Origin of the sequence: Natronococcus sp. CG52 (genome assembly GCF_023913515.1) — an archaeon.
GTDB lineage: Archaea > Halobacteriota > Halobacteria > Halobacteriales > Natrialbaceae > Natronococcus > Natronococcus zhouii.
Genome location: NZ_CP099391.1, coordinates 832998 through 888800 on the forward strand (window position 1 = coordinate 832998; position 55803 = coordinate 888800).

Here is a 55803-nt window from a genome sequence, read left to right on the forward strand (position 1 = left end):
CACCTTACCGATTTTATTCAGAAACGGGTCGACTCGATGGGCGCCGACGGCGCCGAAATCGCGCTCTCCGGTGGGATCGACAGTACGGCAACCGCTCACCTCGCAGTCGAGGCGCTCGGCGCCGACAACGTCCACGGCGTCCTCCTCCCCAAGGAGGTAAACGAGGAGGAGAACATGAGCGACGCGGAACGCGTCGCGGAGGACCTCGGGATCGATTACGACGTGATCGGCATCGATTCGATCATGGAGGAGGTCCTGGAGCAGGGCGACGCCGAGACCGACAACCCCTCGGAGGATCACTGGGAGGGTCGGTACGTCGGCAACACCAGCGCCCGCGTGCGGATGACGCTAATCTACCTCATCGCCAACCGCGAGAATCGACTCGTGCTCGGCACCGGGAACCGCGCGGAGCTCGCGACGGGCTACGTCACCAAGTACGGCGACGGCGGCGTCGACTGTAACCCGCTGGGTAACCTGTACAAACAGCAGGTCCGACAGGTCGCCGCTCACTTCGGCGTTCCCGAGTCGATCGTCCGGAAGACGCCGACCGGCGGCATGGTCGACTACGAGACCGACGAGGAGGAACTCGGTCTCGGCTACGACACGCTCGACGCCGTACTCGCCTTCTACATCGACGGCAACCTTCCGGCGTCGGTCGTCTCGCGGCTGACCGAAACGCCCGTCGACGGCGTCAAGCACGTCGAACAGCTCCACGAGGAGAGCGCTCACAAACGGACACCGCCGGCGGTTCCGGAACCGCTGTTCTGATCGACACGTAATCGATCCGGACCGGATATTCGGCATTCGAGCGCGAGTTCGACAGTGATGAGAGATGGACGACGGGGCCCGATAAGACCAACACGAGTGCGAACGCCACAGCTTCAAGTGCGTCTGTCGGTACTATCGGGGTACTATCGAGCCGCAGATCCGTTTGCTCGAGGCGTACGGCGTATCAGCAGTCTCGGTCGCCACGTCCGCGATCGGGCGGCGACGGGGAGGGTGTCCTCCTCGAGTACCACCGTGAAAAACGAGCTATTCGACGGTATCACGCAACTGGGAACCACGACGCGAACCGGCACGGACGTCGATGAACAGCGAGCAAGACGCCGCAGGAACGGAGATTCGCGCCGTACGATGAGATCGCGATCACGACTGGACTCGCGTATACCGTTCCACCGGTCACCGAAGCGAGACGAACCCCTACACACATGATCCACGATTCGTGGCGTTCAGCGGTGATGTACGAATGAGCGGTATCCGAAACGCCTGGCAGCGGTTTACCGACGAACTCGATTACACCGTCTTCGGCGCCGGTTTCGCCGTGACGCTGCTCGCGGTACTCGCGTTCGCGTTCAGAGACGAGGCCGCTGCCAGCCAGATGGAGAGAGCGAACGAATTCCTCCAGGCGAGTTTCGGCTGGGCGTACCTGCTGGTCATGTTCGTCCTGGTCGTCTTCGTCGGCTTCCTGATATTCAGCCCGTGGGGCAACATCACGCTCGGGAAGGACGGCGAGGAGCCGGCGTTCAGCTTTCCCGCGTACTTCGCGATGCTGTACTCGGCGGGAATCGCGGCGGGAGTCGTCTTCTGGGGCCCCGCCGAGGCGATCTTCCACTACGACGCCGTCTCGCCGTTCGTCGGCGCCGAGTCGCACACCCCCGAGGCTGCCGTCGGCGCCATCCAGTATACGTTCTTTCACTGGGGAATCTCCGCGTGGACCGCCTACGTCGTACTCGGAATTCCGATCGCGTACTACGGCTACCGGTACGACGCGCCGATGCGTATCTCGACGATCCTCGTTCCCTGGCTCGGACAGGACAACCTCGACAGGCCGATCGCAAAGGCCGTCGACATTCTCGCGGTGTTCGCGACGATCGGCGGCGTCGCGGCCACCCTCGGCTTCGTCGGCGACCAGTTTCTCACGGGCATCGAGTGGACGACCGGCACCGCGGTCGGAGATGCTGGGACCGTACTCGTCATCACCGGGCTGACGGTCGCGTTCACCGTCTCGGTGGCCCTCGGCGTTCGGAAGGGGATCCGGCGGATCGCTTACTTCAACCTCGCACTGTTCGGCCTGTTGCTGATCCTGACCTTCCTGCTCGGGCCGACGCGGTACATCATGGCGCTGGGAACGGAGGCGCTCGGCGGCTACATCGACGACTTCATCACGATGAGCTTCTACACCGGCGCGGACGCTAGCGAGAGCTCGAGCGTCGCCGGCTGGGTCGGCGGCTGGACGATCTTTTACTGGGCGTGGTGGTTCTCGTGGGCCCCCTTCGTCGGGCTGTTCATCGCGCGAATCTCGCGGGGCCGGACCGTTCGACAGGTCGCCGTCACCGGCGTCCTCGCCTCGACCAGCATCACGATCCCGTGGTTCGCGACGATGGGCGGCTCGGCGATCTTCTTCCAGCAGACCGGCCAGGCCGACATCCTCGGCGCGATCGCCGTCCACGACGAGGCCGGCGCGGGCTACCCCTTATTCGAGGCGCTCCCGCTCGGCGGCGTGCTGACCGTACTGTTCCTCCTGCTGGTGACGACGTTTTTCATCACCTCGGCGGACTCCTCGACGCTCGCGCTCGGCATGCTGACCGCGGGCGGCGAGGAGGAACCCTCGACGATCAACCGAATAATCTGGGGCTTTCTGATCGGAGCGCTCGCGTCGCTGCTGATGGTCGTCGGCGGCGTCGACGCGCTGCAGGCGGCCGCGATCATCACCGGCGGACCGTTCGCGATCATCACGCTGGTCGCCGCCGCGTCGATGGTGCTCGCGTTCGGAAACCGGGAGTCGATCTTCCTCCGCGAGGAGGACGACGTCTCCGTTCCCGGCTCCGAGAACGTCATCGATCAGGATCCGGCGGACGACTGATCGGTCCCGGGTCTCGCCGTCTCAGTTTGAGCCGACGACCGAGATCGGAAGGAGGTGAACTGCGAGCGGACGATCCTACGCGTTGCCGTCGGAGCCGGTATCGACGTCGATGTCGGCGCCGAGGTCGGTATCGAACAGCTCCACCAGCAGGTACTCGACGAACTTCTCCGGGTGCTCGGCGTGGGGAAGCTGGGTGGCGTAGTCGATGACGACCAGATCGAGGTCGGCGGCGTCGGCCAGATCCCGGCCCTCGCTGAGCGGGACGAGTTCGGCGTCTCGGCCCCAGACGAGCGTGGTCGGCGTCTCGAGGGCCGCCAATTCGGTCTGGAGGTCGAAGTCGGGGTCGAGGGTGCCCGACGCGAACGAGGCGGGTGCGTACCGCGCGCCGGGCTGGTGGGCGCTCTTCCAGGCGTACTCGACCTCGTCCTCGTCGATCCGGTCCGAATCGTAGTAGCCGTCGCGGTCGTAGAAGTACCGCAGCGAGGGTTTGCTCGCGAGGGCGTTAAACAGCGTCGTGCCGACGATCGGCGATCGAATGAGCGTCCGCAGCCGCGGTCGGCTCTCGCCCGTATCCGCGGTCGGACAGATCAGGACGAGCTGGTCGAACTCGGTGTCGCCGGCCGCGTCGACCGCGAAGGCGCCGGTCAGCGAGGAGGCGATGACGATCGGCTCGTCGGTGATCTCCTCGGCGAAGTCGCGGATGAACTCGGCGTAGAGGGTCGCGGAGTAGACCAGCGGCGGCCGCTCCGACCGGCCGAATCCGGGGAGGTCGACGGCGACGACGTGGTAGTCCTCGGCCAACCGCTCGACGATCGGCTCGAACTCGTAGTTGCTCGCGCCGGCGTGAACGCCGTGGAGGAGGAGGACGTCCTCGTCGTTCGGGTCGCCGGCGACGGTGTACGACGTCTCGACCCCGCGCCAGCGGTACGTCCGCTCGAGGCCCGGAAGCTGGTGCTCGAACTCTCGAGCGCGGGCGCTGAGCAGCCGGTTGCCGAGGACGGCCGCGCCGACGGTTCCGACGATGCCACCGAGGGCAGTTCGGGCTCGCATACGGAACGATACCCCGGCGAGTGCCTTAGACCTGCGGTTGGCATTCGGCGGCCGGGAGCAGACCGCGCCGTTCTCGCGGGCGGTCGCGGTCGAGAACCGGCCGCGCCGATCCCGCAGCTACCGTCTCCGCCGAGTCACTCGTCGCGGTCGGTCTCGAGTTCGCCGAGACACGAGCGGACCGGCTCGAGGACGTCGCCGGCGATCGTGTAGGGGTCCGTCTCGCCGCGATGGACGGCGTCGGCGAGGTCGTCGATACCGCCGGCGCGCTCGAGTTCCGACTCGAGCATGGCGTGAACGTCCTCGCGGAGCAACGTCCGGATCTCCTCGGCGTAGCGCTGGCGGGCCTTCTCGGCGTGAGTACCGGAGTCGACGAGGTGGCTCTGGTGGGCGGCGAGTTCGTCGATGAACGTCTCGACGCCGGTTCCGTCGGTGGCGACGGTCTCGACGATGGGCGTCGTCCAGCGGTCGGACGGCTCGTCTTCGGTGGCTTCCCGGGTCGATACGGCGGTGCCGCTCTGATCGCTCGTCGCGTCGGCACCGTGGTGTCCGCCCCCGCCGAAGCCGCCGCCGGAGTCGAGTTCGATCATCTCTCGCAGCTCTTGCACCGTTCGATCGGCTCCCGGACGGTCCGCCTTGTTGACGACGAAGACGTCTGCGATCTCGAGGATACCGGCCTTCAGCGTCTGGACGTCGTCGCCCGATCCCGGCGGGACGAGCACCGCGACCGTGTCCGCGGTGCGAACGATGTCGATCTCGTTCTGGCCGGCGCCGACCGTCTCGATGATGATCCGGTCCTTCCCGAAGGCGTCCATCGCCTTGACGGCGTCCGCCGTCGCGGTCGAGAGTCCGCCGAGCGTCCCGCGCGCGCTCATCGAGCGAACGAAGACGTCCATGTCTCCCACCGTCGAGGCCATCCGAATGCGGTCGCCCAGCACCGCACCCCCCGTGAAGGGCGAGGAGGGATCGATCGCGATGATGCCGACCGTCTCGCCGCGGTCCCGGTACTCCTCCGCGAGTTTGTCGACGAGCGTCGACTTTCCCGCGCCGGGACTCCCCGTGATCCCGACGACGCTGGCGTCGCCCGTGTGAGCGTAGAGCGCGGACACCAGGTCCCGGTAGCCCGGCGCGCGGTTCTCGATCTTCGAGATGACCCGGGCCAGCGCGCGGTGCTCGCCGGCGAGCAGGTCCTCGAGCAGCGCTTCGTTGTCCGCGTTCATCGATCGGGCGCGTTCTCGCGGACGAACTCGATCGTCTCCTCGATCGACGTGCCGGGGCCGAAGATGGCCGAGACGCCCGCTTCCTCGAGTTCCGGACGGTCCTCGTCGGGGATGACGCCGCCGACGAGCACGAGCGTATCGTCCTTGGCGCCGTACTCCTCGAGGCCGTCCATGATCTTCGGGACGAGCGTGTCGTGAGCACCCGAGAGGATCGAGATTCCGAGCACGTCGACGTCCTCCTGGACCGCGGCCTGGACGATCTCCTCGGGCGCCTTGTGCAGACCGGAGTAGATGACCTCGAACCCGGCGTCACGGAACGCGCGGGCGATGACGTGCGCCCCGCGGTCGTGACCGTCGAGACCGACTTTGGCGACGAGACACCGAATCGACTCCTGTTCCTGTTCGCTGCTCATACTACCCCCTTCCCCAGCCGCCTGTTTGACTTTAACGGAAGTTCCGGCACGTTTTCATCGATGCCGTCCGCCGTACTGGACCGCGATCGATTTGCCAGTATCCGGAACGGTTTCGAACCGAATCGGTTCGTCACCCGGTCACCAACTGCTAACAAATCGCATTCCGAACCAAAGGCCTAAGAGCGAAACGACCTTACATTCGGCCAATGACTATCGTTCATCTATTGCGGAGGGATCTCTCATGGGCGTCGAAATAAAAGAAACCAGAGTAACTGACGCCGAGTTCGAAGAGATGAAGGAGTTCGTCTTCGAGTATCTCGCAGCAAGCGTCGAGAAAGAAGAGGAAGGGGGACGAATGCGCTGGTACCCCTGGCACTCCGCGGAGTACCGACACAATCACATTCTGAACGTCGTCTCGCTGGCCGAAGAGATCGCCCACGAGGAGGGAGCGGACGTCGACGTCACCCGCGTCGCCGCGCTCTTTCACGACGTCGCGAAACTCGAGACGGATCAGGAACTCCACGCCGAGGCCGGCGCTCGCGTCGCCCACGAGTACCTGGAATCGCGAGCGGGCTACCCGGAGTCGTTCATCAAGCAGGTGTGTCGAGCCATCGAACAGCACTCCTACCAGGGCGACCTGAACGACGTGGCGCTCGAGACCCAGTGTCTCATCGAGGCCGACCTGCTCGACAAGATCGGCGCCAACGGGACCGCCCTGATGCTGTTGCGGATGGGCTACGAGGCTCGGACCCACATGGAGACCGACGAGATGGTCGAGCGCGTTCTCGAGCGCGGCTACGACGCCGCCTCGCGGGTCCAGAGCGACACCGGCGAGGGAATCGCTCACCGGCGGCTCAAGCGGGTCAAGTGGTTCCGCGAGTGGCTCGAGGACGAGATCGCCGGTATGGGCGAGTAGACCCGTAACGCTGCCATCGCCACACTGTTCTGCTGGCGCCTCATCGCGACCGGCCATCGCTGAGTGGTTCGTGCGGGGATCACTGACGGGCGTTCAGAGTACTCGGAGCACGCCGACGGCGAGAAAGACGAGCCCGGAGCCGGCCAAGACGACGGCGCTGAGCGCGGCGACGGCGGGTGCGACGGCGTCGACGCGCCGACCGGCCGACACCAGCGCCGCGGGGTAGACGACGATCCAGACCGCGATTCCGCCGAAGAAGCCGGCGAGCAGTGCGAGTGAGCCTGTCTCCACGACCAGAAACCCCTCGAGCGCGGCACCCACGCCCGGAACGTGAGCGAAGATATCGAGCGTTCCCGACTGGATCAGGCCGACGCCGACGGTGAGCCAGAAGCCGATCTGGTAGGGGTTGGTCAGCGAGAGCGCGAAGGTCTTGCGAAAGCCCTTCGAGGACGCGTGGCTGCCGTCGGTAAAGGACGTCGCGGCTCGAGCCTCGCGGATCGCACCGACGGCGAAGTAACACATGAGCAGTCCGCCGGCGAGGTAGAGCACGGGCCGGACGACGGGGTAGCGATCGATCACCGCGACGACGCCGGCCAGCGCGAGGCCGAAGAAGAGCACGTCCGCCAGCATCGCGCCGAGACCGGCACGAAAGCCCGCGTTCCAGCCGCGGACGACGCTCTCTTCGGCGATGATGGCGTTCATCGGTCCCGGCGGTGCGGCGAGCGCGATGCCGAAGACGACGCCGGCCAGCGCGGTGACGAGGGGCACGGGATTCGCTCTCGAATCGGTCGGCGACGGTAAAAAGAATCGCGTCTTCGTTCGGCGCTATTCGAGCGACTCCGGGACGAACTGACAGCCGCAGGGCGAGGCGACGCCGTCCGTCGGGCCGGTCATCGTCACCATCGCGATCGGGGAACCGCAGGTCGGACAGTTGGGAAGCGACGTCGACTCGGAGTCCGATTCGACCACGTCGCGGCTCATCGCCACCCCTCGTCGCTGCGTACGGGTACTGGCGCTCGTGGGGATTGTTGTGAACGAGGCGTCGGGTGCGTGAGTGCGTCTGTTGATCGGTCTGCAATCATATCGTTGGAATCCGGTCGTCTCTGGGTAGTCGTCTGCGTGGCATCCGAACAGGCGGGGGCACTCGAGGCCGTTACCCGATCGGCTTTCGATCTAGTTGTTGACTTGTGGGAGCTTATATCTACTGGTGATAGTCGTGGTTCGCAGCGACCGCCTCGGCTGCGCGGAGCACCAGTCGGCCGGCAGCGTCGGCGACTACTGCTCGCAGAAGATCCGATCGTCGATTCTTTGCTGATGGATGTCGTAGGGGGAGTATGGACAGCAGTCAGGACAGCGTAGCGACGGTGACTCGGATCAGACCCGTCCTCGAGACGGTGACGGCCGCGGAAGACGCTGACTCGAGTGGACGATGAGGCGGCGCGCCGTTCTCTCCCTCGCGGGACTGGTGGCGATCGGCGGCTGTCTCGACGGCTCGAGCGACAGTGAGGACGACGACAGTGAGGCCGACGATACCGAAGCCGACGGAGACGAGAGCGAGGCGGCGTCTCCCCCGTTCGATGTCGCGACGGTCGACGCGCCGGGTAGCGAAGCCGGGTCGATGCCCGTTCCGCAGGAGGGGCAGGTCACGTTCGTCAACTTCACGCGACTGCTCTGTCCCACGAGCGAGGGGTTGATCGAGACCATCGGCGACGTCAGATCGGAACTCGAATCCCGATACGAGGTCGGCTCGGACGGCGACGTGCGGCTCGTCTCGGTTATCGATCCGCGGTCCGGACCGGATCCCTCGGACGACGAACTGGCCGAGTGGTGGGAGGAACACGACGGCCGGTGGCCGATCGGAGTCGACGAGGACGGCTCGCTCAACGATTACTACGACGTCGAGGGGTTTCCGACGGTGGTCGTCGTCGACGGTGACGGCGAGGTCCACTGGCGCGACACCGGCGGAACGTCGTCGCGTAACATGGTCTCCGGCGTCGAGCGCGCGCTGGAGGCCGAACCCGAGGTCGCGGATCCGGATTCCGACTCCGAGTAGGGACCGACGATTCCGGGAACTGACGAATACCTTCGGCCACCGTTCGTCCGCGTTCGCTCGCCGCCGGTCGCTCGCCGAATCGGTAGTCGAACCGGTGAACCCTTTTTCGTTCGGCGTGTACGGGAGAGTATGGAACAGCCGCCGGGACGCCGGCCGACCGGCCGCATCGAACGTCGTCCCCCGCGGACCGATCGCTCGCTCGAGCGTCGACGCGTCGCGCCCTTCGACGACGCCTCCTCGAGCGTTCGTCCGGAGGTGAGCGGACGGTGAGACGGCGCGAACTCGTGGCAGGCGTCGGGAGCGTGGGCGTTCTCGCCGGCGCCGGCGCGCTCCTGCGACACGGACCGCCGACGTTCGAGGACGACGAGGACGGCGAGTCGACGGCGGACGACGGCGACGACTCGGACGGCGGTCCGATCGAAGTCGAGACGATCGACGCCCGCGGCAGCGACGCCGGAACGCTGACCGTTCCGTCGGACGACGTTACGGTTCTCATGTTCTTCGTGAACGCCTGCGGGAACTGCCAGGCGCAGGTATCGCGTCTCACCGAGGCTCGAGCGCAACTGCAGGAGGACCATCCGGACGACGTGACGTTCCTGTCGGTCACCTACGACTCGCGAGAACAGATCCCTACCGACGACCTCCGCGACTGGTGGACGACACACGGCGGCGACGGCTTCGTCAGCTACGACGCCTCGGATCTCATGCAACGGTACAGCGCCGTCGGCTACCCCGTAACGATCGTCGTCGGCGCCGAGGGCGAGGCGCACTGGCGCGAAACTGGCACCACCGCCGCGAGTTCGCTCGTCAGCGCCGTCGAATCCGTTCTCGAGGCCGAGGCGGACGACGAGGGCGGGGACGATACGGATACCGAGGAAGTCGATGCGGATAGCGACGAGGGCGGGAGCGAAGGTGACGACCCGTCAGAAGACGGGGAGTCTACCGACGAGCAGGAGGCAGGGACCGGAAACGAGACCGACGCCGGAACCGGAACCGAACGCGAGAACGAGACGGACGCCGGAGACGGGAGCGACTAAGCGAGGAACCGAGGCCGCTCGGCGCGCTAGGCCTTCGCCTGCCAGTTTCGAACGCGGTCGGCGCTGATACCGTCCACGTCGTCGGCGACGGAATCGGGGTCCGCGTCGGTCAGGTCGTCGAGACTCTCGATACCCGCATCGGCGAGCTTTTCGACGGTCTTGGCGCCGACCCCCTCGAGCGTCTCGAGATCGGAACCGCTCTCGCTCTCTCGAGCCTGGAACTCCTGGTAGTTACAGATGGGACAGCCCAGCTCCCAGGGTTCGTCGCCGCTGTGGATGATGAGTTCGGGTAGTTCGTGCTCCTCGCAGTGCTCGTCGGTGACCTCGATCTCGCCGCGGCGCGGAAGCGGGAGCGAGTACTCGCAGTCGGGATAACGCGTACAGCCCACCAGCCGCGAACCGCTCTGGAGTGTCTTGATCGCGAGCTCTCCGTCGTGGTCTTCTCCGCACTCCGGACACGCACCCAGCACCGGTCCTTCGCCGGCGTCCTCGGACTTGCAGAGCGGACAGCCGTGGACGAACGTCTGCCGGCCGGCCAGCATCTTCACCTCGTTGAGCCCGTGGTCCTCGCACTCGCGTTCGAGGATCAGCGGCTTGCCCGTCGAGGGCAGCGGCAGCGTGTTCTCGCAGTCGGGGTAGCCGTCACAGCCGATGAAGTACGACCCGTGGCGGCTCTGGCGGACGAGGAGGTCCTCGCCGCACTCCGGGCAGGGGCCGAGGCGCTTGTCGTCCTTCAGCGACTTGCGCAGGTGGTCGCCGATCTCCTCGCGGGAGTCGGCGAGGTTCGCGAAGATCTCCTCGAGCATCTCCCTGGACTCGCCGGTGACGTCGTCGAGCGTCGCCTCGCCGTTCGCGATGGCGTCCATGTCCTCCTCGAGCTGGGCGGTCATCTCCTCGCTGACGACGCGATCGGCGTAGCTCTCGGCCGCGTCGACGACGGCCATGGCGAGTTTCGTCGGTCGCGGCGGATCGCTCTCGATGTAGCCGCGGTCGTACAGTTTCTCGAGGGTGTTGTGTCTGGTCGACTTTGTCCCGATCCCGAGGTCCTCCATGGTCTCGATGAGCCGCGACTGGCCGTACCGGCGGGGTGGCTGGGTCTCCTTCTCCTCGAGTTCCACGTCGCTGAGCGCGAGCGCCTCGCCCGTCTCGACGTCGGGAACGTAGTTCTCGCTCGTATTGAAGTACGGGTAGACGTCGTGGTAGCCGGCTTCGACGAGGCGCTTTCCGTTGGCCTTCAGCCGACAGTCCTCGACCTCGGCGACGACCTTGAGGTGTTCCCATATCGCGGCGTCGGCGACGGTCGCGTAGAATCGCCGGACGACGAGTTCGAAGATCTCCCACTCGTCGTCGCTCACGTCGCCGCGGTTCGGAATCTCACCCGTGGGATGGATCGGCGGGTGGTCGGTCGTCTCTTCGTCACCCTCCGTCGGTTCGATCTCGTCGGCCTCGAGCAGCGACTCGGCCGAGTCGCCGAACGTCGAGTGCCCGACGAACTCCTTCAGGAGTTCCTCCGGGTCCAGATCGTCGGGGTAGACGGTGTTGTCCGTCCGCGGGTACGTCATGTAGCCGGCGGTGTAGAGATCCTCCGCGATCGACATCGCTCGCTTCGCCGAGTAGCCGATCGCGCTCGCCGCGCGGATGAACTGCGTCGTGTTGAACGGCGTCGGCGGCGAGTCGGTCCTGGTCCGCCGGTTGACGTCGACGACGGTCGCCGTGTCGCGACTCGAGAGCGTCTCGTAGACCTCGTCGGCGACGGCCTCCTCCCAGACGCGCTCGGCCTCGTTGTCGTCCTCGTCGCGGTAGAAGTACTGGGCCTCGAAGGTCGTTTCCTCGGACGGTTCGGCGCCGTCCCCCTCGCTCTTCGTGAGGTCACCGAACAGTTCCCAGTAGGTCTCGGCGTCGAACGCCTCGATCTCGCGCTCGCGGTCGACGATCAGCTTCAGCGTCGGCGACTGGACCCGGCCGACGGAGATGAAATCGTTTCCGAGTTGGCCGGCGGAGAGCGACAGGAACCGAGTGAGCGCCGCCCCCCAGATGAGGTCGATGATCTGGCGCGCCTCGCCCGCGGCGGCGAGATCGAAGTCGAGGTCGTCGGGTTCGTCGAAGGCGCTCTGGACCTCGTTCTCGGTGATCGAGGAGAACCGCACCCGACGGATCGGGACGTCCTCGTCGACCTCGCGAACGATGTCGTACGCCTCCTTGCCGATGAGTTCCCCCTCGCGGTCGTAGTCGGTCGCGATCGCCACGCGCTCGGCCCGTCGAGAGAGAATCCGCAGCGTGGCGACGATGTTCTCCTTCGTCGCGGTCTTCTCGATGTCCGCGTCGATGAGTTCGACCGGTTCGACGTCTCGCCAGTCGGAGTACTCCGACGGGAAGTCGACGCCGACCACGTGTCCCGACAGTCCCACGCAGCGCTTTCCACCCCACTCGTAGACGTTCACGCCGTTCTCGCGGCTCGAGTCGTACGTGCCGCCGGAAAGAATGTCGGCGATCCGTCGCGCAGCGTTGTCCTTCTCCGTGATGATCAGTTCCACTGTCGATCACCTCCCGGTCTCGGCGTCAGCGGGCGAGTGTCGTCCATCGTCGCTCGTTACGACTGAGGATCTGATAACGCTTTCGACGAAACCGGCAGACAGCGCGGGTGTGCGTGCGTTCGCGGGCGATTGCGCTCGCGTGTGCGCGAGGACCTACGAGAGGGGGACCGGCGCTAGCGCTTGCGCAATCGCCAGCGATCGACGTACGGGCTCAGATCGTCACTGTCGCGCTCGAACCGGACCGGCTGGCGCTCACCTGCGGCCGTCAGCGTGTAGAACCCGCCTCGCGGTCGTCCGGTATCACCGGCGTCTACGTCCCGTCCTCGATCGGGCCGCCGACTCGCAGGCGGAGCGTTCCACCTCGATCTCCATCTCGACCCGCTTGATTCCGCGGTAGGTTTCGTACTCACCGGCCAGTTCCTCGAGCCGATCCTTCCGAGCGAAAAACGGGAGTTCGTCGGGATTCTCGCCGATCAGCGCGGCGAAGACGCCCTTTCCGGGTTCCGCGAGCCCGCATCCGGGCGAGGCGTTGGCCAGCGGCGCGATCCCGAGATCTTCCGCCGGCGAGAAGCCGACGCACGCGGTCGAGACGGCGATCGATCCGCCGTGGCCGAGCAGCTCCCGACCGCAGAGCTCCCGGTTCCGGACGGCGTGACTCCGAGAGGCGGCAACGGAGCACGGGAGCCGAGCGTTTTTCAGCCGTCCGGGCGAGGAACGGGACGAGAGCGCCGTGGCAGACACAGAGCGAAAGCGGGTCGACATGACGACGGGGGCGATCCCCACGAAACTGCTCCACCTGGCCTGGCCACTCGTCCTCGGGAACCTGCTCCAGACGTTTTACAACCTCGCGGACATGTTCTGGGTCGGTCGCGTGAGCAGCGAGGCCGTCGCCGCCGTCTCGCTGATGTTTCCCCTCTCGTGGATGTTTGTCTCGACCGCGATGGGAATCACCGCGGCGACCATCGCGCTGGTCTCCCAGTACGTCGGCGCCGACGACGACCGGATGGCCGATCGGGTCGTCGCCCAGACGGTCCTGCTCACGCTCACCGTCTCGAGCGTGCTCGCTGCGGTCGGCCTCTACTTCCGGCGGCCGCTCCTGTGGCTGATCGGCGCCCGCGATGCGGTGTTCGTCGAGGCGCTCGCCTACATCGAAGTGATCTTCCTCGCCCTGCCGCTGACGTTCCTCTTCTTCGCGTTTCGGTCGTCGCTGCAGGGCGCCGGCGACACGAAGACGGCGATGTGGCTCGTGTTCGTCTCGGCGGGACTCAACGTCGTCCTCGATCCGTTCTTCATCCTCGGCTGGGGGCCGTTCCCCGAGATGGGGACTCGCGGCGCGGCGGTCGCGACGTTCATCGCCCGCGCGTTCGCGACGGTCGCCGGCATCTACATCCTGCTCGACGGCCGGTTCGGCGTTCGGCTCCGGCTCGAGGACCTGACACCCGACCTCTCGATCCAGAAACGGCTGGTCGACATCGGCTACCCGGCGACGATCGACGGCTGGGCGCGCAGCTTCGCGGCGGTCGCGATGGCCGGCTTCGTCGCCCGGTTCGGCGCCGCACCGACCGCAGCCTACGGGATCGGCGTCCGACTGATGTCGGTGACGTGGGCGGTTTCGGGTGCCGTCGGCAACGCGACGGCGACCGGCGTCGGCCAGAACCTCGGCGCGAAGACGCCCGGCAGGGCCGCGGCGGTCGCGCGAACGGCAACTGCGGGGACGATGCTCCTCATCTTCGCAATCGCCGCGGTCCTCGTGGCGTTTCCCGCGCAGGCCGTGCGGATCTTCGTCGCCGATCCCGCGGTGATCGCCGAGGGGGTCGTCTTCCTGCGGATCATGGCACCGTTCTGGGCGCTGTTCGCCGGCGTGATGGTCATCCAGGGAGCGTTCCGCGGCGCCGGCAACACGAAGGAGGCGATGGTTCTCTCTTTTCTCTCGCGGTGGATCTTCCGCGTCCCCGTCGCGCTGGTGCTCGCGTTCTCCTGGACCCTGACGCTGCCGGGCGGGCTGACGGTCGCCGCCCTGGGCTGGGGCGTCGAGGGAATCTGGTGGGCGTTCGCCATCGGGATGGTCGCCTCCTTCGTCATCGCCGTGGGCTGGTTCCGACTCGGCACGTGGCGGACGGGCGTGATCGACGAGTCGGACGACGACGGTCCTCGAGACGGTGCGGCGGATGTCAGCGACGCGGCGACTGGTGAGGGGAGCGACACCGATCCCGTCGACGACTGATCGCGACGGTCACTGGCCGGAGCCACCGATCGGCAGCCACTTCCGCAGGGTCGGGCTGAACTCGCCGGCCATCCGGGCGTCGTCGTCGGTGAAGGCGTCGCTCGCGATCAGCGACCCGAGGTAGGTCGTCACGACGACGATCGGAAGCGCGGCGACGATCAGCGGGTCGGAGTCGAGGAAGTAGACGACCGGTGCGCCGGCGATGATCGCCGGAACGCCGGCGACGACGACCTTGGCGAAGTCCCTGGTAAAGGGGTGGATGCCGTCGAGGTAGTAGACTTCGACGAGCGTCAGACCGCCGACGAGAAAGAGGGCCGTCGCCGAACCGATCGCGGCGCCCTCGATTCCGACGATCGGCACGAGCGCCGCCGAGATGAAGAAGTTCGCTCCGAAGAGGACCAGCGTGTTGGCGAAGACAATCCGGGAATAGCCCATCCCCTGGAGCAGGGAGCCGTCGGGGCCGCCGAAGGTGACGTTGAACAGAAACGCGCCGCAGAGGAGGACGACGACGAGGTTCGCCTCGGCGTACTGGGGCGTGTACAGCACGGCGAGGTACGAACTCGCGCCCAGCGAGAGCGTGATCGCGATCGGCATGGTGAGTCCGGCGATCCAGCGTGCGGCGAGGCGAAACCGCTGTTCGACCAGGTCGATGTCGTCGCGGCTTTCGGCGATCAGCGGCTTGAACACCGGCGACAGCGAGTTGAACATGATCATCAGCCCGGAGCCGAGCATGTAGCCGACGCGGTAGATCCCCACGTCGTCGGACGAGAGGAAGAATCCGAGCACGAAGTAGTCGACGTGACCCATGAGCACGAAGACGACGCTCGTCATCGCCAGCGGAACCGAGTACTTCACGATCGGCCACGGGGCGACGAGTTCGAGTTCCGCCGTCAGGAGGTCCCACGCCTTGTAGGTGAAGACGGCCACCCCGACCGTGATCGCGACGAACAGCCCGACGACGTAGCCGGCGACGAGTCCGAGCAGCCCCCAGCCGGCGAGCAGGAGCGCCGCGGTGATCGAGAACCGGACGACCGGGCGCACGAGGTCGCGCATGACGACCCGGTACTGGAGCTTCTTGATGCTGTAGTAGGAGGTGAGCAGGACGTTGTAGATCGCCAGCATCGGAATCGTAATCGAAAGCAGGAGCAGACCGACCCGCATCGCGGGCTCCTGGAAGACGTCGGCGATGTACGCGGCGCTGAGTGCGAGTCCGAGCGCAACCAGCGACGACGTCACGAGGACGGTCGCGGTCACCTGGACGATCACGCCCTTCGCCTTCCCGCGTTCGTCCTCGTCTAAGTACTGGGGGACGAAGTAGTCGATCGCCATCGGCAGGCCGAGGCTCGCGAACACCTGCGTGAAGAGGATCACCGACGTCGACAGCACCCACAGCCCGTAGACCGACGGGGCGACGAACCGCGTCATCAACATGACGATGGCGAAGCCGAACACGCCGTTGACGACGTTCCCGACGAACGTGATACTCCCCTGCTTGGCGAGCGTGGTGACACCTTCGTCGTGGTCGGTCATGGCAGCGTGGGTGCGATCGTGTTCGGTCGGCAGTTGCCTTCTCGCAAGCGAGCGGTGTGCATCTGTCGGTTCGGATCTACCCGGGAGGTCTCAGAGATCAGAGACCGGTCGCCGGCTCGAGTTCGTAGCTCTCGACCTCGGCCGCCCGTTCACCGAAGTGCGGGAACTCGACGTCGAACGGCCACTCCTCCCCGGAACTGACGTCCTCCTCGACGTTCTCGATGACGCTCTCGAGTTCCTCGCCCTCCTCGTCGAAGAAGGTCGCGCGGATCTCGATGTAGGAGAGGGTCCGATTGCCCGCGTTTCTGACGACGCCCCAGACGTAGACGCGTTCGTCCTCGGTTCCCGGATCGTCGCGCACGAGGTCGTCCCAGACGATCTCGACGTCGGCGGGCTCGGTGATCTCCTCGCTGTTGTCCGTAAAGTACTCGAGACAGCCGGAGATCGGCAGCAGGGCGGTGACTGCCAAAAATGCGCGACGGTGCATCTGTCCCGCTATTTGCGGGGGTGAGCCTTGAGCGTTCGGGAACGACCGCTGGCGGTTCGACATCGATCCGTCGAAAACGGTGTCACTCCGGTCGCTCATCACGACACACTTTTCACTACCGACTGTTACCACCTAGTTGTATGAGCGAATTCGAACAGTTCAGCGACGTCGGTGAAGCGGACGTAACGCGTGCGATCGGACAGGAGTGGACCGAGGAGTTCATGGACTTCTCGGACTCGGACGTCATCATCGTCGGCGGCGGCCCCTCGGGACTGACGGCCGCGAAAGAGCTCTCCGAGCGCGGCGTGAAGACGATGGTCGTCGAGAAGAACAACTACCTCGGCGGCGGCTTCTGGCTCGGCGGCTTCCTGATGAACAAGGTCACCGTTCGAGACCCGGCCCAGAAGGTGCTCGACGAACTCGACGTCTCCTACAAGGAATCACAGGACAGCGAGGATCTGTACGTCGCCAACGGTCCCGAGGCCTGTTCCGGGCTGATCAAGGCCGCCTGCGACGCCGGCGCGAAGATGCAGAACATGACCGAGTTCACCGACATCGTCATCCGCGAAAACCATCGTGTCGGCGGCATCGTCATGAACTGGACGCCGGTCCACGCCCTGCCGCGCGAAATTACGTGTGTGGACCCGATCGCCGTCGAGGCCGACCTGGTCATCGACGCGACGGGCCACGACGCGATGGCGGTCAAGAAACTCGACGAGCGCGGCGTGCTCGACGCGCCGGGCATCGGCGACGCCGAGGCCAACGCGACGGGAATGGACCGGACCGGCGACGACAGCTACGGCGCTCCCGGCCACGACTCGCCCGGTCACGACTCGATGTGGGTCGGCAAGTCCGAGGACGCCGTCGTCGAACACACCGGCCTCGTCCACGAGGGCCTGATCGCCACCGGGATGGCGACCGCGACGACCTACGGCCTGCCGCGCATGGGTCCGACCTTCGGCGCCATGCTCGTCTCCGGCAAGCGCGCCGCCCAGGAAGCGCTCGACGAACTCGAGGTCGACGCCGACCCCGTCGAGCTGACCTCGCGGGCCGCGCCGGCCGACGACTAACCGCGAAATCCACACTATTTTCGCCGCCGACCGGGACGACTCGAGTATGAACCTCGTCGTTACCGGTGCGACCGGCGGGATCGGGAGCTGGATCGTCGATCACTTCGCGAACGATGGCCACGACGTCCTCGGCGTCGACCTCGAGCGCCCGCCCGGCGAGTGCGAGAACGCCACCTTTCTCGCGGCGGACCTCACCGATCAGGGGCGGGCCTGGGAGGTAATTCAGCGCGCCGGCCCCGACGCCGTCGTCCACTGCGCGGGGATTCCCGCGATGGGAATCCGCTCGGGCGGCGAGACGTTCGAGACGAACGCGCTGAGCACGTACCACGTCCTCGAGGCCGCCGGCCGAGCGGGAGCCGACGTCATCTGGACCTCGAGCGAGAGCACCTACGGGATGCCCTTCGCGGCGGAGCCGTTCCTTCCCGACTACCTGCCGATCGACGAGGCCCATCCGAAGCGGCCGGAGGATCCGTACGGGACCTCGAAGCTCGTCGGCGAGGTGATCGCCGAGCGAACCGTCCGCGCGTTCGACGTCTCGGTGACGTCGATCCGTCCGTCCTGGGTGAGCTACCCCGGCAGTCAGCAGCTCGCTCGCGTCCGCGAGACGTTCGACCCCGAAACGGCGGAGCCGAGCGGGAACTTCTGGTCGTACGTCGACGTCAGGGACGTCGTCTCGCTCGTTGAGGCCGCGCTCGAGGCCGACACCGCGGGCCACGAGGCGTACCTCGCCGTCGCCGCGGAGAACTACCTCGGTCGACCCACGGCGGAGACGATCGAAGCGGTCTTCGGCGACCTGCCCGGGGACTGCGACCTCGAGGGCGAGGAGTCGGCGTTTTCGACCGCGAAGGCTCGCGAGGAACTGGGCTGGGAGCCCGCCCACTCCTGGCGAGAGGCGGAGGACGAAGCTATCGCGGGGCCGGCGTTTCTGGACGACTGAGTGTGACGGCGTTTCGTCCGCGGGCGAACTCGAGACCGGCTACCGCGGGCTGAACCGACCGGTTCGACGGTCGTCGTCGCCGTCACCGGATCCGTCGGTATCGCCCCCCGTAGGCTCCGATCCGAGTTCGTCCGATTCGTCGTCGTAAACGTCGACGTGGTGGACCGCACTGGGCGAGAGGAGCCGGTTCCCCTCGAGTTCGAGCCACCCGTTCGCGTGAACGACGACCGGCCCCTCGTAGAGCGCGTCGTCCGCGTCGGCGTCGCCGTAGATGACGACGTCGTGGTACGCCTGCGTAAGGGGATTCACGTCGTCCGAGAGGATCGATTCGCTCGAGAACGGTGGCGGGAACATGTTTCCCGGAGAGGAGGATGTTCGAGTTCATAAATCGGTCGTCGCCCACCGGACCGTAACGAATTCACTCCGTGGTACGACTAGGTAGTACATGGTCGATCAGATTGCGCTCTATCGGGTACCGACGACGGTCGCTGACGCGGAGGAGGTCGCTAATTGGCACGAGGCGCGCGTCGACGCGGCGATCACAGTTCGCGACCGGTTTCTCGAGATGCACCGGTCCGACGAGCTCGCCGAACGGTTCGCCGAGGCGCGGGTTTCCTCGCCGTACGACCGCGACACCGGCAACACCATGCTGGGGACCATCCGGTACGAGGAACGCGCTCTCGAGAACCCCGAACGAGAGGGCGGAGTACTCTACGACGGCGGGCAGGTACAGCGGGCGCTTAACGGCGCGCTTCCGGCCGAGGAACGCGGACTCGAGACCCTCCACGTGGCGATGCTGGACCGGGCGATCGGCACCTGGGGCGAGCACGACGGCCGCTGGCACAAGCGAGTAAGCGTCCTCGGGCAGCCGGCGCTGCTCTCGGTGCCGGGGCTCTACGAGGCGCCCGCCAAACCCGAGGAGTACTACGAGGAGAAACAGCGCCACTCGCTGCTCTCGGGCGACGCGCCGCCGCGGGAGGTGCTCGAGAATCGCGTCGAGGGCGAGTTCCTCGTCGAGAACGACCCGCGGACGACCGACGCCCTGAAGGGGTACGTCCTGCAGGCGTACGACTTCCTCGAGACGGGCGAGAGCTTCTGCGATCGAGAGGGGTGTCGGCTCTTCAACGCTCACTACCACGAGGACCTGATCGCGGCACAGCTTCGCGAGCCGGAGTTCTGTGCCGAACACGCACGACGATACGTCAGGTCGTAATCTACTACTTCTCGGTCGCCTCGGGCAGCGTAAACGAGAACGTCGCCCCCTCGCCGGGCTCGGACTCGACCCGGATCTCGCCGTCGTGACGCTCGACGATCCGCTGGCAGAGTGCGAGGCCGATCCCCGTTCCGCTCCCCTCGTCCTGACCGTGGAGCCGCTGGAACACCTCGAAGACGCGCCCCTGATCGTCGGTGTCGATACCGATACCCTCGTCGCGGACCGACACCCGCCACCCCGAGCCGAGACGTTCGGTCTCGACGCGGATTCGAGGCGGCTCGTCGCCGCTGTACTCGATCGCGTTGTCGAGCAGGTTCTGGAACACCTGCCGCAACTGTTCGGCGTCGCCCTCGACGTGCGGAAGCGGGTCGGTCGCGATCTCGGCGTCGCTTTCGTCGATTCGAAGCTGCAGGTCCACGAGCACGTCGTCGAGCACGGCGTCCAGGTCCACGGTGTCGAACGGATCGCCCTGCGCTTCGACGCGGGAGTACTCGAGCAGGCCGTCGATCATCTCGCTCATCCGTTCGGCGCCGTCGACGGCGAACTCGATGAACTCCTCGCCGTCCTCGTCGAGGTCGTCGGCGTACCGGCGCTCGATCAACTGGAGGTAGCTCGAGACCATCCGGAGCGGCTCCTGGAGATCGTGAGAGGCGGCGTAGGCGAACTGCTCGAGGCGCTCGTTCGACTCCTTGAGCTTTCGCTGGTACTCCTTGCGCTCGGTGATGTCGGTGAGCGTCACGACGGCGCGGCTCACCTCACCGCGTGCGTCTCTGACCGGCATTCCGTGCTCCATGATGATCCGTCGCTCGTCGTCGAACGTGGTGATCTCGTACACGTTGGGGTCAGTGACCGCCTCGCCTCGAATCACCTGGGACATCGTCCACTCTTCGGGTTCGACCGGCTCGCCCGAGTCCGCCCACACCGCGGAATACTTTTCGTACTCCTCGACGGACTCCGCGTCGAAGACGTTCCCGCCCCAGATCTCCTTCGCGGTGTCGTTCGCCCTGCGCAGCGATCCGTCCGCGTTCGCGACGACGACGCCCACGGGCAGCACCTGAACCAGCGTCTCGAGTTGCTTCGTCTGCTTCTCCGCTTCGATCTCGGCTCGTTTGCGCTCCGTAATGTCGGTGAGTGCACCGGGGAACGTGTCGGGATTCCCGTCTTCGTCGCACTCGACGTGGCCGCGGGCGGCCACCCACTCGAGTTCGTCGTCGGCGTTCCAGACGCGATACTCGGACTCGTACTCGCCGCAGGTTTCGACGGCCTCCTCGATCCTCGCCTTCACGCGGTCCCGATCGACCGCGTGGATCGACGAGAGCAGCCGTTCGATCGGAACGCCCTCCCGTGCGTCCTCCGGATCGACACCGAAGGTCCGGGCGAAGGAGGCCCCGGTGACGAACCGGTCCTCGGGAATCTGCCACTCCCAGGTCCCGACCGCACCGGCCTCGGTTGCGGCCTCGAGCTGGGATTTGGCGTCGCGCAGGTACCGCTCGCGTTCCTTCTGCTCGGTGACGTCCTGGGCCATCGTCATCCCGGCGAACACGTCGCCGCGCTCGTCGGTGATCGGCAGCGCGTGGACGATCCACTCCGAGTCGGCGTATTCGAGTTCGACCGACTGTACCTCGCCGTTCAGTGCGGCCTCGAACGCGGGCTCGAGTGCCTCGGCGATCTCGTCCGGCCAGGCATCCTGTAGCTGATTCCCCTCGAGATCGTCCGGGTCGACCGGCAGTTCCTCGAACGCCTGGCCCGCTGCCAGCGTGTACTCGAGATCGTGATCGAACAGGGTGACGATCCCGTTCGGGAAGTGCTCGACGAGGGTGCGGTAGCGCTGCTCGGACTCCTCGAGCCTGCGCTGGGCCTCGACTCGCTCGGTGATGTCCTGGGACATGCCCATGGCGGCGAAGATATCGCCGCCGTCGTCGCGAACTGGGACGAAGTGGAACTGGTAGACCCTGTCGTCGATCGTGCGCTCGAACGTGGCGGTTTCGCCGTCGAGAGCGGCCTCGTAGTGCGGGGCGACGACGGCCTCGACCTCCGGCGGCAGCGCCTCGCGAAGAGGTTCACCCTCGAGATCAGCTCTCGTTACGTCCGCGTCTCCCTCCGGCGTGCCGCCGAAGGTGACGTAGCGGAGGTCCTCGTCGACGAGGGCGACGGCACCGTTGGGGAAGTACTCGACGAACGTCCGGTACCGACGTCGAGCCTTCTCGAGTTCTCGCTCGCGCTCCTTGCGCTCGGTGACGTCCCGGAAGTAGACGGAGAGACCGGTCTCGGAGGGGTAGGCGCGCACTTCGAACCAGCTGTCGAGCGGCTCCGGATAGTACTCCTCGAACGAGACGGTCTCCTGGTCCTCCATCGCGTGCTCGTAGGTCGGTTTAAACTCCCGATCGACCGCCTTCGAAAAGGCGTTCCAGACGTTCGTGCCGACCAGCTTTCGGTTCTCCGGGTTGATCAACTCGTGAGCGCGGTCGTTGAGGTAGACGAACTCCCAGTTCTCGTTGAGCGCGAAGAACGCGTCCGAGATGCGCCCGTGCACCGCCTCGAGTTCGTACCGCTCCCGTCGGTTTTCGATCGCCGTCGCGAGAACGTCGGCGACGCACCTGACGAAGTCGGCGTCCTGTTGTGTGAACTCGCGGTTCGTCGTCGTGTGCGCTCCCAGTACGCCCCACGCGTTATCGGACGGGCCGACGGCGGCGCTGATTCCGCTGTCGATATCGCGATCGGTGAGCGCCTCGAGCCCGGAAGACCGGCCCGCCGCTCGGAGTCCGCTGTCGACGATCGGATCGTCGGAGCACAGCGTCGCTCCGATCTGCGAGTCCGGATCGACCGGCACCGTCGCCGATCCGACGAGCCCGTCGCGCCATCCGACGCCGTATCTGAGGCGGAGGTCGTCGCCATCGAACTCGAGAAGCTCCGCGCGTTCGGTGTCGAGCGTCGCGGCGACGGCGGTCACGGCGTCGTGTAGCAACTGATCGAGATCGTCCGCCTCGAGTGCTTGCTGACTGAGTTCGGCGACGACTTCCTGCTGACGTACCCGTCGCTGGAGCGTCGCATCCGCGTCGGAAGTCGAATTCATTACGTTCAGTACTCACGGGCGGTCTGTAAGGGCTTCTATTTGTTTCTCGAGCTACGTCTTCGTTCGCCAATACGGATCACTGATTTCTAGACGGAGCCGGTCGACCAATCACAGAATCCCGCCGGAAACCGGTGTGTACTTCAACGAGACTCGGTTCGAGAAGAGATATGAGCGACGCATTCACCGTCGAGGTCCCCGTTCGCTATCGCGACCTCGATCCGATGGGACACGTTAACAACGGCGTTTACGCGAGCTACCTCGAGAGAGTCCGGATCGCCTACATCGAGTCCGTCCTCGAGAGCGGTGACGAGGAGTTCACGTCCGTCATCGCGAACCTCGAAATCACTTACCTGCAGTCGATCGAGTTCGGTGACGACCCGACCGTCTCGCTCACGGTCACCGAGCTCGGGAGGTCGAGTTGTACCACGGCTCACGAGTTCCGGGTCGACGGCGCGGTCGTCGCCACGGCGGAGACGACGATCGTCCACGTCGATCCCGAGAAGCAGGATCCGACGCCGATCCCGGAGCCGATTCGAGAGCGCATCCGCGAGTACGAGGGACTCGAAGCGTCGGCGTAGTCGCAGCTGACAGCGACCGCTTCTCCCTACGCGATCCGGCCACCCGTCAGTCTAACGACGCCGAAGACGTGCGTCTCGTCTGCGATCGCCGCCGACCGCTCTCGGAGGCGGGTGTGTGCGGTATCGATCTTCCGATCGAGCCGGAGATGCGGCTCGTCCGCGTACCGGAGTTTCGTCGTCGGCGGCGTCGAGAGGACGACGATCGCCCGGAAGACGGCGTTGACCGGCGGGGCGTACCACGCGTCGCTCCGGGCTGCGTTCGCGAGGACGACGTGACCGCCGGAGCCGACGAGGTCGCACCAGTCGTCGACCGCACCCGCGGGATCCTCGAGCATCCCGACGACGAACGTCGCGAGGATCGCGTCGACGTCTTCGTCGACGGGTGGCCGGGTCGCATCACCCCGCACGACGTGGACGTTGTCGTACTCGGCCGTTAGCTCGCGGGCGCGATCGAGCACCGGCCCGGTGAAATCGATCCCGACAACGGTCCCGTCGGGACCGACTCGCTCGCGGAGGAAGGGAAGATTCGCGCCCGTCCCACAGCCCATCTCGACGACGGTGTCGCCGCGCTCGAGTCGGCAGGCGGCGGCCGCCCGACGGCGAAGCGACGGGATGCCGGGCGTTCGGCGGGCGATCAGGTCGTAGAGGCGCGCCCAGCGGCCGTAGAACTCCTGGGCCGTTTCGTCGGTCATAGATACCACGTCTCAGAGTAGCGCTCGAATCGTATCCGCGACCGCCTCCGCGTCAGGTCCCAGCACGTAGATCAGAGGTTCGATCCCCACCCCGCCGGTCTGGTAGAGCACGGTCGCGTCGGGCTGTTCGTCGATCGCCGCGCCGACGCTCGAGGCGACGTCGTCGGACTCGTCGAACTCGGCCGTGACGTGTCCCTGCTCGGCCAGCTCCCCCAGCAGTTCGGGATCGTACCTGACGTTGATCGCCGCCGACGCGTCCGCGCCGTGACGGCGCGCCGAGAGCAACACCGTGGCGACGTGTTCGGAGACGCCGAACTCGGGGGTGCTCGGAACGGTCGTCTTCCCCTTGACGTCGAAGATCCGGCCGGGAACGCCGGCGACGTCGTCGACGTCCGCCGCGTCGGGCGTGCAGGCGACCAGGTTCGATCCGACCGCCGGAATCAGCGTGGCGAAGCCGCTCGCGTTCTCGAGCAGGCGAAGGCCGTGCCGGAGCGACGAGAGCACGCGCTCGCTGGTCCGGAGTTCGCCCTCCGGATCGTGGACGCGAAAGCTCGAGCCGTGGTCGGCGAGTTCCGGAACTGCTTCCTCGTGGAGCCGGGCGAGCAGGTCGCCGCCGGTCTCGAGCTCTCGGATCAACACTTCGATCTCGATCAGAGCTTGGACGGGCGTCATGTCGCCGCTCGCGAGGCCGTCGCCGAGTTCGTCGACGAGGGCGGTAACGCGCTCCTCCTCGGCGACGCGGTCGTTGATCGTCACGTCACCGTGGGCGTACTTCGAGACGGCGCTCTGACTGATTCCAAGCACCGTGGCAACTTCGCTCTGCGTGAGACCCCGTTCGCGGAGTTCGCCGGCGAGCAACGAACGGAGCGTCGGCAGGAACTCATCGACCACGATCTCTTCGACGAATTTCATCTCTCGAGTGGGGGTACGAACGCTGAGGGAATAACTTGTGGGTCCTGCGATGGCGCGCTCACCGCGGACCGGCGGCCGAATCGGTGCCCTCGGTTATCGCGCGGCCGAAACCGGATCGCGATCGATGAGCTCACCGAACGATCGTCACCGGAACGGGTGACCGTCGGGCGACGGTCTCGGCAATACTCCCGAGGAGGACCCGACTCACGCCGCTTCGGCCGTGGCTTCCGACCACGACGTGGTCGACCTCGTGTGTCTTCGCGTACTCGTTGATCGTTCGTGCGGGAGCTCCCATCTTCAGTTCCGTCAGGACGTCGCGTCCGTACTCGGCTGCCGTCTCTCGAGCGCTCTCGAGAAGCTCTCTCCCTCGCCTTCTGGACCACACGTCGATTTCGTCCGCGTAGATGTAGCCGTCCGTATTTCCGTACCAGTAGCTGGAGGGGTCGATCACGTGCAGAACGGTGACCTCCGCGTCCGGGAAGGACTCCAGTGCGTACTCGAGCGCACGATCCGACTGGGGGGAGTGGTCGAACGGGACGAGGACTCGCGAATTCATGCTATAAGTTAGCACTCGAGCGCACAAATCGGCGCCGGTTCGAAGGCACACGAATCGGCCGCGGTGACTGCCCTAGTGCGATGGTTAGGCGTACTCGGCTCGCAGGTTTCTCGAGCGCTCGGGCCGACGACACGACACACGATTTATACGCGTGTCGGCGAAAGGTACGCGAAACTGATGACCGATCGATTTATCGGACTCGTACTCGGCTCCGGCGTCGCGACGTTTCTCATCGTCGGCATCGCCGTCGCCGAACTCGCTCATTACGTGATCGGCGTCTCACTGCTCGTCGGTCTCCCCGTCGGTGCGCTGGCCGGAGCGATCGCAGTAGCCAGCGTCGCCACCGGGCTCTCCGAGGAGGCCCCGCCCCGTCACCGGCGTCTGACCGGCGGGTTCGCCGGCTTCAGCATCGGCTTCGCGATCGGCGCCGCCGTCACAACCGTGCTCCTGGAGTTCGATCTGAGTTCCGCGGTCGCGATGGGCGCGGCGGTCGGGTTGCTCTTCGGTATCTGGATCTCGAGTCGCGTGTAACGAGACGTTTCGGAACACGGCCCGTCTATCCCGTTCCGGCCGGTTCCGCTGTCAGTCCTCGCGCGAGAGCTGATCGCCGCCGAACTCGTCGTCGCTCTGGATCCGCGACGCCTGCGGGCCGTCCTGGTCCTGGTACTTCGAGCCGCGGTCGTTGCCGTAGGGGCGCTCGGCTTCGGTCTTGAGCTCCGTGAAGGTGAGCTGCGAGATGCGCATCCCGGGCGTCAGTGCGACGGGTGCCGACCCCAGGTTCGAGAGTTCGAGCGTGATCTGGCCGCGATAGCCCGGATCGCACAGGCCCGCCGTGGCGTGGACGACGACGGCGAGGCGGCCCAGCGAGGAGCGGCCCTCGACGTGGGCGATCAGGTCCGCGGGGATCTCGACGCGCTCGTAGGTCGTCCCGAGCACGAAATCGCCGGGATGGAGGATGAAGTCGTCTCCCTCCTCGACGATCGTTTCGCTGACGTACTCGTCGACCTCGTTCTCGGAGTTCGGGTGGATGCAAGGGATGTTCGTCCGCTGGAACTCGAGGAACTCACGTCCCAGTCGGAGATCGACGCTGGCTGGCTGGATCTGCAGTTCCGGATCGTCGAGCGGATCGACGACGAGGTCGCCGTCCTCGAGTCGCTCGAGGATGTCCGCGTCGGAGAGGATCATTACGCGGCCAGTTGCGTCGACCGTTCGTAAAAGTTCGTAAAACCGCTCGAACCGGATCACCGAGATTATAGACGCGCACCACGTCGGTGTCGCCATGAAACAGGCCATCGTCGCCCGCACCGACGTCGGCATGGGACAGGGAAAGCTCGCCGCACAGGTCGCACACGCCTCGCTGTCAGCGTACGAAAAGGCCGACAGTCAGTTACGGAGCCAGTGGAAGCAGGGTGGCCAGAAGAAGGTCGTGCTCAAGGGCGAGAGCGAACGCCAGCTCCACGAACTCTCGGCGATCGCCGACAGCGAGGGGATCCCGAACGCTGTGGTTCGCGACGCCGGCCACACCCAACTCGAGCCCGGTACCGTCACCGCGCTGGCAGTCGGGCCGGCCGCGGACGACCGCGTCGATCGGGTCACCGGCGATCTCTCGCTATTCTGACCGCCGAAATACCACTTCGTGACCCCTCGTGCTCCCGCTTTTCGTCACAAAAAAGTGGGACCGCCGCCTTCCTCGCCGGCTCACCAACGTCTTTTCCGCTGGAGCGCGTTCGCCACGGTATGACCGACGATCCGCACGCGAACCAGTCGATCGAACGCGCCGGAGCCGGCCTCGAGGACGCCTCCGCGGCGATGATTCTCGTCCACGGCCGCGGGGCGAGAGCGCGCGAAATGCTCGGACTCGCGAACGAGGTCGGACGCGAGGACGTCGCGTACGTCGCGCCCCAGGCCCAGCGCGGAACCTGGTACCCGAACTCGTTTCTGGCAGATCTCGAGGCGAACCAGCCCCATCTCGGGTCGGCGCTCTCGCTCGTCGGCGACGTCGTCGAGAGCGTCACGTCGGGAGACGGCGGAAGCGTGCCCCTCGAGCGGACGATTCTGCTCGGCTTCTCGCAGGGCGGCTGTCTCGCGACCGAGTACGCCGCCCGGAACGCCGACCGGTACGGCGGCGTCGTCGCGCTGAGCGGCGGCCTGATCGGTCCCGAGGGGACGCCCCGAGAGTACGACGGCTCGATGGAGGGCACCCCAGTGTTCGTCGGCTGCGGCGATCAGGACCAGCACATCCCGGTCGGTCGCGTCGAAGAAACCGCTCGCGTGTTCACGGATCTCGAGGCCGACGTGGAGAAGCGGATCTACGAGGGCGTCGGCCACACGGTACTCGAAGACGAACTCGAGTACGTGCGGGAACTGGTTGCGGACGTCGCGGAGTGACGCAGCGAACCCGTTCGGAAGTATTTCAGTGTCAGTACTTCTATCAATCACATCAGTGGCCCAAAATAATGGGGGGACGATTTGATTTCCAGCGAGTGAGTATCCGGAACCGGTAATGAACGCTCGATGTCCGGAATGCGACGATGGGTTCGGCGAACTACTCCAAAAGAACAGCGGCGACGGCGTCGTGACGGCGGATTTCGAGTGCGGTGATTGCGGACACGAGTGGTCGGCTCCGGTCTGACTGTTCGTCGTCCAGCTTCGGCCGGCGATCGATCCGAACGGAGGGTTCGGCGCCGAGAACGAACCGATTTACCGCCGGCGATCTAACGGTCGGCAACGAGCATGCGTCCAGCCCATCCAACGGAGCGGGCCGTCGGTATCGAACAGTACGTGAGCGACACCGACGGCGTCGGCGGTCGGTTGCGAGCGGAGGACGACCACTTTCGGGTGCGCGAACTCGAGCGTTTCGCGACGGAGCCCGTCGACGCGCCGACGGACGCCTATCCTCACCTCGTCTTCCGGGCGACTCTGCGCGGATGGGATACGAACGATTTCGCCTCCCGGCTGTCGGACGCGCTGGGCCTCTCGCGAGAGCGCGTCAACTGGGCCGGGACGAAGGATAAGTACGCCGTGACGACGCAGTTGTTCTCGGTCTACGGCGCGGATCCCGAGGACCTGCCCGACGTCGACGGTGCCGATCTCGAGGTCCTGGGTCGGGCCGGGCGCAACCTCGAGTTCGGCGATCTCGCGGGCAACGCGTTCGAACTCGCGGTCGGCGACGCCGAGCGGCCGGAGAACGCCGCGGCGATCACCGACGAACTCGCGCAGTTCGGCGGCCTCGAGCGGCGAGGCGACGCGAACGGCGACGAAGTGACGTCCGTCGGCGTTCCCAACTTCTTCGGCCAGCAGCGCTTCGGCAGCCGACGCCCGGTCACGCACAAGGTGGGCATCGAGATCGCTCGCGGCGACTGGGAGGGTGCGGTGATAGCCTACCTGGGGAATCCGACGGATGCGGAACCGGAGGGGACGCCGGCGGCCCGCGAGTTCGTCGAAGAGACCCGCGACTGGCAGGAGGCCCTCGAGCGGTTCCCGAACCGCCTGCGCTACGAGCGATCGATGTGTCACGCGCTGGCAGAGCGCGAGGGCGAACCCGGACCGGCGGACTTCCGCGCCGCGCTCGAGCGCGTCCCCTCGAATCTGCAGCGACTGTTCGTCCACGCCGCCCAGTCGTACGCGTTCAACCGGATGCTGAGCGAACGCCTCGAGCGCGGCCTGCCGTTCGACCGTCCGGTCGCCGGCGACGTCGTCTGCTTTTCGGATGCCGACGCTCCGGAGGGACTCGAGTTGCCCGATACGGATCGACTCCAGCGCGTCGACGAGCGCCGAGTCGACTCGGTGACGCGCCACTGCGAGCGCGGACGGGCGTTCGTGACCGCGCCGCTGGTCGGCACCGACACGGAACTGGCTGACGGCGAGCAGGGTAAGATCGAACGCGCCGTGCTCGAGGACCTCGATCTCGCGCCGACTGATTTCGACCTCCCCGGGGAGTTCCACTCGACTGGAACCCGGCGGGCGATTCTCGTTCGAACCGATCTGGAACTCGAGGACGAGCCGTTGACCCTGTCGTTCGCCCTGCCGAAGGGATCGTACGCGACGGTCGTGGCGCGGGAGTACCTCAAGGTCGATCCGGTGGATCTCGGCTAGTCCCGACGGTCGAGACTACGGGTTTCGAGCGGCACGCTCTCGGGCCGCCGATGCTGTCCGCGTAGAAGGCAGGATGCGTTGGCAGGGACGACCACTGTGTATGGCGCAGTTCTTAGTGCGGGTTGCGCCCTGCGCACTCCTCGCTAACGGTCGGACGAGAATACGTCTACTCCCAAACTGTGTTGGAGTCGACGAGCAGCGCTCCGGATCCGCTATCCGAACGGCGTCGACACTCGCGTGCAAACGTTCGGATGTGGCGGTTCGAGAACGTCGGAGTCAGAGGAATCGAAGACGACTCAGTCGAGCAGTGGTGTGTCAATAGGTTGCTCCCTCACCGACCTGCCTACCCCCTCTGATGTCCGACAGTTGCAAAGAATTATTCGCGCGATATAAGTGAATTGTTTTGTCGAGTAACCGAATCATTCAACACGGATAATCAGCGATTTCCGTAGCTTCGGCTCGTACACACTCGAGGCCGTCCGTCCGAGGTGTTCGCTGCTCCCGCACTGTTGGATCCGCCAGCCGCTGACAGCTTTTTCTCCGTTCGGGCACTTCACTCGAGTATGCGAAGCAAACGTCTGCAACGCGAGATCGACGATCTCGTCGAACGGGGCTGGAAGATCGAAGACGAGGGCCGAAATCGCGTCGTGATGATCGATCGGGAGTTCGGCTCGGTCGCCTCGCACATCCTCGTCGCGGTCCTGACGATCTGGTGGACGATGGGGATCGGAAACGTCCTCTGGGGGGCGTACAATTACGTTTCGAACTCGCGCCGACAGGTGCTCTGGGAGCGGACGACGGGCTGTCCGAACTGCGGGGCCGACGTCGCCGAGGACGCCGCGTACTGTCCGTCCTGTGGCGCCGACGTCGAAACCGAGATCGCCGACGAGACCGCGGTCGCCTGCCCGAACTGCGAGGCGGTCGTCTCGGCGGGCGCCCGGTACTGTCAGGCCTGCGGAACGAAACTCGCGGACGCGACGGGAACGTCGAGCTAGCCGCACCGGACGTGAACCCCCTCGGCTCGTTCCGCTTGTAGATCCGGCCGGTCGAAAAGCACGTCCGTTTTACACCCGTGTGCCGAATCGCTGACTATGGAGTGTCGCCACTGCGCCTCGCCGCTCGAGAAACCCGGCGACTTCTGTCTGGTCTGCCGGGAAGAAAACACGGAGGCGATCGTGTTAGCGGCGGGACGCGACCGGGCGACGATCACGATGCTCGCCGGCGACGACGTCGACGATCCGGTCATCGGCGAGACGACGATCACCACGACTCCCGAGGACGGCGAGAACGAGGTCGTGGAACTGCGGAACTTCGCGGGCCTGCTCGGCGACGAGATTCGCCGAAAGCGTCCGGAGGAGGTCTACGCCAGCGGCGAGCGGGCGGTGATTCGCGCGGTCAGATCCGACGTCCACTACCCCTTCTACCGCGTCGACGACGAGGATCCCGTCGAGACGGTGCTCGAGCGCCGGGGCAACCGCGCGCTCGAGGTGGTCGAGACCCCGCCGGCGGAGAAGATCGGCGGCAGCCACACGACGCTCATCGGCGGGCGAACCGGCATGCGAGCGATCCACACCGTCGCCGATCACCCCCACGTCAAGAAGGTCATTCCCGGGCCGATCGACGCGGGCGGAAAGGGATCCCAGTCCGGACTCCGCGCGAAGGTGACTCGAGCGGACGACGGCGGGAACGTTCGGATGCTCATCCGGGACGGCTCGAGCGTCCAGGAGAATCGGGTCGTCACCACGGCGCCGAACCGGGAGCTGGGCGAGCGCATTCGCGAGGATCTGAACGACGTGCTCTCCGAGTCGGAGTTCCAGTAGGCCGGAAATCGTTTCGCGGAACGGAAGGCGTCGGCGAATCCGAAACTCGCTCGGCTTCGTCGAGATCGAAAATTACGGCGACGACGACTCTTCTTGCGGCTCTTCGGGTGGATCTTCCGACGTGTCCTCCGGTTGTTCTTCCGGCGACTCCTCCGGTTGGCCCTCCGGAGGATCTTCCGGCGTATCCTCGGGAAATTCTTCCGGTGGATCTTCGTCAGAATCCTCCTCGGGTGGATCGGCTGGTGGTTCCTCACCCGGCTCTTCGGACGGCCCCTCTTCTGGAGGCTCTTCCGGCGGTTCGTCTTCGAGGGGCTCGTCGGCCGGTTCCTCCTCCGAACCGGGATCGAGTACCGCGACCTGGACCGACGCGTCGTCGTCCTCGCTGCGCACGGTCACGTCGAGTTCGCCGACGTCTCCGGACCGGGTCTGATACGCTAGCGTCACGGTTTCGCCGTCCCCGTCCGCGAGTTCGACCTGTTCTGCGTCGACGGCCTGGTTCGGACCGACGTCGAGTGTGATCTCCTGGGACGCCGCGGCGTCGCCGACGTTTTCAGCCTCGACCGTCACCTCGAGGGCGTCGCCAGCGGTGACGGGGTCGGTCGCCTCGAGGATATCGACCGAAAGTTCCGGTTCCGGGTCACGGTATTCGCCGGCGGAGTCCGTTTCGGCCCGGAGCGTGTCGTCGTAGAGATACCGCTCGAGGTCGACTACCCAGACGAGACGCTCGTCGTCGGTCTCGGGCGTCCACCCGACGGTGAACGAGTGGGTCCCGGGCTCGAGTGCAGGCGGTTCGTCCGCCGTCGTTCCCGCGACGAACTCGCCGCCCAGCATCTCGAGGGCGTTCGGATTCTCGTACTCGAACGTGACCTCAAAGTCGTCGCTGGTGGTATCTGTTACGTCTTCCAGGGTAATCGTCGGTCGGTCGGGGCGACGTTCGTCCACGCAGTCCTGTGGATTGCTTTCGCGGAGTTCGTCCGGTTCGTACAGGTTGACGATGACCGACCCGATGGTCGACCCGAACCCTTCGTCCGCCAGCTCGACGGCGACTTCGTCGTCGGTTCGATCGGCAATCCGGTTCTCCCCGCCGATCTCGAAGCGAACTGTCCCGGAAAACGGTGCGTCGATTCCGTCGCCGACCGTGAGCCCCGGGTGTGCGTTGCCGACGCCTGCCGAGTCGACGAAGAGCGTTTCGACGGAGATGCCGTCGCCCTCCTCGAACGCGCCGGCGACTGCAGCCCGCGTGCAGTCGGTGAAGTCGAACTCGAGTTCCTCGTCGGTAGTTCCGCGGACCAACACCGTTCGGTCGTCCCCGGCGACGGCGCTCTCGACCCGCACCGGAAACTCCTGGTCGTTCTCGACGAACGCCGTCTCGAAACTCATCTCGACGGTTTCGACCTCCCCGGGCTCGAGCCGTACTGAATCGGTATCTTCGACCGTCGGATCGTGACCGACGACGAACTCGAGGTCCTGCGTGACTGCGACCGCACCGGCGTTCTCGACTTCAGCCGTTGCCTCGAGGACCGCCCCTGCGGCGACGGGATCGTTCGTCTCGGTGATCGTCACGTTCACGTCCGCGCCGTCCGTTCCGATCACCTCGACGTCGCGGACGGCCGCGTCGTCGTCACCCCCGACGCGAACGGGGAACTCCTGGGTTCGCCGGACGACCGCCGTTTCGAACTCGAGACCGACAGTTTCGGCCTCGCCGCCGTCGACCGTCACCGACCGGGAATCGACGAGCTGAGGGTCGTGGCCGACGACGAGTTCGATCTCCTGCGTCGTCGCCGAATCCGCGTCGTTCTCGAGCTCCGCGGTCACCTCGAGGAGATCCCCCGTAGTGACCGGGTCGTTCGTCTCCAAAATCGTCACCAACAACGGCGGCCCGTCGACGTAGACGAAGACGGGAACTTCGTCCGCGTCGCCCTCGAGTTCGACCCGCGCCGGGAACTCCTGATCCGTCCCAACGAGCGCCGTCTCGTACCCCATCGTGACCGTCTCGGTTGCGGCCGGTTCGATCGAGACGACCGCCGTATCGACCACGTCCGGATCGTGACCGACGACGAGTTGCGCCTCGCGACGGAGTTCCGAGTCGCGGCCGTTCTCGAGTTCGGCGGTGACCTCGAGGAACTCGCCCGTCCGGACCGGCGCGTTGGTCTCGACGATCGTCACGTCCAGCGCGACGTCCTCAATTCCGATCACTTCGACCGTCCGTTCGTCGGCGCCGCCTTCGGTTTCGACTCGCGCGGGGAACGTCTGGGTTCGCCTGACGTCCGCGGTGGTGAACTCCAGTTCGACCATCTCGGTGTCGCCGCCGTCGACAGTTATCGACCGACTGTCGACCAGTTCCGGGTCGTGACCGACGATCAGGTCCACGTCCCCCGTTCGCTCGGAGTCGGTCGCGTTTTCGACCGTCGCGGTCACCTCGAGGACCTCGCCGGCGTCGACCGGATCGTTCGTCTCGGTGATCGTCACGTCCAGGACGTCGTCGGGCTCGTCGCGAACCTCGTCGATCACCCACGGATTCTCGGACGCGACGACTCCGTCCTCTCCGATCACCCAGACGACGATCGGACAGGTGTGACAGCCTCCCTCGAGTTCGATCGCCGCCGTGTCTTCGGTTCCCCCGACGTCGGTCGTCTCCAGTACGGTGTCCGAGTGACCGAGCCACCAGACGACGCGCTCGAGCGCGCCGTCGGGATGGCTCACGTCCAGTTCGAGTTCGGTCGGTTCGCCGCGGACCACCTCGAGCGAGTCGTCGGCCGGACGGTGCGCGTCGAGGGACGGGGCTGCGACGCCGGTTTCCGTCACGTCGATCGTCCACGCCGTCCGGAGCGTTTCGTCGTCGGCGTCGACGGCCGCGGCGATCTCGCGAGTTCCCGGCGACTCGAACGTCTGTTGCCAGTAATCGGCACCCCGGTGGCCGTAGTACGCGCTGTACCAGGGCCCCATCGACCAACCGACGTACTCGCCGTCGACGAACCACTGCGTTCGGCCGCCGTACTCGCCGAGCGCGTCGGACTCGACCTCGAAGAGAACCGACGTCCCCGGTTGAACCGCGATCTCCCGGTCCGGCGTCGTCTGCGCGGGATCGAGACCGTCGACGGCGAGTACGTCGACCGTCCGCTCGTCCGCGTCGTCGTCGGTTTCGACCCGTACCGTTACCCGATCGTCTCGTTCGACCGGATACGTCCGATAGCCGCCGAGGTCGAACGTCTCGGTTTCGCCGGCGTCAACGGTCGTTCTGCGACCGCCGCGTCGATCCCCGTCGACGAAACTCTCGACCGTCGGTCGTGCCGACGTCGTGCCGGTGTTTTCGAGTTCGACGGTCACCTCGAGCAGCGCGCCGCCCTCGACCGGGGCGTTCGTCTCGAGGATCCGAACTTCGATCCTCTCCTCGTTTTCGAGAACGTCTCTCACCCGGTTCGCGAGACCCCGTTTGATCGCTTCCACACTCCCCGTAAGCGTCGCGGCCAGGCTTCCCCCGGCAGCGAGATACTTCCGTCGCCGCATATTCGAACGAACGCCAGCCAAAACCGTAATACATTGTCACGACCGCGCCTAGTGTCATTACTTACTACTACGATGGAGTGAAAATATGATTCCTCATGTATTCGTCTCGAAATTCTCTCTTGGGGTACAACGGACGGAAATCGGGTGCCATCCGGTAGTTCGATCGAAAAATGAACGGTCGGTCACAGGTATACCGCCGGCTGGAAGTCAGTGTAGTGGCATCCGCCGCGACCGTCAGGCGAATCCTACAACAGTTACAGCCGGCGGTATACTCTCACGATCCGATGGAAGCGACAGTCTCTGCTGGTTCTCAGCCCCTTATCCGGACGGCTGTAATTAGATATAATTAGCTATGCTCGAGCGCGCCGACGCGGTCCTGGCTGCGATTCCGCTGCTCGCGGTGAGCGGACTCGCGCTTCGATCGCTGATCGCGGTAACTGGCGTCGGGACGGGACTGCTCACCGCACCGCTCACTGCCTTCGGTCCGTTCGTCGCACTCGCGCTCGTCTTTCGCGAACTCCTCGTCGGTCCGGTCGCCGAACGGTCGGAAGACGACCCGCCGTGACTCAACAGGTTTAAGAATCAGGTGGCGATAGATAGCGGTACTATGGCCAATCAAGGAATCGGCAGCGCGGGCCGCTTTGGCGCACGCTACGGTCGCGTCGCTCGACGCCGTGTCAGTGAGATCGAAGACGACATGGAGAACGCCGAGGTCGACGGTGACGACGTCACCCGCATCGGTACCGGCATCTGGAAGAACGAGGAGACCGGAGAGGTCTTCACGGGCGGTGCCTACCGTCCGGAGACCCCCGCCGGCCGAACCGTCCAGCGCTCGATCCGCGCCGCGCTGGCCGAAGACGAATAACGACGTCTCTCACTCTCTCACGCATGAGCTACAAGTGCTCCCGCTGTAAACGCGACGTCCAGATCGACGAGTACGGCGGTGTCCGCTGTCCCTACTGCGGTCATCGCGTGCTCCTGAAAGAACGCAGCCGCGACGTCAAGGAAGTCGACGTCAACTAACGCCGTGGATTCTCACGACGCGACGCTCGAGTTCGAGTACGAGACGCCGTCTCGCGCCCGACTCGTGGCCGAGAGCGTCGCCCGTGAGATCGGTGAGATCGACGACGAGCGCTCGCGAACGAATATCGACCGCGACGGCTCGGTCGTCCGACTCGAGATCGACGCTGCCGACGTGGTCGCGCTGCGCGCGGCGTTGAACACCTGGTTCTCGCTGATCGACGTCGCCGAACGAACGGCCGATATCGGCGACGCCGTGCGGTCGAAGACGTAGCAGTCGTCGGCCGATCGTTTTTCCTCGCGGCCGTCGAGAGTGACAGTATGACGACGGACGCCGGAACGCGACGCCGTCGACGGCTCCTGATCGCCGGCGGAACGGTCGGATTCGGATTCGGAGCTATCATTGACGTCGTGATCTTTCACCTCACGATACAGAGCCACCACCTGTTGTCGGGGTTCTACGATCCGTACAGTCTCGACGGCCTGCGGACGAACGTCATGTTCGACGGGCTCTTCTTGCTGCTCATGCTCGCCGTCGTGGGGATCGGTCTCGGACTCACCTGGCGGCTCGTCAACGGAACCGACGCGCGATTCTCGACGCGCTATCTCGTCGGTTCGGTCGTCCTCGGTGCGGGTGCGTTCAACGTCTTCGACGGTGTCGTCAGCCACTACGTGCTCGACCTCCACAACGTCGTCCACGGCACCGAAGCCTGGAACCCTCCCTGGCTCGTCGTGAGCGTCGTCATGCTCGCGCTCGGAGTGCTCCTGCTTCGTAGCGCCGACGGCGCCATCGTTTCCCAACGGACCTGAGGAGGCTACTCGAGGTCGACGCCGACCGTCACCGAATCGACGTCGAGAAACGCCGTCTCGTATCCCTCGTGACGTGATACCTGCGGCGGCGCGTCGACGGAAACGGTGATCTCGTCGGCCCGCTCGAGCACCTCTCGCTCGATAGCGGCCCCGTAGTGATGTCCCAACGCGGCGTCGAGCCGTTCCCGGAGCGAACCGCTGCGTACGGATGTTTCGTCTCGGTCGACCGTGATCGAGAGCGACGCGAACGGAAGCGGATACCGGTTGTACCGCGTCCGCGGGGCCACCGCGAGGACGTCGTTGTCATCGTCGGTTCCGGAGGCATCGATAACGCCGCAGGCGAACTCGACGTCGCCGCCGGTCGCGGAACCGATCCACGCGTCGGCGACGGTCTCGAGGCGGTCGTCCTCGCCCGCATCGTCCATCGGCTCGACCGCACCGGCGTCCCCGCGGCCCTCGTCCGCGTCGATCAGTCGGCGCTCGAGGGTCTCGATCTCGTCCGCGTCGTACTCGAACTCGAGGTCGACAGCCGTCGCGCTCGCGAGCCGATCGGCGGCCGCGTCGGGTACTGCTGCGCTCGTCGGCTCGACGCGGACCGTCGCGACGTAGCGTCCGTCGCCGTCGAGCGGGACGTTGTCGCCGTAGTGAAACCCCATCCGCTGGGACAGCATCGGCCAGAGGGTGCGCTCGTCGACCGGTTCGCCCCGGCGCCGGATCGTCGTCGTGACAGACGTCGGAACGACGATTCCGGTTTCGGCGTCGTGGACGCTGGCCATCAGGTGAACCGCGTGGTAGTCCCGGACGTCCGCACGGGCGCGTTCGGTTCCGGACACCGTCCAGAACGAGTGCGGACGGGTCGCTGCGAGCGAAACCGTCCGACCGTCGACGGTCGCGGTTCCGTACGCCGTCATCCCGTCGACCTTCGGCGGCACGTAGACGCCCTCGGGCGGGTCGACGACAAGTTCTCGCCAAGCGTCCTCCCGCTCGAGCGTCTCGAGGCAGCCGGCCGACAGCGAAAGCACGAGTCCGCCGGCGGCGAGCGCGTCGCGGCGTCGCATTCACGGTAGCCACACCGCCGACCCGTATAGTCGTGCAGGCTGCACGCCCAACCCGCGGGAACGGACCGACGAGAGCGGGTCGATCGGGCCGGTTTCGTCGCGAGTGACAAAGCTTGGCTTTATCAGTCCGGAGGGCTACGGTCGAAGTATGCAAGGAAATCTGCCGCCGGAAGCGCAGGAGAAAATCGAACAGCTTCAGGGTCTGCAGGAGACCGCACAGGAAGTCGCCGTCCAGAAGCAGCAGGCGGAGACCAGCCTGAACGAAGCCGAGGGCGCACTCGACGAGCTCGAGAACGTCGACGAGGAAACCACGATGTACCGGAACGTCGGCGAGCTCTTCGTCGAGACCGACTACGAGACGGCTCAGGACGCCCTCGAGGACAAGGTCGACTCCCTCGAGATCCGCCTCGAGACCCTCGAGAAGCAAGAAGAGCGCGTTCAGGATCAGTTCGAGGACCTCCAGGAGGACCTCGAAGAGCTGATGGGCGGCGGCATGGGCGGCGGCCCAGCAGGCCCGGGCGGCCCGGGCGCAGGCGGCGCGTAAATGACAGGCGATGAGCCGACGGACGAGGAGATCGTCCAGACGGCCTCCGACGCCGCGGAGGGGCTCATCTTCTCCCGGTACAAGCAATCAAACGTTCGCGACTACGACGTTACGGTGACCTTCGAGGAGGGCGTCCTCGAGGTCGACGTCTACCTGAACGCTCCCGAGGACGGGGCCGACCCGGAACGGGTCGCCGACGACGCCGCGCTCGCCGCGCGCGAGGCCGTCGACGAACTGTTCGGGGAGTGAGGAGCGTTCGACCCGCTTTTCGTCGACGACTCGAGTTAGTAGCGACGGCGTTCGTCCGAACTCGCGCACTGTGTCGCCGTGTAGCACACCTGCACAACCGATTAGTACTACGTTCCGGAATACACGGTCACAGCCATGGAGATCCTTTTCGTTCGGTGAGTCGGGCTCGCTCTCGTCGTCCAGCGGGCGACGGTTCAGCCAGCGCGACGCACTCCGCCTCGTCCACGGTTCGAACGGTCCGCCGCGGACTCGAGCCGAAATCGCGCACCGTACTCGAACAGCGACCATCGAACGCGCTATGTCACCATCAGTAAACACGCAGCCGTCGAACGCGGTACTCGCGAAACGTTCATCGAACACACCCGTCGAGACCGACGAGATCGAGCGTCTCGTCCGGGCAAACGGGGACAGCGTCGTAGCGGAGGTAACGCAGGTCGGCCCGGACGACTCCGGAACGTATCTCGGGCGAGGGAAACTCGACGAACTCGCCGCCGTCGTCGAAGACCGGGAGGCGGGTCGCGTCGTCGTCGACGGCGAACTCACGCCCGACCAGCACCACACCGTCGAGCGCGCGATGCCCGACGGGACGGTCGTGGTCGACCGCTACCGGCTCGTTCTCGAGATCTTCGAGAGCCAGGCCGGGACCCGGCGGTCCCAGCTCCAGGTCGAACTGGCGCGCCTGCGGTACGATCTGCCGCGGGTAATCGCGGCGGCGGACGAAGGAATGCTCAACAAACAGACCGAGAAGGGATCCCGCGTCTACGACGTGGAAACGCGAATCGATCGCCTCGAGGGGAAACTCGAGGAGCTTCCGGACCCGGCCGACCAGTTCCGTAAGCGTCGTCGGGAGGAGGGGTTCGACCTCGTCACGCTGGCCGGCTACACCAACGCCGGCAAGTCGACGCTGTTGCACCGCCTCGCCGACGAGATGTCCCTCGACGAGACGGCGACGGATCGCGACCCCGGCTCCGAGAAGGACGCGACCGCGGCGATCGAGGATCGGCTGTTCGAGACCCTCGAGACGACGACGCGGCGAGCGACCTTCGAGGGCCGGCCCGCCCTCGTCACCGACACGGTCGGGTTCGTCGACGACCTGCCACACGACCTCGTCGAATCGTTCAGTTCGACGCTGTCGGAGGCGGCCGCGGCGGACGTCGTCGTCCTCGTCGTCGACGCGAGCGATCCCCTCGAGACGTTCCGCGAGCGACTCTCGGTGTCGATCGACGTGCTCGAGGCCCAGGACGTCGACGAGGAGCGGATCGTGACGGTGCTGAACAAGGCCGAGTCGCTGTCCGACGCCGAGCGCCGGCGCCGGTACTCGACCGCGACGGATCTCGTCCCCGAGCCGGCGGCCGACCCGATCCTCGCGAGCCTGCTCGAGGGGACGAACTGCGACGCGCTCCGGTCGGCGATCCGGGAGCGGTTCCCCGAGGAACGCACGACGCTTCGGCTGCCGAACAGCGACGACGCGATGTCGCTGGTGTCGCGGGCCTACGACCGGACGACCGTCGAGTCGATCGACTACGAGGGGGAAACGGTCGAGATCGAGTGTCGCGGCCGGCCGTCGGTGCTCGAGCAGTTTCGGGGGAGGGCCGAGGAACTCGAGTAGGATGACGGCGTTCGGTACCGCCGTTACGTAGAGAGTGCGAACGTAACGCTGTTACTACTATCTGATGTTAGTGATTTTTCTGAACCGTGCCAAAGAGAAGGCGTGTCGGTTATAGCACTACCGCTACCTGCGCCCAAAGAATCGACACGAACAGCGTATAGTAGCCGCTGAAAGTCGGTGCACACCCGATCGCACGACGGCTGTGCGATCGGTGTGGAAACCGTTCCCGTTGGTACTATAAAAACGATGAGAGGAAAACTTGTAGCGGGTGCGTGCTGAGAGTGTTTTTATGACCACGGCCACGTTAGTCGTTGTATGGCTGATAAGAAAGTCGCAGTAGTGACAGCGGCGGGAAGCGGTATCGGGGAGGCCTGTGCTCGGCGACTACGCGAGAATGGATACACGCCGGTTCTGTTGTCACGGTCAGGGAGCGCCGTTGAGGTTGCGAACGAACTCGGCGGAGACGGGTTCGAAGGCTCGGTGACCAATCCTGATGACTTGGCAGCCCTCGTCGAGACGACGCACGAGCGCTACGGGCGTATCGATGCGGTGGTGAACAACACGGGTCACCCGGTGTCTGGCGACCTTCTTGGAATCTCTGACGAGGAGTGGCACGAGGGGCTAGATCTCGTTCTGTTGAATACCGTCCGGATGGCGCGACTCGTCACGCCCATCATGGAAGAACAAGGTCACGGGTCCATTGTGAATATCTCCACCTTCTCGGCATTCGAACCGTCGAGTGAGTTCCCCGTGTCATCGGTGCTTCGGGCTGGACTCGGGAGTTTCACCAAACTCTACGCCGACCAATACGCAGCGAACGGCATCCGAATGAACACGGTTCAACCCGGATTCGTCGATAGTTACGACGTAGACGAGGAAACGAGAGAGCGAATCCCAATGGGACGACCGGCACAAACCGCAGAGATTGCAGACGCAGTCGCGTACCTTCTCTCACCTGCGTCAAGCTACGTCACCGGCCAGAACATCCGCGTCGATGGGGGGCTTACAGCGTCCGTCTAGACGCCACAGGTTCTCCCGCGTCTCGTTCTGTAGCAACCGTCCGCCGCGTTGACTACACCTTTTCTCAGTACGGTAGTACCGGGAGGTATCTGTAAAATCGGTTTCCGCACCGTTACCTACTCGGTCTGTACGTAACGCTGCGTCTTCTCGAGTTGATCCAACTGTCTTACTGCTGTATTCGGAGGAGGAGTGAGAACTCGAGTGTCCTGCTCAGACTGGCAACAGGGAATTTCCACGCCCTCCCCAGCCGACTCGTTCGCTCACTCGTCCCTCGCACACCGCCGTCGATCGGTTCTCGCTGTCGCTTAGGGTTCCTCTTGGTCGCCGTCTGCTCACGGGTGCGGAGCACCCGTTCACATAGGCCGAAGGATGCGGAGCGTCCTTCGCTATTCGCCTTTCGAGGTGTTCGCAGGTTCGCACCTCGCTACGCTCGAACGCGAATCGACAGCGCGCGCCACGGCGACGTGGCTCGGTTGATCCGAAACGGTCCGTAGCTCGGTTACAGTACCAATTAAAACGATTTACACACCGATCGCCAGCCGTCGTGCGATCGGGTGTGAATTGACTTTCAGTGGCTACTATAGTTCGCGCCTCCGTCGGCAGCGGGGATCGTAACCGGTCCAGTCCGGATCGAAACGGCGTCGTCTGGTGATTGCATTACGTTACCTGATTCGTACAGTAACCCATACATCAGTTTCTCGACATTCAGGATACCACGTAACATCGATGTTATCAGAAGCGTTCAGGAGCATCGTCGGTGAAAATACAGCGCTCACTCGACGCTTCAGAGTGCTGTGCAGTAGCGAGGTTGTTCTGGAGAAGGGACGGCGGAAAGCCGCGTCGATGGTCGGCTGGCTACTCGGCGTTCGCTTCGCAGATCTCGAGGAAGTTTTCGAAGATCTGCTCGCCCTCCTCGGTGTGGGCGACCTCCGGGTGCCACTGGACGCCGTAGAGGTTCCGGTCGGAGTCGCTCATCGCCTCGACGTCGCAGACGTCGCTTCGCGCGGTCAGTTCGAATCCCTCGGGCAGCTCCGTGACCTCGTCGGCGTGGCTCGCCCAGACGCGGGTTTCGGGGTGCAGGCTGCCGGTGAGGGGATCCTCGTCGTCGACGATCTCGACGGTGACGTCGGCGTAGCCGCCGTAGTCGCCGCTGCCGACTTCGCCGCCGAGTTCCTCGGCGATCAGTTGCATGCCGAGACAGATCCCGAGGACGGGGATATCGGCCTCGAGGTAGTCGGCAGAGTGACCGATTCGGTCCATGTCGGGACCGCCGGAGAGGACGACGCCGTCGGCGTCGACCTCCTCGGGGTCGGTATCGTTGTCGATCAGTTCCGTCTCGACGCCGAGGTCGCGAAGCGCTCGGTGCTCGAGGTGGGTGAACTGTCCGTGGTTGTCCACCACGACGATCTTCGTCATTGGAGGTCTCTAGCCAGTCGCCCGGTAAAAGCGGACCGGAACCGCTGGCTGGTCGGTACGTTTATGGACTCGTCCCCGGATCGTACTGGTATGGCAGCGGATATACGCGAATTCGACCATCCGGCCTGGATCACCGCGGCGAGCACCGGTCTCGGATATCTGTTGATTCTCGCGGTGCTCACCGTGGCGCTGTTCGTCGTTCCGTGGCTCGTGTTCGCGGCGCTGTAGACTCGAGAACGAGACGTTTGACGAGCAGTTCAGTGCTGATCGCGTTCGGAAGCGACGCGTCTCGAGTTCGGCGGTAAAAGCAAACGCGAGCGAGGCGACCGGCAGGAGAGCTTCAGGCGAACGTCTTCGAGACGTCCTCGGTCTCGTCGCTCTCGGCCTGGACCTTGTCCCAGGCGCCCCGGAAGTCCTCCATCCGGATCTCCGTGCGGTCGTCGCGGATGGCGAACATCCCGGCCTCGGTACAGACGGCCTTGATGTCGGCACCGGAGGCCTCCTCGGCCTCGGCTGCCAGTTCCGAGAACTCGACGTCGTCGGCGACGTTCATCCCGCGAGTGTGGATATCGAAGATGATCTCGCGGCCCTCCTGGTTCGGCTTAGGTACCTCGATGAGGCGGTCGAACCGACCCGGCCGGAGGATGGCTCGGTCGAGCATGTCGAAGCGGTTGGTCGCGGCGATGATGCGGATGTCGCCGCGGTCCTCGAAGCCGTCCATCTCGGAGAGCAGCTGCATCATCGTCCGCTGGACCTCGGCGTCGCCGGAGGTCTTCGATTCCGTCCGCTTGGAAGCGATGGCGTCGATCTCGTCGATGAAGATCACGGCGGGTTCGTGCTCGCGGGCGACCTTGAACAGATCACGGACCAGCTTTGCACCCTCGCCGATGAACTTGTGGACCAGCTCCGAGCCGGCCATCTTGATGAAGGTGGCGTCGGTCTGGTTGGCGACGGCCTTCGCGAGCATCGTCTTCCCGGTGCCCGGCGGGCCGTACAGCAGGACGCCACTCGGGGGTTCGATCCCGACGTCGTCGAACATCTCGGGCTTCTCGAGGGGCATCTCGACGGTCTCGCGGACCTCCTGCATCTGCTCCTCGAGACCGCCGATATCCTCGTAGCTGACCTCGGGGCTCTCGGTGACTTCCATCACGCGAGCGCGCACGTCGGTTTCGTTAGAGAGCGTCTTGACGATAGAGAGGGAGTTGTTGACGGCCACGCGGGCGTCGGGCTCGATATCGTCTCGCATCTCCTCGGTAACCTCGGTTAGCGCCTCCTGGTTGTTCCCGTGTTGTTTGATAATGACGCCTTCGTCCGTGAGTTCCTGGACCGTGGCGACGAACAGGGGAGACTGCTTCAGCTTCTTGTTCTCGTGAGTCAGCCGTTCGAGTTTCTGCTGGTACTTGTTGTTCTCGGCGTTCGCATCGAGGAGCTTGTCCCGCATCTCCTCGTTTTGCGACTCGAGAATCTCTAACCGATCCTCGAGCGCCTGAATTTTCTCCTGTTGGGACGCCTCGTCCTCGTCGTATGGGAGGTCGACGTCGTCCACAGTGTCGCTCATCACCCGTGGTTTAGGTGTTGGCTCATAAGAGGCTTCGGGTAGATGAACTCGGCCCGGTTGTATAACTACTAGACATAAAGCGGAATAGAAAATATTATCAAGCCGTATTTGGAATGGGTGTGTACGATGAGTGCTTCAGAGTCGCTGCACCAGGAAACTACGCAACAGGGGTCGTGGGACGACGTCCGCGATCTGCCGCCGAGTGCCAAGCTCGTCGCGAAGGTCCTCGAGTACAACGACACGATGACCCAGCAACAGATCGCCGACGAGTCGCTCCTTCCGGCCCGGACGGTCCGCTACGCCCTGAACCGCCTCGACGAGGAGAACGTCATCGACTCTCGGTTCTCGTTCTCGGACGCTCGCAAGCGCCTGTACAGTCTCGACATCGAATCGTAACCCTGCAACCGCCCCCACCAGTCGCCGCGACCGCCGATCGCCGCCCGCCGCGACGGTCGCGAACGTGACGCGCTCCGCTCACGTCGGCACACTTTACTTTCAGGTCGGTCACGGAACGCCTTTAGGCCCCGCAGACCAACCTCCGGACAGATGACGCGGGTGATACACACGGGCGACACCCACATCGGGTACCAGCAGTACAACTCGCCCGAGCGACGACGGGACTTCCTCGAGGCCTTCCGAAACGTAGCCGAGGACGCGGTCGACGCGGACGTCGACGCGGTGATCCACGCCGGCGACCTCTTTCACGACCGCCGGCCGGGACTGGTCGACCTCCAGGGAACCGTCGAAATTCTCCGAACGCTCTCGGCGGCCGACATCCCGTTTCTCGCCGTCGTCGGCAACCACGAGGGGAAACGCGACGCACAGTGGCTCGACCTGTTCGCCGACCTCGGTCTCGCGACCCGACTCGGCGCCGAGCCTCAGGTAATCGACGACGTCGCGTTCTACGGACTCGATTTCGTTCCCCGCTCGCGGCGCGAGGACCTCGAGTACGAGTTCGCCGCCGTCCCCGAGGAGGCGGATCACGCGGCCCTCGTGAGCCACGGCCTGTTCGAGCCGTTCGCTCACGCCGACTGGGACACCGAACGGCTGCTCTCCGAGTCGACGGTCGAGTTCGACGCCGTTCTCCTCGGCGACAACCACCACCCCGACACCGCTGAGGTGCGCGACACGTGGGTCACCTACTGTGGCTCGACCGAACGCGCGAGCGCGAGCGAGCGTGAGGACCGGGGCTACAACCTCGTCGGGTTCGAGACCGGCGAGGAGCCGGCGATCCGCCGCCGGAGCCTCGAGACGGCCCGCGAGTTCGCCTTCGTCGACGTCGAACTCGCCGAGGGCGAGGGCGTCGACCGCATCCAGGAGCGCGTCCGCCAGCACGACCTCGAGGACGCGGTTGTCATCGTTACCATCGAGGGCGAGGGGCGCCCGATCACGCCCGCAGCCGTCGAGGAACTCGCGATCGACCGCGGGGCGCTCGTCGCCCGGGTGAACGATCGGCGGGAGCTCCCCGACGAGGGCGAGGAGATATCGGTCAGTTTCGCCAATCCCGACGACGCGGTCCGCGAGCGGGTCCGCGAACTGGGGCTCAGCGACGCCGCCCTCGAGATCGATCGCACCGTCCGCGAGGACGATCTCGCCGACGCCAACGTCCGCGAACGCGTCGAACGACGGGTGCGCGACCTCCTCGAGGAGGATCACACCGCGTTCGAGCCGGCACCGGAGCGAGAGGCGAGCGACGAGGACGTGACGACGGTCGCGGATCAGCTCTCGGACGAAGATGCGGCGGAGACGGCCGCAGCGCCGTCCGACGACGCTACAGCCGCGGCCGACGACGCTACAGCCGCGGCCGACGACGGGTCGAGCGGAGATCCCGAAGCCGACGACGGATCGGACGGGGACCCCGAGACCCCGGACGAAAGGGAACCCGCTGACGAGACCGCAACGACGGCGGCGAGCCGGCAGTCGGTGGACGACGGCACCGAGGCGGATTCGGGGGATGGCGAGTCGAAACCGAGCGCCGACGGCGAGTACACCTCGCTGGGTGATTTCGAATGAGGGTCGACCGCGTCCGCCTGTTGAACTTCAAGTGTTACGGCGAAGAAGAGCTCCGCCTCGAGCGGGGCGTGACGGTCGTCCACGGCGTCAACGGCAGCGGGAAGTCGACGCTGCTCGAGGCGGTTTTCTTCGCGCTCTACGGCTCGAAAGCGCTCGGCGATCGGACCCTCGACGACGTGATCACGACCGGCGAGGACGAAAGCGAGGTCGAACTCTGGTTCACCCACGACGGTCGCGAGTACCACGTTGAGCGCCGGCTCAAGCTCCGCGGCGATCGGGCGACGACCACGAGGTGCGTTCTCGAGACGCCGACGGAGACCGTCGAGGGCGCGCGCGACGTGCGCCGGGAGGTGACCGAACTCCTGCGGATGGACGCCGACGCGTTCGTCAACTGCGCGTACGTCCGCCAGGGCGAGGTCAACAAGCTCATCCACGCCTCGCCGAGCGAGCGCCAGGACATGATCGACGACCTCCTGCAGCTAGGTGCGCTCGAGGAGTACCGCGAGCGCGCGAGCGACGCCCGCCTCGGCGTCAAGTCGGTGCTCGACGGCCAGCGCGAGGTGCTCGAGGATCTCCGAGCCCAGGCCGAACGAAAGGAGGAACAGGACCTCCACGACCGCCTGAACGAACTCGAGTCGCGCCACGCCGACGTCGTCTCCGAGATCGAGCGCTTCGAGTCCCAGCGAGAGGAGGCGAAGAACACGCGCGACACGGCGGCGGACGTCCTCGAACGCCACGAGGAGACCCGCGAGGAGATCGCGGAGCTCGAGAGCGAGATCGAGGAGCTTCGCTCGAAGATCTCCGAGACGGAGCGCAAACGCGAGACCGCGGCCGAGACCCTTCGCGACCGCAAGGACGAGCGCGAGGAACTCGCCGACGAACGCGACGCGCTGCTCGAGGACGCGGACACCGAGGCGAGCGACGAGGACGCGATCGAAACCCGGATCGAGGAACTCGAGAACCGGGACGAAGAGCTTCGGGACGATCTCGAGGACGTTCGCGTCTCGATCACGGAGTACAACGGCGAGATCGAGCGACTCCGCGAGACGGCGTCCGACCTCGAGTCCCAGGCCGAGGAGGCCCGAAGCGAGGCCGACGAACTCGAGTCGGCGCTCGAGGACGGCGCGGACGAGATCGACCAGCGGAAGTCGAAACTCGACGAACTCGAGGGCGAAACCGAGTCCGCCCGATCAGCGTTCGACGACGCGCCGGTCGCGTTCGGCGAGGCCGAGGCGCACCTCGAGTCGATCCGGTCCGAGCGCGAGGACCTCGTTTCGACGATCGGCGACGTCACCGCGGAGATCCGGACGGTCGAGAGCGCGATCGAGGAGGGCGAACGGCTGCTCGAGGAGGGGAAGTGCCCCGAGTGCGGCCAGTCCGTCGAGGACTCGCCCCACGTCGACGTGCTGGACGACAAACGCGAGGAGCTGGCGGAGCTCGAGGAGCGACGCCAGGAACTCGAGACCGAGCGCGACGAGCTGAAGGAGCGCATCGAGCGCGCCGAGTCGCTCGTCGAGGCCGAACGACGGGTCGACCGGCTCGAGGAGAACCGCGAGAACGTCGCCCAGCTGCTCGACGAGAAACGCGATGCGCTCGCGGAGCGCCGCGACCAGCGCGATCAGCGCCGGGAGGAGGTCGACGAGTACGAACGGGAGGCCGAGACGAAGCGCGAGGAGGCCGACGAACTCGAGAGCGAGGTCGCGGACGCGCGGGCCGACCTCGGCGAGATCAACGCCGAGCGCGGCGAGATCAAGGCGACGCTCGAGACGCTCCGGCGCGTGACCGAGATCGAGGCCGAGCGCGCGGAACTCGACCGCGAGATCGAGACGCTCCGGGAGCGCAGGACCGACTGGGAGACGCTGAACGACGAACGTCGCGACCAGCTCTCGGCGAAGCGCGACCGCAAGCGCGACCTCGAGTCGGAGTTCGACGAGGAGCGCGTCGCGGCCGCGCGAAGCGACCGGCAGAACGCCGAGCAGTACATCGAAAAGGTCGAAGAGAAGCTCGCGGAGCTCGAGGAACGGCGCGATCAGCTCCAGGGAAAAATCGGCGGCGTCGAGGAGAAGATCGATGAGCTCGAACGGCTCCGCGACCGGCTCGAGACCGTCGAGGCCCGGTGCGAGCGGCTCGACTCGCTGTACGACGAGGCCGAGACGCTCCAGACGACCTACGGCGACCTGCGGGCGGAACTGCGCCAGCGAAACGTCGAAACCTTAGAGCGGCTGCTGAACGAGACGTTCGATCTGGTCTACCAGAACGACTCCTACGCGGCGATCGACCTGGACGGAGAGTACCGCCTGACGGTCTACCAGAAGGACGGCGAACCGCTCGAGCCGGAGCAGCTCTCGGGCGGTGAACGGGCGCTGTTCAACCTCAGCCTGCGGTGTGCGATCTACCGCCTGCTCGCGGAGGGCGTCGAGGGGACGGCGCCGATGCCGCCGCTTATCCTCGACGAGCCGACCGTCTTCCTCGACTCGGGTCACGTCACGCAGCTGGTGTCGCTGGTCGAGTCGATGCGCGACCTGGGCGTCGAACAGATCGTCGTCGTCAGCCACGACGAGGAACTCGTCGGTGCGGCGGACTCGATCGTCCGCGTCGAAAAGGACGCGACGTCGAACCGTTCGCAACTCGAGTGCGGCGAGCCGCCGGAGGCGGCGCTGCTGGCATCGGAGTAGTCGACTCTCAAAAATTGGAGATACACCCGGTCAGGGACCGGATGCGTTCGCGCTCTCCTTCTGGTTCTCGGACGCCTCCACGACTCTCGCACCGATCGCCTCGAGTGCGGTCTTCCCGTCGTCGGTGAGCCGATAGCCCCGTTCGCCGCCGACGTCGGTCTCCGCGATCAGGTCGGCGGCGGCGAGAACCGTGAGACGTCCGTGTAGATCACTCTCACAGCAGTCGTAGGCGTCTATCATCGCGCGAACGCCCAGCGGACCGCGCTCGCCGAGTTCGACGAGCAGTCCCAGGCCGTCCTCGTCGTGGACGGCCATCAGCAGGGATCGCACGGGAGAACTGACGGTGCGTGCGGCCGTCTCGAGGAACGACTCGTCGGCGACGGCCTCGAGACGGTCGTTCTGGACGTAACATTCGTTGCCAGTTTCTGGATCTCGAACGAGACTCGCGTGGTCGGACCGTTTGAGAAGGACGTATCGCTTCCCGGTGTCGTCTTGAACGGATTTCATGTTCAGTCTAAGTCGTCCGACGATCGGTGTTCGGCCTTGGGGGCCGAATTCGTTTCGCCGGTAGGAGACTGCGCAGCATCGGATCCCGCGCCCGATTCGGGCGGTTCACCGTCGTCACTGTCGTTATCGTCGCTATCATCGCCGTTCGTCGTCGCATCGCTATCGGATGCCCGGTAGCTCCGGTATCGACGTACGGCGGAGCCGAAGAGGATCGCGCCACCGACGACGAGCGCGACGCTGTGGTACGACACGCCCTCGAAGATCAGGAAAAGGACCCCCAGCGAGAGGGCGAGAACGGCGGCGTTGACCACGAGCACGATCGACCAGAACGTCTGGAGCAGGTCGCCCGAAACGTCCGTTTCGGCGGTCGAAATTTCAGGGGTCGCTGGCGAGCCGAACTCCGAGCGCATGTCCGACCGGAGATCGGAACCCGCGTCCTCGGTGGGCACTCGTGGGATCGTCAGCGAGTCGCTGTCGGGATCCGCGTACTCCTCTTCGGGATCCCACTCCTCCGGTTCGTGCTCGCTTCGATCGAATACCACGAGTGATCGAACGGCAAGCGGAAGGAAAAGGATTCGCGTTCGCGCACTCGCGGAAGACTCAGGCGAGTTCCTCGAGCTGTAGCGTTCGGGACGTCTCTACCCAGGCAAGCGGGTTCTCGGCATCGTAGAAGACGACGCCGTCCTCGGTCTCGTAGGCCTCGATCGTCGCGGTGCCCTCGGGTTCACTACTCGGTTCACTGCGATCCGTCATCTCGTCGTTAGCACGGGTTGACACGTCAGTCACCTCTGAGTATGGTATGTGTTATCACGTTATATGCTTTGTTGCCGCTTCAATATCTCGTCGTACCGATAGCGTGTGACCGCGGTCGGGACGTCGATCGCGAGTGCGTTGTCATCGAGGGATGGGAGTGCAGGGTTTTTATCCGGCCGCTGCAAACTCCGACATCATGACTGAGGCGGGCCAGACCGGACTCGCGGAGTTCTCGGGCGAATCCTCCGATCGGCCGGACGAAGAGGCGGCCGCCGTCGCCGGCGACGGCGGAGGGGACAGTACAGCGGTGATCGACGTTCGCGAGGAGACGCTTCCCGAACCGACCGGGGAACTCGAACTCGCCGTGATGCAGGTCGACTACACGATCGCCGGCTACGGCGACGAGGAGCGGCCGATCGTGCACGTCTTCGGCCGCACGTCCGCGGGCGAACTCGAGCACGTTCAGGTCGTCGGCTTTCGGCCCTACTTCTACGCGCCGACGGAGACGCTCGAGCGCCCGCCGGAGGACGCCTACGACCGGCTTACCGGGAGCCGCGAGGTCGGCGAGGACGGCGAACCCTACGAGAGTATCCGGGGCGAGAAGCTAACCAAGATCTTCGGTCAGACCCCCCGCGACGTCGGGCAGGTGCGCGAGGACTTCGAGCACTACGAGGCGGACATCCTCTTCCCGAACCGGTTTCTCATCGACAAGGACGTTCGCAGCGGGATCCGCGTCCCGGAGCGACGGGCCGACGACGACTCGCTGATCGTCCCCCACGAGGAAGTCGAAGCCACGGGCGTCGACACCGAACCGCGCGTACAGACGTTCGACATCGAGGTCGACGACCGCTCCGGCTTCCCCGAGGACGGCGAGGAGCCGATCGTCTGTCTCACCAGCCACGACTCCTACCGCGACGAGTACATCATGTGGCTCTACGAGGCGCCCGTCGGCGACGGCGAGATCCCCGCCGAGATCGAGGAGTACGAGCCGATCGAGGGGCCGATCGACCACGAAGTCCGCACGTTCGACGAAGAGGAGGAGATGCTCGAGGCCTTCATCGAGTACGTCGACCGGACCGATCCGGACGTCCTGACGGGATGGAACTTCGAGGACTTCGACGCGCCGTACCTCCTCGATCGGCTCGAGGTGCTTCAGGGTCCCCACCACGAGTACGACCTCGAGATCGATCGCCTCTCCCGCGTCGACGAGGTCTGGCGCAGCAACTGGGGCGGCCCCGACATCAAGGGCCGCGTCGTCTTCGATCTGCTCTACGGCTACCAGCGGATGGTCTTCTCCGAACTGGATTCGTACCGACTGGATGCTGTCGGCGAGGCGGAACTGGGAGTGGGCAAAGAGCGGTACGCCGGCGATATCGGGGACCTCTGGGAGGACGATCCCACGCAACTGCTCGCGTACAACCTGCGGGACGTCGAGATCTGCGTCGAACTCGACCGCCAGCAGGAGATCATCCCGTTCTGGGACGAGGTGCGCGCCTTCGTCGGCTGTAAACTCGAGGACGCGCCCACGCCCGGGGATGCGGTCGACATGTACGTCCTCCACGAGGCCCACGGCCGGTTCGCCCTCCCCTCGAAAGGCCAACAGGAGGGCGGCGAGGAGTACGAGGGCGGAGCAGTGTTCGAGCCGATCACGGGCGTCAAAGAGAACATCACCGTCCTCGACCTGAAGTCGCTCTACCCGATGTGTATGACGACGATCAACGCGTCGCCGGAGACGAGGGTCGATCCCGACGAGTACGACGGGGAGACCTACGTCGCGCCGACCGAGCCCGAGCCGATCCACTTCCGCAAAGAGCCCGACGGCGTGATGCGCGAGATGATCACGGAACTGCTCGCGGAGCGCGAGGAGAAGAAATCACTGCGCAACGAGTACGAGCCGGGCGATCCCGCGTACGAGCAGTACGACCGCCAGCAGGGCGCCGTGAAGGTCATCATGAACTCGTTGTACGGGGTGTCGGGATGGGAACAATTCAGGCTATATGACAAGGAAGCAGCGGCCGCGATTACCGCGACGGGGCGAGAAGTGATCGAGTTCACCGAGACCGCCGCCAACGAACTGGACTACCGGGTCGCCTACGGCGACACCGACAGCGTCATGCTCGAGCTCGGTCCCGAGGTCTCGAAAGAGGAGGCGATCGAGCAATCCTTCGAGATCGAGGAGTACCTCAACGATCGGTACGACGACTTCGCGCGCGAGGATCTGAACGCCGAAGAGCACCGCTTCCAGATCGAGTTCGAGAAACTCTACCGACGGTTCTTCCAGGCGGGGACGAAGAAACGCTACGCCGGCCACATCATCTGGAAGGAAGGAAAAGACGTCAACGACGTCGACATCACCGGCTTCGAGTACAAGCGATCGGACATCGCCCCGATTACGAAAGAGGTCCAGCACCGCGTCATCGAGATGGTCGTCCGCGAGGGCGACATCGAGGGTACGAAGGAGTACCTGAACGAGGTCATCGAGGACGTTCGGACGGGGGAGGTGTCGCTCGAGGAGATCGGCATCCCCGGCGGGATCGGCAAGCGACTCGACAACTACGACACCGATACGGCCCAGGTTCGCGGCGCCAAGTACGCGAACCGCCTGCTCGGGACGAACTTCCAGCGCGGGAGTAAACCGAAGCGACTCTACCTCGACCGGGTCGACCCCGCGTTCTTCGAACGGCTCGAGGCCGAGAAAGGGTTCGACGCCCGCACCGACCCGATCTACGGCGCGTTCAAGCGCGATCCGGACGTCATCTGCTTCGAGTACGAGGACCAGATCCCGGAGGAGTTCGAGGTCGACTACGACACGATGCTCGAGAAGACGCTCCAAGGGCCGATCGAGCGCATCCTCGAGGCGCTCGACGTTTCGTGGGACGAAGTGAAGTCGGGACAGGAACAGACCGGACTGGACCAGTACTGGTAATCCGGTCGACCCGCACTCGCCGTCACACTCATCTGTCTGGAGGGCGTCACATCCGACGAGAGCGATCGCGTACTCGTCGAAATACGGCGCCTCACCGGGTGAAGCGCTCCCGTCTGCCGATCGCTGCGGTTCTCGGTTACCCCGTGGGGATTCTCGTTCGGGAAAATAATCTTCGTCATTCGAAATCGTATCCAATCGGATACGAAACCGTTATCACGCAGACGACCCACGATTCAAACGACAGAACACTATGGCACGCCTCGAACTATCCAACCTGCACGCGGAAGTGGCGGACGGTGACGAGAAGATTCTCGAGGGGGTCAACCTCGAGGTCGAGTCGGGCGAAATCCACGCCCTGATGGGGCCCAACGGCTCCGGGAAATCGACGACCGCGAAGGTCATCGCCGGCCACCCGGCCTACGAGGTCACCGAGGGCGAGGTCCTGATCCACCTCGAGGAGGGCGAGTTCGGCGAAGATATCGAGATCGACGAGGACCAGCGTACCTGGAACCTCCTCGAACTCGAGCCCAACGAGCGCGCGGCACTCGGTGTCTTCCTCGGCTTCCAGTATCCCGCCGAGATCGACGGCGTCACGATGACGAACTTCCTCCGGACGGCGCTCAACGCCAAGATCGAGGAGCGCGAAGAGCTCTTCGAGGACGAGGAAAGCGAGGAAGAAGAAGCGGACGAAGGCTTCGAGACCTCGCCGATGGAAGGCCCCGCCGACGAGGGCGAGGTCGGCGTCGCCGAGTTCCAGCAGATCCTCCAGGAGAAGATGGAGCAACTGGACATGGACGAGAAGTTCGCCCAGCGCTACCTCAACGCCGGCTTCTCCGGCGGCGAGAAGAAACAGAACGAGGTCCTTCAGGCGGCCATCCTCGAGCCCTCGATCGCCGTCCTCGACGAGATCGACTCCGGGCTCGACATCGACCGCCTGCAGGACGTTTCGAATGGCATCAACGCGCTGCGCGACGAGCAGGGCACCGGCATCCTCCAGATCACCCACTACCAGCGCATCCTCGACTACGTCGAGCCGGATCACGTCCACGTGATGCTCGACGGCCAGATCGCCAAGAGCGGCGGTCCCGAACTCGCCGAAGAGCTCGAGGACAAGGGGTACGACTGGGTCCGCGACGAGGTCTACGGCACTGCGTAACCGAATCTGGCTAGAACAACGGTAATAACGCTACAGCCGTAACCATATACACAATCACATCATGAGTTCCGATCAAGACCACCTAAAAGAGACAGACACTGAGGCCCGGTTCGAGTTCAAGAAAGAGGAGAACTCCGCAGTCAGATCCGACAAAGGCCTGACCGAGGAGGTCATCCGTATGATCTCCGAGGACAAGGACGAACCCGACTGGATGCTCGAGCGCCGTCTCCGCGCGCTCAAGCAGTACCAGAACATGCCGATGCCGACGGACTGGCCCGGCCAGCCCGACCTGACCGAACTCGACATCGAAGAGATCGTCCCCTACATCCGCCCGGACGTCGACAAGCGCGAAGGCGTCGACGACTGGACGGAGCTGCCCGACGAGATCAAGGACACGTTCGACAAGCTGGGCATCCCGGAAGCCGAGAAGAACGCACTCTCCGGCGTCGGCGCCCAGTACGAGTCCGAGGTCGTCTACCAGAACATGCAGGAGCAGTGGGAGGAGAAAGGCGTAGTCTTCATGAACATGGACCGCGCCGTCAAGGAGCACCCGGAGCTCGTCAAGGAGTACTTCATGACGACCTGCGTGCCACCGAGTGACAACAAGTTCGCGGCGCTCCACGGCGCCGTCTGGTCCGGCGGCTCGTTCGTGTACGTCCCCGAGGACGTCACCGTCGAGATGCCGGTTCAGGCCTACTTCCGCATGAACTCGGAAGGGATGGGCCAGTTCGAGCACACGCTCATCGTCGCCGAGGAAGGCTCCGAAGTTCACTACATCGAGGGCTGTTCCGCACCGAAGTACGGCACCCACAACCTCCACTCCGGCTGTGTCGAGGTCTTCGTCGGCGAAGACGCCCACGTTCAGTACTCGACCGTCCAGAACTGGTCGAAGAACACGTTCAACCTCAACACCAAGCGCGCGATCTGTGAGGAGAACGCGACGATGGAGTGGGTCTCCGGCAGCATGGGCTCGAAGGCAACCATGCTCTATCCGTGTACGATCCTCAAGGGTCGCGGCTCGACGGACACCCACATCACCATCGCCTTCGCGGGCGAGGGCCAGAACATCGACACCGGCGCGAAGGTCTACCACAACGCGCCCGATACCAGCTCGACCATCGAGTCCAAATCGATCTCCAAGGACGGCGGCCGCACCAACTACCGCGGTCTCGTCCACATCGCCGACGGCGCCGAGAACTCGAGCACTGCCGTCGAGTGTGACGCGCTGATGTTCGACAACGAGTCCACCTCGGACACCATGCCGTACATGGAGATCGAGGAGTCGAAGGTCGACGTCGCTCACGAGGCGACGGTCGGCAAGATCGGCGACGAGGACATCTTCTACCTCCAGTCGCGCGGACTGGACGACGACGACGCCAAGAAGATGATCGTCGCCGGCTTCATCGAGCCGATCACGGAGGAACTGCCGATCGAGTACGCGGTCGAACTCAACCGCCTCATCGAACTCGAGATGGAAGGTAGCCTCGGATAATATGAGCACGCAGGTACACGCCAATCTAACGGAGGAACAGGTACGCGAGATCAGCGGAGGACTAGACGAGCCCGACTGGCTCCTCGAAACCCGCCTCGAGGCCCTCGAGGCCCTCGAGGAGCTCGACATGCCCGACGTCATCCGGACGCCGGGTCGCAACTGGACGAACCTCCACGAGCTCGACTTCGAGTCGCTCGTCGACCCGCTGAACGCCGCCGAG

At 65.3% G+C, this 55803-nt stretch carries 57 protein-coding genes (2 of these 57 running past the window's edge); 34 read left to right on the plus strand and 23 right to left on the minus strand.

Annotated elements, in window-relative coordinates:
• Positions 1-768 carry the 3' portion of an NAD+ synthase gene (locus NED97_RS04335; RefSeq protein WP_252489498.1) on the plus strand. It extends 87 nt beyond the left edge of the window, so only the last 768 of its 855 coding nucleotides appear in the window; its start codon lies beyond the left edge, outside the window; the stop codon is at positions 766-768.
• A 478-nt stretch (positions 769-1246) separates the two neighbouring features.
• Positions 1247-2863, plus strand: a complete 1617-nt coding sequence (locus tag NED97_RS04340; protein WP_252489499.1) for a BCCT family transporter — start codon at positions 1247-1249, stop codon at positions 2861-2863.
• A 75-nt stretch (positions 2864-2938) separates the two neighbouring features.
• On the opposite strand, the gene NED97_RS04345 is transcribed toward NED97_RS04340, so the two are convergent.
• From NED97_RS04345 to NED97_RS04355, 3 genes are all read right to left on the minus strand, one after another.
• Positions 2939-3913: an alpha/beta fold hydrolase gene (locus tag NED97_RS04345; RefSeq protein WP_252489500.1), complete on the minus strand. Its 975-nt coding sequence runs from the start codon at positions 3911-3913 to the stop codon at positions 2939-2941.
• Positions 3914-4047: 134 nt separating this feature from the next.
• Positions 4048-5130, minus strand: coding sequence for a methylmalonyl Co-A mutase-associated GTPase MeaB (gene meaB, locus NED97_RS04350; protein ID WP_252489501.1), 1083 nt, complete (start codon positions 5128-5130; stop codon positions 4048-4050).
• Positions 5127-5543, minus strand: a complete 417-nt coding sequence (locus NED97_RS04355; RefSeq protein WP_252489502.1) for a cobalamin B12-binding domain-containing protein — start codon at positions 5541-5543, stop codon at positions 5127-5129. Before NED97_RS04355 ends, meaB begins: the two co-directional genes overlap by 4 nt.
• A 241-nt stretch (positions 5544-5784) precedes the next feature.
• On the opposite strand from NED97_RS04355, the gene NED97_RS04360 reads away from it, so the two are divergent.
• A complete protein-coding gene (locus tag NED97_RS04360; protein ID WP_252489503.1) occupies positions 5785-6459 on the plus strand; it encodes an HD domain-containing protein in 675 nt (224 codons plus the stop codon).
• Between the two features lie 93 nt (positions 6460-6552).
• Here the strand turns inward: NED97_RS04360 and NED97_RS04365 are convergent, their stop codons facing one another.
• On the minus strand, positions 6553-7227 hold the full coding sequence (locus tag NED97_RS04365; RefSeq protein ID WP_252489504.1) for a LysE family translocator: 675 nt from the start codon (positions 7225-7227) through the stop codon (positions 6553-6555).
• Positions 7228-7284: 57 nt separating this feature from the next.
• On the minus strand, positions 7285-7440 hold the full coding sequence (locus NED97_RS04370) for a hypothetical protein (protein WP_252489505.1): 156 nt from the start codon (positions 7438-7440) through the stop codon (positions 7285-7287).
• 448 nt (positions 7441-7888) lie between these two features.
• Here NED97_RS04370 and NED97_RS04375 point away from each other — a divergent pair, with 448 nt between their 5' ends.
• The 3 genes from NED97_RS04375 (at position 7889) to NED97_RS04385 (ending at position 9549) form a co-directional block, all read left to right on the plus strand.
• Positions 7889-8512 (plus strand): TlpA family protein disulfide reductase, encoded by a 624-nt coding sequence (locus tag NED97_RS04375; protein WP_252489506.1) that lies wholly within the window; start codon positions 7889-7891, stop codon positions 8510-8512.
• 129 nt (positions 8513-8641) lie between these two features.
• Entirely contained in the window at positions 8642-8782 is a 141-nt protein-coding gene (locus NED97_RS04380) for a hypothetical protein (protein WP_252489507.1), read from the plus strand.
• Positions 8779-9549: a TlpA family protein disulfide reductase gene (locus NED97_RS04385; protein WP_252489508.1), complete on the plus strand. Its 771-nt coding sequence runs from the start codon at positions 8779-8781 to the stop codon at positions 9547-9549. Before NED97_RS04380 ends, NED97_RS04385 begins: the two co-directional genes overlap by 4 nt.
• Before the next feature lie 26 nt (positions 9550-9575).
• Here the strand turns inward: NED97_RS04385 and NED97_RS04390 are convergent, their stop codons facing one another.
• From NED97_RS04390 to NED97_RS04400, 3 genes are all read right to left on the minus strand, one after another.
• Entirely contained in the window at positions 9576-12083 is a 2508-nt protein-coding gene (locus tag NED97_RS04390; RefSeq protein WP_252489509.1) for a DNA topoisomerase I, read from the minus strand.
• Positions 12084-12256: 173 nt separating this feature from the next.
• Complete coding sequence (locus NED97_RS04395; RefSeq protein WP_252489510.1) at positions 12257-12493, minus strand: hypothetical protein; 237 nt, start codon at positions 12491-12493, stop codon at positions 12257-12259.
• Complete coding sequence (locus NED97_RS04400) at positions 12384-12824, minus strand: hypothetical protein (protein WP_252490671.1); 441 nt, start codon at positions 12822-12824, stop codon at positions 12384-12386. The genes NED97_RS04395 and NED97_RS04400 overlap by 110 nt, the downstream gene beginning before the upstream one ends.
• A 19-nt stretch (positions 12825-12843) precedes the next feature.
• On the opposite strand from NED97_RS04400, the gene NED97_RS04405 reads away from it, so the two are divergent.
• Positions 12844-14307 (plus strand): MATE family efflux transporter, encoded by a 1464-nt coding sequence (locus NED97_RS04405; protein ID WP_252490570.1) that lies wholly within the window; start codon positions 12844-12846, stop codon positions 14305-14307.
• A 9-nt stretch (positions 14308-14316) separates the two neighbouring features.
• Here NED97_RS04405 and NED97_RS04410 read toward each other — a convergent pair whose 3' ends face one another.
• Positions 14317-15837 carry a flippase gene (locus NED97_RS04410; protein ID WP_252489511.1) on the minus strand — a complete coding sequence of 507 codons (1521 nt, stop codon included), beginning with the start codon at positions 15835-15837 and terminating at the stop codon, positions 14317-14319.
• Between the two features lie 97 nt (positions 15838-15934).
• Positions 15935-16324, minus strand: coding sequence for an FxLYD domain-containing protein (locus NED97_RS04415; RefSeq protein WP_252489512.1), 390 nt, complete (start codon positions 16322-16324; stop codon positions 15935-15937).
• 140 nt (positions 16325-16464) lie between these two features.
• Between NED97_RS04415 and NED97_RS04420 the strand changes: the two genes are divergently transcribed.
• On the plus strand, positions 16465-17394 hold the full coding sequence (locus tag NED97_RS04420; protein ID WP_252489513.1) for a sulfide-dependent adenosine diphosphate thiazole synthase: 930 nt from the start codon (positions 16465-16467) through the stop codon (positions 17392-17394).
• A 46-nt stretch (positions 17395-17440) separates the two neighbouring features.
• Entirely contained in the window at positions 17441-18331 is an 891-nt protein-coding gene (locus NED97_RS04425) for an NAD-dependent epimerase/dehydratase family protein (RefSeq protein WP_252489514.1), read from the plus strand.
• Positions 18332-18370: 39 nt separating this feature from the next.
• On the opposite strand, the gene NED97_RS04430 is transcribed toward NED97_RS04425, so the two are convergent.
• Complete coding sequence (locus tag NED97_RS04430) at positions 18371-18685, minus strand: hypothetical protein (RefSeq protein ID WP_252489515.1); 315 nt, start codon at positions 18683-18685, stop codon at positions 18371-18373.
• Between the two features lie 91 nt (positions 18686-18776).
• On the opposite strand from NED97_RS04430, the gene NED97_RS04435 reads away from it, so the two are divergent.
• Positions 18777-19544, plus strand: coding sequence for a DUF7001 family protein (locus NED97_RS04435; RefSeq protein ID WP_252489516.1), 768 nt, complete (start codon positions 18777-18779; stop codon positions 19542-19544).
• Positions 19545-19548: 4 nt separating this feature from the next.
• Here NED97_RS04435 and NED97_RS04440 read toward each other — a convergent pair whose 3' ends face one another.
• Positions 19549-22617, minus strand: a complete 3069-nt coding sequence (locus NED97_RS04440; RefSeq protein WP_252489517.1) for a PAS domain-containing protein — start codon at positions 22615-22617, stop codon at positions 19549-19551.
• Positions 22618-22784: 167 nt separating this feature from the next.
• Between NED97_RS04440 and NED97_RS04445 the strand changes: the two genes are divergently transcribed.
• Positions 22785-23195, plus strand: coding sequence for an acyl-CoA thioesterase (locus tag NED97_RS04445; protein WP_252489518.1), 411 nt, complete (start codon positions 22785-22787; stop codon positions 23193-23195).
• A 26-nt stretch (positions 23196-23221) separates the two neighbouring features.
• On the opposite strand, the gene NED97_RS04450 is transcribed toward NED97_RS04445, so the two are convergent.
• From NED97_RS04450 to NED97_RS04460, 3 genes are all read right to left on the minus strand, one after another.
• Positions 23222-23887 (minus strand): class I SAM-dependent methyltransferase, encoded by a 666-nt coding sequence (locus NED97_RS04450; RefSeq protein WP_252489519.1) that lies wholly within the window; start codon positions 23885-23887, stop codon positions 23222-23224.
• A gap of 12 nt (positions 23888-23899) precedes the next feature.
• On the minus strand, positions 23900-24799 hold the full coding sequence (locus NED97_RS04455) for a thiamine-phosphate synthase family protein (protein ID WP_252489520.1): 900 nt from the start codon (positions 24797-24799) through the stop codon (positions 23900-23902).
• 130 nt (positions 24800-24929) lie between these two features.
• The gene (locus NED97_RS04460) at positions 24930-25355 is read right to left on the minus strand and encodes a universal stress protein (protein WP_252489521.1); all 426 of its coding nucleotides are present in this window, start codon (positions 25353-25355) and stop codon (positions 24930-24932) included.
• 177 nt (positions 25356-25532) lie between these two features.
• Between NED97_RS04460 and NED97_RS04465 the strand changes: the two genes are divergently transcribed.
• Positions 25533-25886 (plus strand): hypothetical protein, encoded by a 354-nt coding sequence (locus tag NED97_RS04465; RefSeq protein WP_252489522.1) that lies wholly within the window; start codon positions 25533-25535, stop codon positions 25884-25886.
• A gap of 51 nt (positions 25887-25937) precedes the next feature.
• Here the strand turns inward: NED97_RS04465 and dcd are convergent, their stop codons facing one another.
• A complete protein-coding gene (gene dcd / locus NED97_RS04470; protein ID WP_252489523.1) occupies positions 25938-26540 on the minus strand; it encodes a dCTP deaminase in 603 nt (200 codons plus the stop codon).
• Positions 26541-26634: 94 nt separating this feature from the next.
• Between dcd and pth2 the strand changes: the two genes are divergently transcribed.
• From pth2 to NED97_RS04495, 5 genes are all read left to right on the plus strand, one after another.
• Positions 26635-26973 carry a peptidyl-tRNA hydrolase Pth2 gene (gene pth2, locus NED97_RS04475; protein WP_252489524.1) on the plus strand — a complete coding sequence of 113 codons (339 nt, stop codon included), beginning with the start codon at positions 26635-26637 and terminating at the stop codon, positions 26971-26973.
• A 119-nt stretch (positions 26974-27092) separates the two neighbouring features.
• Positions 27093-27743 carry an alpha/beta hydrolase gene (locus tag NED97_RS04480; RefSeq protein WP_252489525.1) on the plus strand — a complete coding sequence of 217 codons (651 nt, stop codon included), beginning with the start codon at positions 27093-27095 and terminating at the stop codon, positions 27741-27743.
• Between the two features lie 345 nt (positions 27744-28088).
• Positions 28089-29450 (plus strand): tRNA pseudouridine(13) synthase TruD, encoded by a 1362-nt coding sequence (truD, locus tag NED97_RS04485; RefSeq protein ID WP_252489526.1) that lies wholly within the window; start codon positions 28089-28091, stop codon positions 29448-29450.
• A gap of 563 nt (positions 29451-30013) precedes the next feature.
• Positions 30014-30445, plus strand: coding sequence for a zinc ribbon domain-containing protein (locus tag NED97_RS04490; RefSeq protein WP_252489527.1), 432 nt, complete (start codon positions 30014-30016; stop codon positions 30443-30445).
• A gap of 96 nt (positions 30446-30541) precedes the next feature.
• Positions 30542-31270, plus strand: a complete 729-nt coding sequence (locus NED97_RS04495) for a DUF2103 domain-containing protein (protein WP_252489528.1) — start codon at positions 30542-30544, stop codon at positions 31268-31270.
• Positions 31271-31342: 72 nt separating this feature from the next.
• On the opposite strand, the gene NED97_RS04500 is transcribed toward NED97_RS04495, so the two are convergent.
• On the minus strand, positions 31343-34777 hold the full coding sequence (locus tag NED97_RS04500; RefSeq protein ID WP_252489529.1) for a hypothetical protein: 3435 nt from the start codon (positions 34775-34777) through the stop codon (positions 31343-31345).
• A gap of 352 nt (positions 34778-35129) precedes the next feature.
• Between NED97_RS04500 and NED97_RS04505 the strand changes: the two genes are divergently transcribed.
• Genes NED97_RS04505 through NED97_RS04525 form a run of 5 tightly spaced genes read left to right on the plus strand, consistent with a single transcriptional unit; the run spans position 35130 to position 36607 of the window.
• Positions 35130-35342, plus strand: a complete 213-nt coding sequence (locus tag NED97_RS04505) for a hypothetical protein (protein ID WP_252489530.1) — start codon at positions 35130-35132, stop codon at positions 35340-35342.
• Between the two features lie 42 nt (positions 35343-35384).
• Positions 35385-35642, plus strand: a complete 258-nt coding sequence (locus tag NED97_RS04510) for an eL43 family ribosomal protein (protein WP_252489531.1) — start codon at positions 35385-35387, stop codon at positions 35640-35642.
• Positions 35643-35665: 23 nt separating this feature from the next.
• Positions 35666-35800: a DNA-directed RNA polymerase subunit P gene (locus NED97_RS04515; RefSeq protein ID WP_117365043.1), complete on the plus strand. Its 135-nt coding sequence runs from the start codon at positions 35666-35668 to the stop codon at positions 35798-35800.
• 4 nt (positions 35801-35804) lie between these two features.
• Positions 35805-36071, plus strand: coding sequence for a KEOPS complex subunit Pcc1 (locus tag NED97_RS04520; protein ID WP_252489532.1), 267 nt, complete (start codon positions 35805-35807; stop codon positions 36069-36071).
• 47 nt (positions 36072-36118) lie between these two features.
• The gene (locus NED97_RS04525) at positions 36119-36607 is read left to right on the plus strand and encodes a DUF2243 domain-containing protein (RefSeq protein WP_252489533.1); all 489 of its coding nucleotides are present in this window, start codon (positions 36119-36121) and stop codon (positions 36605-36607) included.
• 5 nt (positions 36608-36612) lie between these two features.
• On the opposite strand, the gene NED97_RS04530 is transcribed toward NED97_RS04525, so the two are convergent.
• Positions 36613-37665, minus strand: coding sequence for an iron transporter (locus NED97_RS04530; RefSeq protein WP_252489534.1), 1053 nt, complete (start codon positions 37663-37665; stop codon positions 36613-36615).
• A 148-nt stretch (positions 37666-37813) separates the two neighbouring features.
• Between NED97_RS04530 and NED97_RS04535 the strand changes: the two genes are divergently transcribed.
• The 4 genes from NED97_RS04535 to NED97_RS04550 all read left to right on the plus strand — a co-directional run bounded on the left by NED97_RS04535 (position 37814) and on the right by NED97_RS04550 (position 41087).
• Positions 37814-38209 (plus strand): prefoldin subunit beta, encoded by a 396-nt coding sequence (locus NED97_RS04535; RefSeq protein WP_252489535.1) that lies wholly within the window; start codon positions 37814-37816, stop codon positions 38207-38209.
• Positions 38210-38458, plus strand: coding sequence for a DUF3194 domain-containing protein (locus NED97_RS04540; protein ID WP_252489536.1), 249 nt, complete (start codon positions 38210-38212; stop codon positions 38456-38458).
• A gap of 298 nt (positions 38459-38756) precedes the next feature.
• Positions 38757-40067, plus strand: a complete 1311-nt coding sequence (gene hflX, locus NED97_RS04545) for a GTPase HflX (protein ID WP_252489537.1) — start codon at positions 38757-38759, stop codon at positions 40065-40067.
• 315 nt (positions 40068-40382) lie between these two features.
• Complete coding sequence (locus NED97_RS04550; protein WP_252489538.1) at positions 40383-41087, plus strand: SDR family oxidoreductase; 705 nt, start codon at positions 40383-40385, stop codon at positions 41085-41087.
• Between the two features lie 855 nt (positions 41088-41942).
• Here the strand turns inward: NED97_RS04550 and NED97_RS04555 are convergent.
• Positions 41943-42503, minus strand: a complete 561-nt coding sequence (locus NED97_RS04555; protein WP_252489539.1) for a GMP synthase subunit A — start codon at positions 42501-42503, stop codon at positions 41943-41945.
• A gap of 90 nt (positions 42504-42593) precedes the next feature.
• Between NED97_RS04555 and NED97_RS04560 the strand changes: the two genes are divergently transcribed.
• Positions 42594-42731, plus strand: a complete 138-nt coding sequence (locus NED97_RS04560; protein ID WP_252489540.1) for a hypothetical protein — start codon at positions 42594-42596, stop codon at positions 42729-42731.
• A gap of 112 nt (positions 42732-42843) precedes the next feature.
• On the opposite strand, the gene pan1 is transcribed toward NED97_RS04560, so the two are convergent.
• The gene (gene pan1 / locus NED97_RS04565) at positions 42844-44061 is read right to left on the minus strand and encodes a proteasome-activating nucleotidase Pan1 (protein WP_252489541.1); all 1218 of its coding nucleotides are present in this window, start codon (positions 44059-44061) and stop codon (positions 42844-42846) included.
• 126 nt (positions 44062-44187) lie between these two features.
• On the opposite strand from pan1, the gene NED97_RS04570 reads away from it, so the two are divergent.
• The 3 genes from NED97_RS04570 to rad50 all read left to right on the plus strand — a co-directional run bounded on the left by NED97_RS04570 (position 44188) and on the right by rad50 (position 48749).
• A complete protein-coding gene (locus tag NED97_RS04570) occupies positions 44188-44457 on the plus strand; it encodes a MarR family transcriptional regulator (protein WP_252489542.1) in 270 nt (89 codons plus the stop codon).
• 150 nt (positions 44458-44607) lie between these two features.
• Complete coding sequence (gene mre11, locus NED97_RS04575; protein ID WP_252489543.1) at positions 44608-46074, plus strand: DNA double-strand break repair protein Mre11; 1467 nt, start codon at positions 44608-44610, stop codon at positions 46072-46074.
• On the plus strand, positions 46071-48749 hold the full coding sequence (rad50, locus tag NED97_RS04580) for a DNA double-strand break repair ATPase Rad50 (RefSeq protein ID WP_252489544.1): 2679 nt from the start codon (positions 46071-46073) through the stop codon (positions 48747-48749). The genes mre11 and rad50 overlap by 4 nt, the downstream gene beginning before the upstream one ends.
• Before the next feature lie 30 nt (positions 48750-48779).
• Here the strand turns inward: rad50 and NED97_RS04585 are convergent, their stop codons facing one another.
• The 3 genes from NED97_RS04585 to NED97_RS04595 are packed head-to-tail and all read right to left on the minus strand — an operon-like array spanning position 48780 to position 50042.
• Positions 48780-49256 (minus strand): DUF7346 family protein, encoded by a 477-nt coding sequence (locus NED97_RS04585; protein ID WP_252489545.1) that lies wholly within the window; start codon positions 49254-49256, stop codon positions 48780-48782.
• Positions 49257-49258: 2 nt separating this feature from the next.
• The gene (locus NED97_RS04590) at positions 49259-49798 is read right to left on the minus strand and encodes a DUF7322 domain-containing protein (protein WP_252489546.1); all 540 of its coding nucleotides are present in this window, start codon (positions 49796-49798) and stop codon (positions 49259-49261) included.
• A gap of 58 nt (positions 49799-49856) precedes the next feature.
• The gene (locus NED97_RS04595; RefSeq protein WP_252489547.1) at positions 49857-50042 is read right to left on the minus strand and encodes a DUF7331 family protein; all 186 of its coding nucleotides are present in this window, start codon (positions 50040-50042) and stop codon (positions 49857-49859) included.
• Between the two features lie 163 nt (positions 50043-50205).
• On the opposite strand from NED97_RS04595, the gene NED97_RS04600 reads away from it, so the two are divergent.
• The 4 genes from NED97_RS04600 to sufD all read left to right on the plus strand — a co-directional run.
• Positions 50206-52935 (plus strand): DNA-directed DNA polymerase, encoded by a 2730-nt coding sequence (locus NED97_RS04600; protein ID WP_252489548.1) that lies wholly within the window; start codon positions 50206-50208, stop codon positions 52933-52935.
• A 250-nt stretch (positions 52936-53185) separates the two neighbouring features.
• Positions 53186-54091, plus strand: coding sequence for a Fe-S cluster assembly ATPase SufC (gene sufC / locus NED97_RS04605; protein WP_252489549.1), 906 nt, complete (start codon positions 53186-53188; stop codon positions 54089-54091).
• Between the two features lie 61 nt (positions 54092-54152).
• On the plus strand, positions 54153-55583 hold the full coding sequence (sufB, locus tag NED97_RS04610; protein WP_252489550.1) for a Fe-S cluster assembly protein SufB: 1431 nt from the start codon (positions 54153-54155) through the stop codon (positions 55581-55583).
• A 1-nt stretch (position 55584) separates the two neighbouring features.
• On the plus strand, positions 55585-55803 hold the 5' portion of the coding sequence (gene sufD / locus NED97_RS04615; RefSeq protein ID WP_252489551.1) for a Fe-S cluster assembly protein SufD. It continues 996 nt past the right edge of the window; the window shows 219 of its 1215 coding nt (coding positions 1-219); its start codon is at positions 55585-55587; its stop codon lies off the right edge, out of view.

Bases quoted from the DNA above. Each gene is read 5' to 3' on its own strand.
- NED97_RS04480 (WP_252489525.1), top strand. From the start codon at position 27,093: ATGACCGACGATCCGCACGCGAACCAGTCGATCGAACGCGCCGGAGCC.
- NED97_RS04535 (WP_252489535.1), top strand. From the start codon at position 37,814: ATGCAAGGAAATCTGCCGCCGGAAGCGCAGGAGAAAATCGAACAGCTT.
- NED97_RS04370 (WP_252489505.1), bottom strand. From the start codon at position 7,440: ATGAGCCGCGACGTGGTCGAATCGGACTCCGAGTCGACGTCGCTTCCC.
- dcd (WP_252489523.1), bottom strand. From the start codon at position 26,540: ATGATCCTCTCCGACGCGGACATCCTCGAGCGACTCGAGGACGGCGAC.
- NED97_RS04555 (WP_252489539.1), bottom strand. From the start codon at position 42,503: ATGACGAAGATCGTCGTGGTGGACAACCACGGACAGTTCACCCACCTC.
- mre11 (WP_252489543.1), top strand. From the start codon at position 44,608: ATGACGCGGGTGATACACACGGGCGACACCCACATCGGGTACCAGCAG.
- NED97_RS04445 (WP_252489518.1), top strand. From the start codon at position 22,785: ATGAGCGACGCATTCACCGTCGAGGTCCCCGTTCGCTATCGCGACCTC.
- NED97_RS04500 (WP_252489529.1), bottom strand. From the start codon at position 34,777: ATGCGGCGACGGAAGTATCTCGCTGCCGGGGGAAGCCTGGCCGCGACG.
- NED97_RS04540 (WP_252489536.1), top strand. From the start codon at position 38,210: ATGACAGGCGATGAGCCGACGGACGAGGAGATCGTCCAGACGGCCTCC.
- NED97_RS04355 (WP_252489502.1), bottom strand. From the start codon at position 5,543: ATGAGCAGCGAACAGGAACAGGAGTCGATTCGGTGTCTCGTCGCCAAA.
- NED97_RS04490 (WP_252489527.1), top strand. From the start codon at position 30,014: ATGCGAAGCAAACGTCTGCAACGCGAGATCGACGATCTCGTCGAACGG.
- NED97_RS04495 (WP_252489528.1), top strand. From the start codon at position 30,542: ATGGAGTGTCGCCACTGCGCCTCGCCGCTCGAGAAACCCGGCGACTTC.
- NED97_RS04375 (WP_252489506.1), top strand. From the start codon at position 7,889: ATGAGGCGGCGCGCCGTTCTCTCCCTCGCGGGACTGGTGGCGATCGGC.
- NED97_RS04515 (WP_117365043.1), top strand. From the start codon at position 35,666: ATGAGCTACAAGTGCTCCCGCTGTAAACGCGACGTCCAGATCGACGAG.
- NED97_RS04440 (WP_252489517.1), bottom strand. From the start codon at position 22,617: ATGAATTCGACTTCCGACGCGGATGCGACGCTCCAGCGACGGGTACGT.
- sufB (WP_252489550.1), top strand. From the start codon at position 54,153: ATGAGTTCCGATCAAGACCACCTAAAAGAGACAGACACTGAGGCCCGG.
- NED97_RS04585 (WP_252489545.1), bottom strand. From the start codon at position 49,256: ATGAAATCCGTTCAAGACGACACCGGGAAGCGATACGTCCTTCTCAAA.
- NED97_RS04405 (WP_252490570.1), top strand. From the start codon at position 12,844: ATGACGACGGGGGCGATCCCCACGAAACTGCTCCACCTGGCCTGGCCA.
- NED97_RS04415 (WP_252489512.1), bottom strand. From the start codon at position 16,324: ATGCACCGTCGCGCATTTTTGGCAGTCACCGCCCTGCTGCCGATCTCC.
- NED97_RS04525 (WP_252489533.1), top strand. From the start codon at position 36,119: ATGACGACGGACGCCGGAACGCGACGCCGTCGACGGCTCCTGATCGCC.
- pth2 (WP_252489524.1), top strand. From the start codon at position 26,635: ATGAAACAGGCCATCGTCGCCCGCACCGACGTCGGCATGGGACAGGGA.
- pan1 (WP_252489541.1), bottom strand. From the start codon at position 44,061: ATGAGCGACACTGTGGACGACGTCGACCTCCCATACGACGAGGACGAG.
- NED97_RS04360 (WP_252489503.1), top strand. From the start codon at position 5,785: ATGGGCGTCGAAATAAAAGAAACCAGAGTAACTGACGCCGAGTTCGAA.
- NED97_RS04450 (WP_252489519.1), bottom strand. From the start codon at position 23,887: ATGACCGACGAAACGGCCCAGGAGTTCTACGGCCGCTGGGCGCGCCTC.
- meaB (WP_252489501.1), bottom strand. From the start codon at position 5,130: ATGAACGCGGACAACGAAGCGCTGCTCGAGGACCTGCTCGCCGGCGAG.
- NED97_RS04505 (WP_252489530.1), top strand. From the start codon at position 35,130: ATGCTCGAGCGCGCCGACGCGGTCCTGGCTGCGATTCCGCTGCTCGCG.
- NED97_RS04340 (WP_252489499.1), top strand. From the start codon at position 1,247: ATGAGCGGTATCCGAAACGCCTGGCAGCGGTTTACCGACGAACTCGAT.
- NED97_RS04465 (WP_252489522.1), top strand. From the start codon at position 25,533: ATGACCGATCGATTTATCGGACTCGTACTCGGCTCCGGCGTCGCGACG.
- hflX (WP_252489537.1), top strand. From the start codon at position 38,757: ATGTCACCATCAGTAAACACGCAGCCGTCGAACGCGGTACTCGCGAAA.
- NED97_RS04530 (WP_252489534.1), bottom strand. From the start codon at position 37,665: ATGCGACGCCGCGACGCGCTCGCCGCCGGCGGACTCGTGCTTTCGCTG.
- NED97_RS04460 (WP_252489521.1), bottom strand. From the start codon at position 25,355: ATGAATTCGCGAGTCCTCGTCCCGTTCGACCACTCCCCCCAGTCGGAT.
- NED97_RS04570 (WP_252489542.1), top strand. From the start codon at position 44,188: ATGAGTGCTTCAGAGTCGCTGCACCAGGAAACTACGCAACAGGGGTCG.
- NED97_RS04510 (WP_252489531.1), top strand. From the start codon at position 35,385: ATGGCCAATCAAGGAATCGGCAGCGCGGGCCGCTTTGGCGCACGCTAC.
- NED97_RS04435 (WP_252489516.1), top strand. From the start codon at position 18,777: ATGGTCGATCAGATTGCGCTCTATCGGGTACCGACGACGGTCGCTGAC.
- NED97_RS04600 (WP_252489548.1), top strand. From the start codon at position 50,206: ATGACTGAGGCGGGCCAGACCGGACTCGCGGAGTTCTCGGGCGAATCC.
- rad50 (WP_252489544.1), top strand. From the start codon at position 46,071: ATGAGGGTCGACCGCGTCCGCCTGTTGAACTTCAAGTGTTACGGCGAA.
- NED97_RS04550 (WP_252489538.1), top strand. From the start codon at position 40,383: ATGGCTGATAAGAAAGTCGCAGTAGTGACAGCGGCGGGAAGCGGTATC.
- NED97_RS04430 (WP_252489515.1), bottom strand. From the start codon at position 18,685: ATGTTCCCGCCACCGTTCTCGAGCGAATCGATCCTCTCGGACGACGTG.
- NED97_RS04420 (WP_252489513.1), top strand. From the start codon at position 16,465: ATGAGCGAATTCGAACAGTTCAGCGACGTCGGTGAAGCGGACGTAACG.
- truD (WP_252489526.1), top strand. From the start codon at position 28,089: ATGCGTCCAGCCCATCCAACGGAGCGGGCCGTCGGTATCGAACAGTAC.
- NED97_RS04345 (WP_252489500.1), bottom strand. From the start codon at position 3,913: ATGCGAGCCCGAACTGCCCTCGGTGGCATCGTCGGAACCGTCGGCGCG.
- sufC (WP_252489549.1), top strand. From the start codon at position 53,186: ATGGCACGCCTCGAACTATCCAACCTGCACGCGGAAGTGGCGGACGGT.
- NED97_RS04410 (WP_252489511.1), bottom strand. From the start codon at position 15,837: ATGACCGACCACGACGAAGGTGTCACCACGCTCGCCAAGCAGGGGAGT.
- NED97_RS04560 (WP_252489540.1), top strand. From the start codon at position 42,594: ATGGCAGCGGATATACGCGAATTCGACCATCCGGCCTGGATCACCGCG.
- NED97_RS04425 (WP_252489514.1), top strand. From the start codon at position 17,441: ATGAACCTCGTCGTTACCGGTGCGACCGGCGGGATCGGGAGCTGGATC.
- NED97_RS04455 (WP_252489520.1), bottom strand. From the start codon at position 24,799: ATGAAATTCGTCGAAGAGATCGTGGTCGATGAGTTCCTGCCGACGCTC.
- NED97_RS04380 (WP_252489507.1), top strand. From the start codon at position 8,642: ATGGAACAGCCGCCGGGACGCCGGCCGACCGGCCGCATCGAACGTCGT.